General features: G+C 72.9%; 39 protein-coding genes and 1 tRNA gene. 23 read left to right on the top strand and 17 right to left on the bottom strand.

The window, feature by feature from the left end; translation table 11 throughout:
* Positions 1 to 165 precede the first annotated feature (165 nt).
* On the bottom strand, positions 166 to 834 hold the full coding sequence (locus ACFV4F_RS06255) for a LysE family translocator (protein WP_380500619.1): 669 nt from the start codon (positions 832 to 834) through the stop codon (positions 166 to 168).
* Positions 835 to 855: 21 nt separating this feature from the next.
* Here ACFV4F_RS06255 and ACFV4F_RS06250 point away from each other — a divergent pair, with 21 nt between their 5' ends.
* The 3 genes from ACFV4F_RS06250 to ACFV4F_RS06240 all read left to right on the top strand — a co-directional run bounded on the left by ACFV4F_RS06250 (position 856) and on the right by ACFV4F_RS06240 (position 6,146).
* Complete coding sequence (locus ACFV4F_RS06250) at positions 856 to 1,386, top strand: hypothetical protein (protein ID WP_380500618.1); 531 nt, start codon at positions 856 to 858, stop codon at positions 1,384 to 1,386.
* 55 nt (positions 1,387 to 1,441) lie between these two features.
* Entirely contained in the window at positions 1,442 to 4,798 is a 3,357-nt protein-coding gene (locus tag ACFV4F_RS06245; protein ID WP_380500617.1) for a right-handed parallel beta-helix repeat-containing protein, read from the top strand.
* A 172-nt stretch (positions 4,799 to 4,970) separates the two neighbouring features.
* Entirely contained in the window at positions 4,971 to 6,146 is a 1,176-nt protein-coding gene (locus ACFV4F_RS06240; protein WP_380500616.1) for a S8 family serine peptidase, read from the top strand.
* Between the two features lie 34 nt (positions 6,147 to 6,180).
* Here the strand turns inward: ACFV4F_RS06240 and ACFV4F_RS06235 are convergent, their stop codons facing one another.
* Entirely contained in the window at positions 6,181 to 6,741 is a 561-nt protein-coding gene (locus ACFV4F_RS06235) for a LysM peptidoglycan-binding domain-containing protein (protein ID WP_380492476.1), read from the bottom strand.
* Between the two features lie 263 nt (positions 6,742 to 7,004).
* On the opposite strand from ACFV4F_RS06235, the gene ACFV4F_RS06230 reads away from it, so the two are divergent.
* Positions 7,005 to 7,430 (top strand): hypothetical protein, encoded by a 426-nt coding sequence (locus ACFV4F_RS06230; RefSeq protein ID WP_380500615.1) that lies wholly within the window; start codon positions 7,005 to 7,007, stop codon positions 7,428 to 7,430.
* A gap of 187 nt (positions 7,431 to 7,617) precedes the next feature.
* Entirely contained in the window at positions 7,618 to 8,205 is a 588-nt protein-coding gene (locus tag ACFV4F_RS06225; RefSeq protein ID WP_380500614.1) for a sigma-70 family RNA polymerase sigma factor, read from the top strand.
* A 51-nt stretch (positions 8,206 to 8,256) separates the two neighbouring features.
* Here ACFV4F_RS06225 and ACFV4F_RS06220 read toward each other — a convergent pair whose 3' ends face one another.
* Positions 8,257 to 9,303, bottom strand: a complete 1,047-nt coding sequence (locus ACFV4F_RS06220) for a nuclear transport factor 2 family protein (RefSeq protein ID WP_380500613.1) — start codon at positions 9,301 to 9,303, stop codon at positions 8,257 to 8,259.
* 399 nt (positions 9,304 to 9,702) lie between these two features.
* Between ACFV4F_RS06220 and ACFV4F_RS06215 the strand changes: the two genes are divergently transcribed.
* The 3 genes from ACFV4F_RS06215 (at position 9,703) to ACFV4F_RS06205 (ending at position 12,927) form a co-directional block, all read left to right on the top strand.
* Positions 9,703 to 10,674 (top strand): GlxA family transcriptional regulator, encoded by a 972-nt coding sequence (locus ACFV4F_RS06215; protein WP_380500612.1) that lies wholly within the window; start codon positions 9,703 to 9,705, stop codon positions 10,672 to 10,674.
* Between the two features lie 121 nt (positions 10,675 to 10,795).
* Positions 10,796 to 11,401: a TetR family transcriptional regulator gene (locus tag ACFV4F_RS06210; protein WP_380500611.1), complete on the top strand. Its 606-nt coding sequence runs from the start codon at positions 10,796 to 10,798 to the stop codon at positions 11,399 to 11,401.
* Between the two features lie 71 nt (positions 11,402 to 11,472).
* Positions 11,473 to 12,927 (top strand): FAD-dependent monooxygenase, encoded by a 1,455-nt coding sequence (locus tag ACFV4F_RS06205; protein WP_380500610.1) that lies wholly within the window; start codon positions 11,473 to 11,475, stop codon positions 12,925 to 12,927.
* A 37-nt stretch (positions 12,928 to 12,964) separates the two neighbouring features.
* Here ACFV4F_RS06205 and ACFV4F_RS06200 read toward each other — a convergent pair whose 3' ends face one another.
* Positions 12,965 to 15,763, bottom strand: coding sequence for a BTAD domain-containing putative transcriptional regulator (locus tag ACFV4F_RS06200; RefSeq protein WP_380500609.1), 2,799 nt, complete (start codon positions 15,761 to 15,763; stop codon positions 12,965 to 12,967).
* A gap of 321 nt (positions 15,764 to 16,084) precedes the next feature.
* On the opposite strand from ACFV4F_RS06200, the gene ACFV4F_RS06195 reads away from it, so the two are divergent.
* Both ACFV4F_RS06195 and ACFV4F_RS06190 read left to right on the top strand, forming a co-directional pair.
* Positions 16,085 to 18,292 carry a BTAD domain-containing putative transcriptional regulator gene (locus ACFV4F_RS06195; protein WP_380500608.1) on the top strand — a complete coding sequence of 736 codons (2,208 nt, stop codon included), beginning with the start codon at positions 16,085 to 16,087 and terminating at the stop codon, positions 18,290 to 18,292.
* 113 nt (positions 18,293 to 18,405) lie between these two features.
* Positions 18,406 to 18,482, top strand: a tRNA-Met gene (locus ACFV4F_RS06190).
* Positions 18,483 to 18,663: 181 nt separating this feature from the next.
* Here ACFV4F_RS06190 and ACFV4F_RS06185 read toward each other — a convergent pair.
* Positions 18,664 to 19,563 (bottom strand): phosphotransferase, encoded by a 900-nt coding sequence (locus tag ACFV4F_RS06185; RefSeq protein WP_380500607.1) that lies wholly within the window; start codon positions 19,561 to 19,563, stop codon positions 18,664 to 18,666.
* A 211-nt stretch (positions 19,564 to 19,774) separates the two neighbouring features.
* Entirely contained in the window at positions 19,775 to 20,677 is a 903-nt protein-coding gene (locus ACFV4F_RS06180; protein ID WP_380500606.1) for a LysR family transcriptional regulator, read from the bottom strand.
* 159 nt (positions 20,678 to 20,836) lie between these two features.
* Between ACFV4F_RS06180 and ACFV4F_RS06175 the strand changes: the two genes are divergently transcribed.
* Complete coding sequence (locus ACFV4F_RS06175) at positions 20,837 to 21,127, top strand: DUF1330 domain-containing protein (RefSeq protein ID WP_380500605.1); 291 nt, start codon at positions 20,837 to 20,839, stop codon at positions 21,125 to 21,127.
* 357 nt (positions 21,128 to 21,484) lie between these two features.
* Here ACFV4F_RS06175 and ACFV4F_RS06170 read toward each other — a convergent pair whose 3' ends face one another.
* Positions 21,485 to 23,791: a trypsin-like serine protease gene (locus tag ACFV4F_RS06170; protein WP_380500604.1), complete on the bottom strand. Its 2,307-nt coding sequence runs from the start codon at positions 23,789 to 23,791 to the stop codon at positions 21,485 to 21,487.
* Between the two features lie 361 nt (positions 23,792 to 24,152).
* Here ACFV4F_RS06170 and ACFV4F_RS06165 point away from each other — a divergent pair, with 361 nt between their 5' ends.
* The 5 genes from ACFV4F_RS06165 (at position 24,153) to ACFV4F_RS06145 (ending at position 33,312) form a co-directional block, all read left to right on the top strand.
* The gene (locus ACFV4F_RS06165; protein WP_380500603.1) at positions 24,153 to 28,310 is read left to right on the top strand and encodes a polymorphic toxin-type HINT domain-containing protein; all 4,158 of its coding nucleotides are present in this window, start codon (positions 24,153 to 24,155) and stop codon (positions 28,308 to 28,310) included.
* Between the two features lie 11 nt (positions 28,311 to 28,321).
* Positions 28,322 to 28,891 carry an Imm1 family immunity protein gene (locus ACFV4F_RS06160; RefSeq protein WP_380438827.1) on the top strand — a complete coding sequence of 190 codons (570 nt, stop codon included), beginning with the start codon at positions 28,322 to 28,324 and terminating at the stop codon, positions 28,889 to 28,891.
* Positions 28,892 to 29,146: 255 nt separating this feature from the next.
* Positions 29,147 to 29,374 (top strand): hypothetical protein, encoded by a 228-nt coding sequence (locus ACFV4F_RS06155; RefSeq protein WP_380500602.1) that lies wholly within the window; start codon positions 29,147 to 29,149, stop codon positions 29,372 to 29,374.
* A 574-nt stretch (positions 29,375 to 29,948) separates the two neighbouring features.
* Positions 29,949 to 30,785, top strand: coding sequence for a HEAT repeat domain-containing protein (locus tag ACFV4F_RS06150; protein WP_380500601.1), 837 nt, complete (start codon positions 29,949 to 29,951; stop codon positions 30,783 to 30,785).
* 784 nt (positions 30,786 to 31,569) lie between these two features.
* The gene (locus ACFV4F_RS06145) at positions 31,570 to 33,312 is read left to right on the top strand and encodes a hypothetical protein (RefSeq protein ID WP_380500600.1); all 1,743 of its coding nucleotides are present in this window, start codon (positions 31,570 to 31,572) and stop codon (positions 33,310 to 33,312) included.
* 85 nt (positions 33,313 to 33,397) lie between these two features.
* On the opposite strand, the gene ACFV4F_RS06140 is transcribed toward ACFV4F_RS06145, so the two are convergent.
* Positions 33,398 to 33,838 carry a nuclear transport factor 2 family protein gene (locus ACFV4F_RS06140; protein ID WP_380500599.1) on the bottom strand — a complete coding sequence of 147 codons (441 nt, stop codon included), beginning with the start codon at positions 33,836 to 33,838 and terminating at the stop codon, positions 33,398 to 33,400.
* 2 nt (positions 33,839 to 33,840) lie between these two features.
* A complete protein-coding gene (locus tag ACFV4F_RS06135) occupies positions 33,841 to 34,695 on the bottom strand; it encodes an NmrA family NAD(P)-binding protein (protein WP_380500598.1) in 855 nt (284 codons plus the stop codon).
* Positions 34,696 to 34,807: 112 nt separating this feature from the next.
* Between ACFV4F_RS06135 and ACFV4F_RS06130 the strand changes: the two genes are divergently transcribed.
* Positions 34,808 to 35,752: a cupin domain-containing protein gene (locus ACFV4F_RS06130; RefSeq protein WP_380500597.1), complete on the top strand. Its 945-nt coding sequence runs from the start codon at positions 34,808 to 34,810 to the stop codon at positions 35,750 to 35,752.
* 113 nt (positions 35,753 to 35,865) lie between these two features.
* Here ACFV4F_RS06130 and ACFV4F_RS06125 read toward each other — a convergent pair whose 3' ends face one another.
* Positions 35,866 to 36,213, bottom strand: a complete 348-nt coding sequence (locus ACFV4F_RS06125; protein ID WP_380438843.1) for a hypothetical protein — start codon at positions 36,211 to 36,213, stop codon at positions 35,866 to 35,868.
* A 315-nt stretch (positions 36,214 to 36,528) separates the two neighbouring features.
* Here ACFV4F_RS06125 and ACFV4F_RS06120 point away from each other — a divergent pair, with 315 nt between their 5' ends.
* Positions 36,529 to 37,326 (top strand): hypothetical protein, encoded by a 798-nt coding sequence (locus ACFV4F_RS06120; protein WP_380500596.1) that lies wholly within the window; start codon positions 36,529 to 36,531, stop codon positions 37,324 to 37,326.
* A gap of 126 nt (positions 37,327 to 37,452) precedes the next feature.
* Here ACFV4F_RS06120 and ACFV4F_RS06115 read toward each other — a convergent pair whose 3' ends face one another.
* Together ACFV4F_RS06115 and ACFV4F_RS06110 are read right to left on the bottom strand one after the other, a co-directional pair.
* Positions 37,453 to 38,559 (bottom strand): hypothetical protein, encoded by a 1,107-nt coding sequence (locus ACFV4F_RS06115; protein WP_380500595.1) that lies wholly within the window; start codon positions 38,557 to 38,559, stop codon positions 37,453 to 37,455.
* Between the two features lie 371 nt (positions 38,560 to 38,930).
* Positions 38,931 to 39,311 carry a winged helix-turn-helix transcriptional regulator gene (locus tag ACFV4F_RS06110; RefSeq protein WP_380500594.1) on the bottom strand — a complete coding sequence of 127 codons (381 nt, stop codon included), beginning with the start codon at positions 39,309 to 39,311 and terminating at the stop codon, positions 38,931 to 38,933.
* 75 nt (positions 39,312 to 39,386) lie between these two features.
* On the opposite strand from ACFV4F_RS06110, the gene ACFV4F_RS06105 reads away from it, so the two are divergent.
* Positions 39,387 to 40,316: an NADP-dependent oxidoreductase gene (locus ACFV4F_RS06105; protein ID WP_380500593.1), complete on the top strand. Its 930-nt coding sequence runs from the start codon at positions 39,387 to 39,389 to the stop codon at positions 40,314 to 40,316.
* Positions 40,317 to 40,471: 155 nt separating this feature from the next.
* Here ACFV4F_RS06105 and ACFV4F_RS06100 read toward each other — a convergent pair whose 3' ends face one another.
* The 4 genes from ACFV4F_RS06100 to ACFV4F_RS06085 all read right to left on the bottom strand — a co-directional run bounded on the left by ACFV4F_RS06100 (position 40,472) and on the right by ACFV4F_RS06085 (position 44,707).
* The gene (locus ACFV4F_RS06100) at positions 40,472 to 43,228 is read right to left on the bottom strand and encodes a BTAD domain-containing putative transcriptional regulator (protein WP_380500592.1); all 2,757 of its coding nucleotides are present in this window, start codon (positions 43,226 to 43,228) and stop codon (positions 40,472 to 40,474) included.
* Complete coding sequence (locus ACFV4F_RS06095; protein ID WP_380500591.1) at positions 43,138 to 43,602, bottom strand: three-helix bundle dimerization domain-containing protein; 465 nt, start codon at positions 43,600 to 43,602, stop codon at positions 43,138 to 43,140. Before ACFV4F_RS06095 ends, ACFV4F_RS06100 begins: the two co-directional genes overlap by 91 nt.
* On the bottom strand, positions 43,520 to 43,936 hold the full coding sequence (locus ACFV4F_RS06090) for a hypothetical protein (protein ID WP_380500590.1): 417 nt from the start codon (positions 43,934 to 43,936) through the stop codon (positions 43,520 to 43,522). Before ACFV4F_RS06090 ends, ACFV4F_RS06095 begins: the two co-directional genes overlap by 83 nt.
* 186 nt (positions 43,937 to 44,122) lie before the next feature.
* Entirely contained in the window at positions 44,123 to 44,707 is a 585-nt protein-coding gene (locus tag ACFV4F_RS06085; protein WP_380438857.1) for a TetR/AcrR family transcriptional regulator, read from the bottom strand.
* 89 nt (positions 44,708 to 44,796) lie between these two features.
* Here ACFV4F_RS06085 and ACFV4F_RS06080 point away from each other — a divergent pair, with 89 nt between their 5' ends.
* From ACFV4F_RS06080 to ACFV4F_RS06070, 3 genes are all read left to right on the top strand, one after another.
* On the top strand, positions 44,797 to 45,597 hold the full coding sequence (locus tag ACFV4F_RS06080; protein ID WP_380500589.1) for an SDR family NAD(P)-dependent oxidoreductase: 801 nt from the start codon (positions 44,797 to 44,799) through the stop codon (positions 45,595 to 45,597).
* Positions 45,598 to 45,888: 291 nt separating this feature from the next.
* Positions 45,889 to 46,893, top strand: a complete 1,005-nt coding sequence (locus ACFV4F_RS06075) for an alpha/beta fold hydrolase (RefSeq protein ID WP_380500588.1) — start codon at positions 45,889 to 45,891, stop codon at positions 46,891 to 46,893.
* A gap of 318 nt (positions 46,894 to 47,211) precedes the next feature.
* Positions 47,212 to 47,994, top strand: coding sequence for an oxidoreductase (locus ACFV4F_RS06070; RefSeq protein WP_380500587.1), 783 nt, complete (start codon positions 47,212 to 47,214; stop codon positions 47,992 to 47,994).
* 119 nt (positions 47,995 to 48,113) lie between these two features.
* Here the strand turns inward: ACFV4F_RS06070 and ACFV4F_RS06065 are convergent, their stop codons facing one another.
* A complete protein-coding gene (locus ACFV4F_RS06065; RefSeq protein WP_380500586.1) occupies positions 48,114 to 48,971 on the bottom strand; it encodes an SDR family NAD(P)-dependent oxidoreductase in 858 nt (285 codons plus the stop codon).
* A gap of 230 nt (positions 48,972 to 49,201) precedes the next feature.
* Between ACFV4F_RS06065 and ACFV4F_RS06060 the strand changes: the two genes are divergently transcribed.
* Positions 49,202 to 50,056, top strand: coding sequence for a helix-turn-helix transcriptional regulator (locus ACFV4F_RS06060; RefSeq protein WP_380438867.1), 855 nt, complete (start codon positions 49,202 to 49,204; stop codon positions 50,054 to 50,056).
* Positions 50,057 to 50,366: the final 310 nt, after the last annotated feature.

Here is a 50,366-nt window from a genome sequence, read left to right as displayed (position 1 = left end):
CGGGGTCGTGGTAACGTCCGGCTCCACGGTACCCCCGTTCACCCCCCCAATCGTTGTCGCACCCCCCCATGTGGGCGGACGGCGGGGGCCGGGCGGACCCCGCCCCCGGCCGTGGTCGGAGAACCCTGTGCGGGGGTGTCCGGTCGGGACACCCCCACAGCGGTGTCACTGCATCAGTGCCAGCCGCACGCCGAAGCCGATCAGCAGCACGCCCGTGACCTGCTCGATGCGGCTGCGGACCTTCGGGCGGCGCAGGAAGGCGCCGAAGCGGTCGACGGTGACGGTGTAGAGGCCGAACCACAGCAGGTACAGCACCACGAACTCGGCCGAGAGCACCAGCGCCCGGCCCAGCGTGTGCCCGGTCGTGGGGAGGAACTGCGGCAGGAAGGTGACGAAGAACAGTGCCACCTTCGGGTTGAGCGCGTTCGACAGGAAGCCCTGCCGCACGTACATCAGCCAGGTCTTCCCGGCCGCCTCCGACGCCTCCGCGTCGGCCGTCGTCCGCGCCGACTTCCGGGCGGCGCGCAGCGTGCCGATGCCCATCCACACCAGGTACAGCGTCCCGACGGCCTTCAGCACGGTGAACGCCACGGCGGACGCGACCAGGAGCGACGACACCCCCAGTGACGCGGCCGACACGTGCACGCTGAGCCCCAGCATGCCGCCGAGCGTGGTGTACAGGCCGGCGGCCCGGCCCCCGCCGTCCGCGCCGGGAACGGCGCCGCCGACCGCCCCGCCGCCGGTGCCCAGCCCGGCACCGCGCCGCAGGCTCCGGCGCAGCCCGCCCCCGTCCAGCCCCCCGCTCAGCCGTCCGCCCCACAGCCGCCGCAGCAACCCCAGCAGCCGCCCGCGGCCGTGCCCCCGCCGGCTCCGCCCGCCCCGCCGTCCTACACCGGCTACGCCGGACCGGGCTGCGCCTCGTCGAGCACCGGCTACAGCGAGAACGGCCACTCGGCCGGCTCCCGCGACTGGGTCACCAACCACGACGGCGGCACCGACTGCGGCGGCGACTACACGTCCGTCCCCATGTCCGGCGACCGCAGCAAGGACGACGGCAACTCGGTGGTCTGGACGTTCTTCGCGAGCCCCGTCACCAGCGGCAGCTGCCGCATCTCCGTCTACATCCCGAACAACGGCGACATCAAGGCGGTCGGCGGCGCCCCCGCCTACTACACCGTGCAGAACGGCACCAGCCCCGGCAGCGGCACGATCGGCTCGTTCTCGATCAACCAGCCGCAGCACCAAGGCCAGTGGGTCAGCGCCGGCACCTACCAGCTGACCGGCGGCCGGATCGCCGTCATGCTGCACACCCGCGGCATCGACTGGGGCGGCACCGCCGGCGCCCACCTCGCCGCCTCCACCGTGAAGGCCGACTGCACCGGATGACCCGCACGACCCGCCCGCAGGGCACGAAGCAAGCAGACGAAAGGGAAGGCGAGCCATGTCGCGCCATGTGCTGACGGTGTGCCAGGAACAGGGGACCGGCGGCACCTACCGCACGATCGGCGAGGCCCTGGAGGCCGCCCGCGCCGGAGCCGTCATCTCCGTCCGCCCCGGGCGGTACGAGGAGAACCTGGTGATCACCAAGATGGTCACCATCGCCGCCGAGGACGTCCGCGGCACCGTCCGGGTGACACCGCGGCGCGGCTGCGTCGTCCAGGTCGTCGCCGAGGCCGTCCAGCTCACCGGCCTCGTCCTGCACGGCCAGGACGACGAACTGCCCGCCGTCGACGTCCCCCGCGGCCAGGCCGCCCTCCAGGACTGCGAGGTCGTCGGCAACTCCTGGACCGCCGTCCTCACCCGCCGGCAGGGCGCCCTCGCCATGCGCGGCTGCCGCATCGTCAACTCGGCCGGCGCCGGCATCGTCGAGACGTCCACCGGCGCCAGCGTCATCGAGGACACCGTCATCGAACACCTCGGCACCTCCGCCCTCGTGATCGGCGAGGGCGCCAACCCCGTCGTCCGCAACTGCGTCATGCGCGACGCCCGCGGCAACGGCATCTGCGCCAACGGCGAGGCCCGCGGCAGCATCGAGGACTGCGAGATCTCCACCACCGACAAGCCCGCGATCGCCCTGGAGGAGCACAGCACCACCCGCGTGCTGCGCACCACCGTCCGCGACGCCGCCCTCGGCGTCTACGTCGGCTCCGCCGCCCGCGTGCTCCTGGAGGACTGCACCGTCACCGCCACCACCGGCCACGGCATCGTGCTCGGCAACGGCACCGACCCGCTGCTGCGCCGCTGCCGCGCGGTGCGCACCCGCGGCCACGGCATCCACGTCACCGGCCGCTCCCGCGGCACCTTCGAGGACTGCGAGGTGACCGGCGCCGAGGGCGTCGGCGTCCGCGTCGACGACTGCGCGGGACCGGCCTTCACCGGGCTCGCCGTGCGCGACTGCGGCGACACCGGAGTCGACCTCGGCGGCGAGAGCGCCGCCGAACTCGTCCGCCTGGAGGTCAGCGACGCCGGCGGCAGCGGCGTGCGGATCGCCGAGGGCGCCAACCCCCTGCTGCGCCGCATCACCGTCACCTCCGCGCGCGGCAACGGCGTCGAGGCGGTCCGGGACGCCCGCGGCCGCCTGGAGGACTCCACCGTGCTCGCCGCCGGCCGCACCGGGGTCCTGATCGCCGACGGCGCCAACACCTTCGTCGGCGGCACCACCGTCCGCGGTACCGAAGGCGTCGGAGTGCACGTCGGCACGGGCGGCGTCGCCACCCTGCGCGACTGCGACGTGGCCGAGTCCACCGAGGACGGCCTCGCCGTCGACGACGGCGGCGACCTCACCTGCACCCGCGTCCGGGCCCGCGCCAACGGCCGCCACGGCATCCGGGTCGGGGCCGGCGCCCGCGCGGCCCTGACCCGGCTGGAGGCGGTCGACAACTCGGCCGACGGCATCCGCGTCGACTCCACCGACGCCGTCCGCGCGACCGGCTGCACCGCCACCGGCAACCGCGGCTCCGGCCTGCGGCAGACCACCCCCAGCGCCCGCCTGTCCGTGGAGAACCTGCAGAGCCGCGAGAACGGCCACCCCGACGCGCACGGCTCGGCGAGCGCCGACGCCGGTGTGTCGCGGGCGGCCGGGGTGGCCGCCGCTCCGGGCGAGCCCGTCCGGGCCGAGGAGGGTGCGCCGGCGCCCGCGTCCGCCGCACAGGGGCCGCTGGAGGTCCTGGAGAACCTCGTCGGCCTCGCGGCGGTGAAGGAGCAGGTCGCCACGCTGGTGAACCTCAACCGGCTGGCCCGCCGCCGCGAACTCGCCGGCATGCCCGCCCTCCCGATGAGCCGCCACCTGATCTTCGCCGGGCCCCCGGGCACCGGCAAGACCACCGTCGCCCGCCTGTACGGCAGCATCCTGGCCGAACTCGGCGTCCTGCGCAGCGGCCACCTGACCGAGGTCGCGCGCGCCGACCTCGTCGCGGCCATCGTCGGCGGCACGGCGCTCAAGACCACGGAGGTGTTCAACGAGGCGCTCGGCGGCGTCCTGTTCATCGACGAGGCCTACACGCTCTCCGCCGGGGCCGGCGGCAACGGCCCCGACTTCGGGCGGGAGGCCATCGACACCCTCGTGAAGCTGATGGAGGACCACCGCGACGACATCGTGGTGATCGTCGCCGGCTACTCCGCCGAGATGACCGACTTCCTCGCCTCCAACCCCGGCCTCGCCTCCCGCTTCAGCCGCACCGTGGAGTTCGCCAACTACGCGGTCGACGAGCTCGTCACCATCGTTCAGAAGGCGGCCACCGGCCACGGCTACCAACTCGCCGACGGCACCGGGGAAGCGCTCACCACGCTCTTCGAACGGATGCCCAAGGGACCGGACTTCGGCAACGGCCGGTCGGCCCGCAAGGTCTTCGAGGAGATGGTCGACCGGCAGGCTACCCGCCTCGCCCGGCAGCCCGAGATCGCCGACGAAGACCTGGCGCTGCTCGTCGCGGCCGACACCGGCGTCGAGGCGGCCGGTGCGGCCGAGGCCGCCGACAGCACCGTGATCCTCGACGAACTGCGGGCCATGGTCGGCCTGCCCGCCGCCAAGGAGCAGGTCGAGGACCTCGTCAACCTCATCACCCAGGTCCGCCGCCGCGAGGAGGCCGGCCTGCCCACCGCCGCGATCAGCCACCACCTCGTCTTCGCCGGCCCGCCCGGCACCGGCAAGACCACCGTCGCCCGCCTCTACGGCCGCCTGCTCGCCGAACTCGGCGTCCTGCCGGGCGGACAGCTCGTCGAGACCGCCCGCGCCGACCTCGTCGGCCGCTACGTCGGCCACACCGCCCAGCTCACCCGAGAGGCCTTCGAACGCGCCCGCGGCGGCGTCCTGTTCGTCGACGAGGCCTACACGCTGACCCCGCGCGGCGGCGCCGGCAACGACTTCGGGCAGGAGGCAGTCGACACGCTGATGAAGCTGATGGAGGACCACCGCGACGAGGTGGTGGTCATCGTCGCCGGCTACGAGGACGAGATGCGCGGCTTCCTCGCCTCCAACCCCGGCCTCGCCTCCCGCTTCTCCCGCCAGATCGAGTTCGAGCACTACACGGACGACGAACTCGTCACCATCGTCGGCCTCCACGCCGAGAAAGCCGGCTACGTGCTCGCCCCGGAGACGGTGGACGCCCTCACCGGGACGTTCGCCGCGATGCCGCGCGACCGCACCTTCGGCAACGGCCGCACGGCCCGTCAGACCCTGGAAGGCATGATCACCCGCCAGGCCGGCCGCCTCAGCCGCCTCGACGTCGCCGATCTCGCCGACCTCAGCCTGCTCCTGCCGCAGGACGTCGCGACGGCCCGGACGGGAAGTGCGGTGTGACGCGGCGGCGGACGGGAGGCGTGCTGCCCGGGGCGCCGGCCGGGCGCGCAGGTGCGGTCGGCGGTTGGTTGGCTGCGGGGTCGTCGTCGTCGGCCCGCTCGGCCGGCCTCGGCGCGGGTCGCCGTCGCTGGGCGTGGATCGTGGGCGCGCGGGACTCCTCGGGTGGCGCGGCGTGAGCGGGCGGCGGTGGGCCGGGGCCGCGTTCGCCGGCGCGCTGCTGGCTGCCGCCCCTGCGGCGGTGGCGGCGCCCACGCCCGGGGCGGACCCGCCCCCGCTGACGCAGACCCGGCAGGACGTCCAGCGCAACGGGTGCCTCAAGCCCTCCGACCGGCCCGCCGACGCACCGAGTTGGTCGCAGAGGGCGCTGCGGCCGGAGGAGGCCTGGTCGCTGAGCCGCGGTGCCGGGGTGACGGTCGCCGTCGTCGGATCGGGGGTCGACGCCGGATCGCCCGCCCTGGCCGGGCGGTTGCAGCTCGGGCCACGGCTCTACGGCACCGGCGACGCGGGCCGCGACTGCGTCGGCCACGGCACCTTCGCGGCCGGGCTGGTGGCCGGGCGCAGCACCGTCGACGGCGGTGCCTCCGGGCTCGCGCCGGACGCCCGCGTGCTGGCGGTGGCGGTCACCGACGACGCCGGGTCGACCACCCCGGACCTGCTGGCGTCCGGGATCCGCGCGGCGGTCGACAAGGGCGCCAGGGTCGTCGCGGTCGTGGTGCCCGTCCCCGGGGCGAGCGACGCCCTGAGCGAGGCGGTCACGTACGCGGCGGCGCACGGTTCGCTGGTCATCGCGCCCGTCGCCCCGGACGCGCGGGGCGGCAGCAGTGCCGCGGTGTTCCCGGCCTCCTACCCGGGCGTGCTCGCGGTGGCGTCGACCGGTCCCGGCGGGCCGGCCGGCGGCACGCTGGACGGACGCGTGGACCTGGCCGCACCCGGCGAGGGCGTCACCGGCACCGGGCCCGGCGGCGGCCTGTTCACGGCCTCCGGACCGGGCTGCGCCACCGCCTACGTGGCCGGTACGGCGGCGCTGGTGCTGGGGCTGCGGCCGGACCTGACCCCGGAGCAACTCGTGCGCCGCCTGGAGACGACCGCCTACCGCCCGGGCACCCGCCTCCCGGACGCCGCGGTGGGCTACGGCACCGTCGACCCGGTGGCGGCCGTGACCGCGTCCTGGCCCGCGGCAGCCCACCAGACCGCCGCGGCCGCCGACCCGGTGGTGGTCACCCCGGGCCCGGACCGCTCGGGCACCTGGCGGGCGTTGGCGGTCGCGGCCGGCAGTGCGGGCGTGATGGTGCTGGTGGGCTTCGGGGGCCTGACCGTCCGCCTGGGCCGCCGCCGCGGCGGGGTGTGAGACCCGCCGCCGACCGGCCGGCGTTCCGGCCCGCCTACGGGATCGTCAGCACCTGGCCGACGTCGATGAGGTCCGGGTCGTCGATGCCGCTGGCGGTGGCGATGTCGCGGTAGCGGTCACCGTCGCCGTAGAAGCGCTCGGCGACGGCCCACAGGGTGTCGCCGGGCTCGACCGTGTAGGTGCGCGCCGCGGGGATGGCCGGGGGCGGGGTCACGGCTTCGGCGACCGGTGCCGCGGCCGCCGGCTCCGGAGCGGCGACGGGGTTGTCGGTCCCGGTGTCCGACGCCCACAGCGCGCCGCCGTCCTTGCCGTACAGCACCACGTTGCGGTCGGCCTGTACCACCAGCCGGTCGGCGTCCCGGCCGTTGGTGTCGGTGGCCCACACCGCGCCGTCGCCGTCGTAGAGCACGAAGTTGCCGTCGTCCTGGAGCACGGCCCGCTGGACGCCCTTGTCGTCGGTGTCGGAGGCCCAGACGACGGCACCCGGCTCGGAGAGGACCAGATTGCCGTCGTGCTGCAGCGTCAGGGTGTAGGCACCGCCCTGGAGGGAGTGGCCGAGACCGAGTTCGTCGCCCACGCGCAGCGTGTCACCCATGGATGTTCCTTTCGGGGAGGGGATTGCGCCGTCAGAGTGGCACGGCGGTGTGACGGCCGGGGTCAGCAGAAACGGTCCTGCACGCGGGATTTCACCCGAACGAGATCCCCGGACCCGACCGCCGCCCGGAGACGTTTGCGTACTGTCCAACGGTTCCCACCTGCGGGGCGACGCCGAGCTGAACAATCGCGAGCACGTTATCCGTTCAACTACACGGACGTAGAGCAACGAGGCGCGAGCGAGCACGGGTGAGGTGGACTCCGATGGCGACGACGGTGGACCGCGGCGACGGCAGGCCGGCCGTCACGGGGAGCGGACGGCGGGAGGACGAGGAGACGGCGCGGCGGTTGATCGCCTCCTGGCTGGCCGAGGCCGTCGGGGACGTCGAGGACGTTCCCGGGCGGGCGGCGGCCCCGTACGGGTGGCAGGTGCCCGCGGCGGCGGCGCGGGACGTCGTGGCGGTGGCCCGGCGGCTGGCCGTCCAGGGGCTGGCCGGACGGCCCTGGCCGGTGCCGACGGCCGCGCACCTGCTGCTGGCCCGGGCCCTGGTGACGGACGAACACCCGTCGGCGGCCGCCTGGACCGAGCGTGAGCGGACCGAGCTCGCCGGCTGGGTCGCGGTCCTCGTGCAGCGCTTCGGGGAGGACGGCGTCCAGCGCCTCACGGCGGCCCTCGCCGCCCGCCGCTGACGGAAGAGGACGCGCGGCCAACGCCCGCCAACGGCCGTCCGCCGGGACCCGTTGGCGGATCGTTGGCCGGACGTTGGCGGCGGCTGGGACGGTTTTCCCGTCAGGGCGAGGCCCCGGGGACCGCACCAGAGCGAGGATCCCGCCGCTCCTCGCCGATGCCGTAGCACCGGAGCGAAGGACAGACGCCGTGGCCGTGGAAGCCGCCGCTTCCCCCGAAGGCGCCCCGCAGGGCACCGACCAGCCCTCCCGGGGGCGTGCGACCCTCGACCAGGACACCCTGGCGGAGCTGTACCGCCTGCACGGTCCGTACCTGATGCGGGCCCTGCTGAGAGTCACCAGCGGTGACCGCGGCAAGGCCGAGGACATCCTGCAGGAGACCCTGCTGCGCGCCTGGCAGAACCCGGCCGCGATCCAGCGGGGCCTGGAGCAGAGCCGGCCGTGGCTGTTCACGGTGGCCCGCCGGATCGCGATCGACCACTTCCGGATGGCCACCGCGCGCGTCCAGGAGGTGGCCGACGAGTCGCCCGATGAGCACGCCGGCACCCACGACCCGTACGACGAGCTGCTCGCCGCCCGGGACATGGCCTCGGCCCTGGCGGAGCTCCAGCCGCACCACCGGGACGTGCTGGTGGAACTGCACCTGAAGGGCCGCTCGATGGTGGAGGCCGCGCAGGTGCTCGGCGTCGCGGTGGGGACGGTGAAGTCCCGCAGCTTCTACGCGGTGCGTGCGCTGCGGCCGATACTGGAGGCGAGGGGCATGGGCATCGCGGTGTGAGCCTCTGGCGCGATTGGTTCTGCTGTCACCTGATGGCGCGGGCGTGGACGGTCAGTTGAAGAAGGGGTCGTCCACGACGTGGGCCCAGCCGCCGTCCGGCCGGCGCCGGAGGATCTCCGTCGTCGTGGAGATCACCGGCTCGGGGCCGGCGCCCGTCAGGGTGGCGGTGTTCGACACCAGGGCGATGTCGTCCACCTGCCGGATCTCGCGCAGTTCGAGCTTGAGGCGGGCGCCGCTGTCGACCAGCTGTTGCAGGGCCGTCCGGATGCCTTCGGTGCCCACCAGGTGGGTTCCGGGGGCGGGGACGAAGTGCGCGCGCGGCTCGTACAGCGACACCAGGCCCTCGATGTCACCCGCCTCCAGGTACTCCGTGAACAGGGCGCCTACCTGCTCGGGCGTCTCCGCACGGCGCCGGGCGACGGCACCGACGGGCTTGTCCCCCCAGCCCGCGCCGGCGAGCAGGTCGTACCACGTGGGCTGGGCGCCATGGGGCAGGTGGTGGCGCAGCAGTGCTCCCGGGAACGTCAACGGAGATGCCTTCTGCGGCCTGGACTTGGCCTGGTCGACGATCGCGTCGCTCAGCGCGTAGCCCAGGTCCATGCGGGGGAGGAGGGCGTGCACGTCGTCGGCGAGGCCGGCCGGAAGGCTCTCGCGCCGGACTCCGAGGATGTCGGTGCCGATGCCCTCCTGGGCCAGCCGCACCTCTGCGCCCTTGCGCGCGGCGATGCCATCGGAGGTGTGCAGCGCGATGGCGTCCCAGGCGATGGCGATGCGCCGTTCCTCGACGCCGCGTTCGCGGAGGAACGCCGCCGCGGTGTCGGCACCGTCGACCTCGAAACGCTGGTCGCCGTTGCCCTCCTCGCTCAGCCCGATGTCGTGCAGGACGCAGCTGAGGAACAGCAGTTCGTCGTCGTAATCGGCGCCCGCGCGCAGATTCTGGTGCCGGGCATGGGCGCGGGCGAAGACGTAGCTGCGGACGCTGTGGAAGAAGACGAAGTCGGGCGTGGCCCTCTCCACGTAGGCGTAGGCGTCCCGGGACAGGTCCGTGTCCGGGAGGCCGAGCCGTTCGAAGACGGGCAGGGGTGCGTCGGTGGTCACGGCAGCTCTCTTTCGTGTGCGGTGGCGCGCGGCTCCGGGCGGAGCCGCTTGGGTGGCGGCGCGACGCCTGGCCGGCGTCGGATCACACCGTGCGGGTCCAGGCGGTCTCCTGGACCTGCTTGATGAGTTCCTCCGTCGCCGGCGGCCAGACGTTGCGGTACTTGCCGTGCTCGGCGCCGATGATCTCGACCATTGGTGTACTCGGTCGCGGGAGCCGGGCCGCCGGGACGGCCCTGAGGCGGCCGACCGCACCGAGGCGTCCTCGCCGGACCCGTGCACAACCAGCACGCCCGGCAGTGACGGCAGGAGAGCGCGTCTCGTGGGTCATGAAATGACCGTAGGCGCGCGCAGGGCGAGGCCGTCAGTGGCACGAGTGCCATGCAGCGATAGAATCGTGCCATGGGAGCCCGTACCTCCGGCGGCAAGCACCACGTGGTCGTGGTCGCGCTCGACAACGTCCTCGCCCTCGACATCGGGATTCCGTTGCAGGTCTTCGGAAGCTGGCCGGACGGGCCGTACTCGATGACGGTGTGCACGGAACGGCCCGGCCTGGTGCCGATGCACGGCGGCCCGGTGCTGTCCGTCGCCGACGGGCTGGACGCCCTCGGGACCGCGGACACCGTGATCGTCCCCGGGTACCTGGAACCCGACCCGCCCTCGGCCGCGGTCACCGCCGCGCTCGCACGGGCGGCCGCCCGCGGCAGCCGGATGGTGTCCATCTGCTCGGGGGCGTTCGCCCTCGCCGCGGCCGGCCTGCTCGACGGCCGCCGGGCCACCACGCACTGGCGCTACGCCGCAGAGCTGGCCAGGCGGCACCCGCAGGTGACGGTGCAGCCGCACGAGCTGTACATCGATGAAGGCCAGGTGCTGACCTCGGGCGGAGTCGCCGCGGGCCTCGACCTGTCCTTGCACCTCGTCCGCCGAGATTACGGCGCCCGCCTGGCGAACCAGCGGGCCCGCCTGCTGGTCACCGCCCCCCACCGCACCGGCGGTCAGGCCCAGTTCGCCGACCTGCCGGTGGCCCCGGCAGCCTCCGCCGCGACGATGCCGGTGTACGAGTGGGCCCTGCGCCACCTGCACCAGCCGCTCACCGTCGACCAGTTGGCGCACCGGGCCGGCATGTCCCGCCGCACGCTCATCCGTCGCTTCCACTCCGACACCGGCCGGCCGCCGATGAGTTGGCTGCTCGACGCCAGGCTCGGCCTCGCACGGGAACTCCTGGAATCGAGCGACCTGACGGTCGAAGCCGTCGCACGGCGCTGCGGCCTGGGCACGCCGGCCAACTTCCGGACTCTGTTCAAGGCGCACGTCGGGGTGCCGCCGCGCACCTACCGCGAGACGTTCAACTCCGCTGCTGTAGCTGGTCGTTGACCCGTTCTTCCGGGCAGGCCGCCGGTCGCGGCCACGAAGCGGACAGCAGGTCGGCGCCAGCGGGCAAATATTGCGTGCCACGCATATGTGCGTGACGCGCAATCTTTGTTACCGTCGTTCCATGGGGCTGCGAGAACGGAAGAAGGCCGAGACGCGCGCCGCGCTCAGCTGGGCGGCACTACGGCTGGTCGTCGAGCGGGGGCTCGACAACGTCAAGGTGGAGGACATCGCCGAGGCCGCCGGTGTCTCGCCGCGCACGTTCAACAACTACTTCTCCAGCAAGGGCGAGGCGATCGTCGCGCGCCACCTCGACCGTTGCCTGCGCATCGCGGAAGCGCTGCGCGAGCGCCCGGCAGAGCCGCTGTGGGACGCGATCACTCGCGCTGTGCTGCCGCAGTTCGAACCGGACGGCGCAGCGGCCGCTCACCCTGTTCCGGACGCGCGGAAGTGGACGGCAGGCGTGCGCATGATGGTCGCCGAACCGGCCCTGCAAGGCGAGATGCTGCGGGCCGGGGCCATCGCCGAGGTCGAGATCGCCGCAGCCATCGCACACCGCACCGGCACCGACCTGGAACAGGACCTGTACCCGCACCTTGTCGCGTCCGCAGTCATGGCCGCGACCAACACCGCCATGGCACACCACCTCCGCACGGATCCGCCGGTACCGGTGGAGCACCTGCTCACGGATGCCCTTGCCCGAATCGCGGCGGGTTTGCCGACTCCCTAGCAATCCGTTGCGGCCGGAAAGCCCGGCGGCCGGTCGGGCCGATGTCCCCTGCCCGGAAAAGGACTCTGCCCATGATCGACGTCATCATCGCGGGCGCCGGACCCAACGGCCTGATGCTGGCCTGCGAACTCGCCCTGGCCGGCGCGCGTCCGCTCGTCCTGGAACGCCTCACCGAACCGTCCGGCGAGCAGCGCGCGAACGGTCTGGTCGGCCAGGTCGTCCGCATGCTCGACCGGCGTGGACTGTACGAGCGGCTGACCGCACCCGGTGCCACCCCCGAGCCGGCGCCCGGGTTCGTATTCGGGGCGTTCCCGCTCGACCTGAAGGACCTGCCGGACAACCCGCTCTACACGTTGATGGTGCCGCAGCGCAGGGTGGAGCAGATGCTCGCCGAGCGCGCGGCCGAACTGGGCGTCGAGGTCCGCCGCGGTCACGAGGTCACCGGCCTGACGCAGGGCGAGGACTCGGTGACGGTCGAGCTGCGCGGGCGGGAGTCGATGGAGGCGGCGTTCCTGGTCGGAGCCGATGGCGGACACAGTACCGTCCGCAGGCTCACCGGCATCGGGTTCCCCGGCGTGACCGCGGATGACTCGGTGTCTCGTACCGGACACGTGGGCGTGCCCTCCGAGATGGTCGGTGCCGATGGCGGCCTGGTCGTACCCGAATTCGGTGTCATACCGCCGTTTCGACACCTGCGCACCGAGCGCGGCCTGATCACCTGGGCACCGTTCCCGGGCGGCGCTCCGCTGATCAGCACGACGGAGTGGGACCAGCCAGCCGAGGGCGAGGGTTCACTCGACGAACTCCGGGCCAGCGCCCGCCGGGTGCTCGGCGCGGACCTGCCGCTCCACCCGCCGACCGGACCGGGACCGCACATGATGCGGCGGCTTTTCGGCGGCAACACCCGGATCGCGTCGCAGTACCGTGCGGGCCGGGTGTTCCTGCTCGGTGACGCCGCACACGTGCACTCGGCGATCGGTGGCCCGGGGCTGAATCTGGGCCTTCAGGATGCGGTCAACCTCGGTTGGAAGCTGGCCGCGGAAGTGCGCGGCCACGCGCCGGAGGGGCTGCTGGACACCTACGAGCTGGAGCGGCCCCCGGTGGCGCGGAGGGTCGCCATGCACACGCAGGCGCAGTCGCAACTGATCCGCCCGGGCGCCGATGTGACGGCGTTGCGTGAACTGTTCGGCGAGCTGCTCGCCCAGCCCGCGACCCGGCAGCACGTCGCGAACCTGCTGTCCGGCGCGGACATCACCTACGACATGGGGCCGGCAACCGGACCGCTGGTGGGCCGATGGGCGCCGGACCTGCCCGGCCTGCGCGAACTCACCCCCACCGGCCGCCCGCTCCTCCTGGACCCCACCGGCACCCTCGACGCGGGCGTTTGGGCGTCGCACGTCGACACCGTGACGGTCCCGGACCTCGACACCGCACTGCTTCTCCGGCCCGACTGCTACGTCGCCTGGCAGGGCACCACGAACGACGGCCTGCACGAAGCGCTGGGGGCCTGGTTCAGGGCGGCCTGAACAGCCCGCCCAGCGGGGCCGGTTGCGTACCGTGCCTTCAGGTTTCGATCGCGGCGATCCGCGCCGCGAGTTCCGCGGCGCCCCGGGTGTCGCCGGACTCCGCGCAGAACTCCCGTGCCCGGCCGAGGTGTTCGGCCGCCTCCCGGGCGCGTCCGACGCTCAGGAGGAAGTCCGCGTACCGCTGCTCGACCGCGGCCGCCAGGTGCAGTGCCCCGCTGGCCCGGCAGCGTTCGGCGGCCTCCTGCCAGGCCCGTTCCGACTCGTCGTCGCGGCCGAGGAGCCGCAGGGCGTCGGCCTCGTCGGCGAGCGCGAAGAGGTGGAAGGTGGCGTGCGGGTGCGCGGCCAGCAGCCGTTGGGCCTCGTGGGCGTGGCGCAGCGCCGCCGGTCCGTCGCCGGCGAGTGCGGCGAGCGTGGCCGCGTTGGCGAGGACGGCGGCGCCGGCCTCGTGGAGGCCCAGGTCGTCCAGCCGGCGTACGGCGGCGTCGGAGAGTTCGCGGGCCTCGGCGAGGTCGCCGTGGTCGGCGAGGGCGGCGGCCAGCACGGCCATCGTGTAGATCTGGGCCGGGCCGTCGTGGTGCCGGGCGCGGTCGGCGGCGCGGCGGGCGAGGGCGAGGGCCTCGACGGGCCGCCGCTTTCCGCTGAGCGCCCGTGCGGTGGCGGCCTCGACGAGGGCGGTGGCGACCGGGTCGCCGGTGCGGGTGGCGGCGGTGAGGCCGTGCCGCAGGCAGTCGAGCCGGTCGGTGAGCCGTCCGGCGCCGAAGTAGAGGCAGTTGGCGAGGAAGGCGAGCCGCCACGAGCGGTCGCCCTCGCCGGCCCGGGCGCCGGCGGCGACGAGGGCGCGGACGGTGGGCTCCTCGGTGCGGAACCAGTCGAGGGCGGTGCGGACGTCCGGCAGGTGGGGCAGGTCGGGTGGCGGGAACGCGACCGGCTGTTCGAACTCGGTGAGGTGCGGCTGGAGCCGGCTCGCACCGGCCATCGCGGCGGTGAGGTAGTAGTCGAGCAGCCGGACGAGGGCGGCGTGGCGCCGGGCGGGCGGGTCGCCGTCGAGCAGCTCGCGGCCGTAGAGCCGGACGAGGTCGTGGCGGCCGTAGCGGCCGGGGGCGGTCTCGGTGAGCAGGTGGTGGGCGGCGAGTTCGCCGAGGGCGCCGCGGACCTCGGCCGGGCGGGCCTCCAGCAGTGCGGCGGCGGCGGGCACGTCGATCTCCGGCCCGGGGTGGACGGCCAGCAGGGCGACGAGCCGGGCGGCGGTCGGGGGCAGGCGGCGCAGCGTCAGGTTGAGGGCGGAGCGCACGCTGACGCCGCCCTGGGCGTCGAGTGCGGGCAGCCGGGTGCGCTCGTCCTCGGCCTCGGCGACGAGGTCGGCGACGCTCCAGGCGGGCTGGGCGGCGAGGCGGGCGGCGGCGATCCGCAGGGCGAGCGGCAGGTGGTCGCAGAGCCCGGCCAGCCGTCGGGCGGCGACGGGTTCGGCGGCGAGGCGCTCCTCGCCGAGCACCTGGGAGAGCAGTGCGAGGGCGTCGGTCTGGGGCAGGGGTTCGAGGCGCAGCAGGGCGGCGCCCTCGGTGACGACCAGGTCCTCCAGGGTGTGCCGGCTGGTGACGACGGTGGCGCTGCGAGGCCCTGCGGGCAGGAGTTCGGTGACGTCCTCGGCGCTGCGGACGTTGTCGAGGAGCACCAGCAGTTCGCGTTCGGCGGTGAGCGCGCGGTAGAGGGCGCCGCGCCGGGCGTGGTCCTCGGGGATCTCGGCCTCGGCGAGTCCGAGGGCGCGCAGGAACCGGCCGAGCACCTCGGCGGGTTCGCTGGGGCGGGCGGGGTCGAAGCCGCGCAGGTCGCAGTGGAGGTGGCCGTCGCGGAAGCCGCCGGCGGCGGTGTGGGCCCAGCGGACGGCGGTCGCGGTCTTGCCGGCGCCGGCCGCGCCGACGACGACGGCGAGCGCGTGGTCGGGGCGGTCGGGGCCGCAGGCCTGGTCGAGCCAGCGCAGTTCGGCGTCGCGGCCGACGAAGCCGGCGGTCCGGCGGGGGAGCGAACCTGTGGTGGGCCGGGGCAGGGAGGCGGTGGGCCGTGCCGGGGCGGCCGGCGGATTCTCGGAGGTGCCGGTGTCCGCAGTGGCGCGCTCGTCGGCCAGGACGACGGCGAGGGCCGCCTGGAGGGCGGTGCCCGGGCGCATGCCCAGCTCGGCCGCGAGGCCGGCGCGGGCGCGGTGGTAGAGGCGCAGGGCCTCGGCCGGGCGCCCGGCCTGGTGCAGGCAGCGCACGAGCAGGGCGACGGTGGGCTCCTGGAGCCAGTCGGTGTGCAGGTGCCGTTCGAGCGACGGGAGGGCGGCGGCACCCCGGCCGGTGCGCAGGAGGCGTTCCGTCCAGTCGTGCAGGGCCTGCTCGCGGGCGCGGTCCAACTGGTTGGCGAGGCCGTGCCGTTGCTCGGTGGCGGGGAGGTCGGCGAGGGCTGGCCCGTCCCAGAGGGCGAGGGCCTGCCCGAGCAGGGCGGCCGCGGCTTCGTCGTCGGGTTCGTCGGCGGCGCGGGTGCTGAGCGTGGTGAAGCGGTGGACGTCGACGCACTCGCGGTCGCCGTCGAGGAGGTAGCCGGGCGCCTGGGTGTGCAGGGTCAGGGGCGTGCCGTGCAGGAGCTTGCGCAGCGCGGCGATGTGCCCCTGGAGCGCGGCCTTCGCCTGGACCGGGGGCTCGTCGTCCCACAGCAGGCCGTAGAACCGCTCGATCCGGACGCACCGGCCCAGCTCCAGCGCCAGCAGGGCCAGCACCGCGCGGCGCTTGGCCCCGGCGACCGGCACCGTGCGGCCGTCCGCGGCCCTCAGCTCGGTGGGCCCGAGCAGCCGAATGCGCATGCGCTCCCCATGTCCGCCGCGTCCCGGCGGAGGAGCCGGGGCGGTCATTCAATCATCTTGTCCAGCATGTGAGTCTACGCGCGTCGATATGGGGCGATGGCCACCCTGCGGAGCGGCGGAGATGCCGTGGGCACGATGAGCCCAAGGTGAACTCCGGGCGAACCTTGAGTGTTGACCATTGGCTGTCGGAGTGCTCCAAATCCCTTTCTGTGCACGGTAGTTGTGTTACTTAACCAATGGATTCGGGCACTTGGACGAAGATCGAACCACTTCGTATCCTCAGGCCGTTCCGTCCGTCCTCGGGTACTCAGGGAGTTGGGTGTGCGCGTCCGGCTGCTGGGCCGCGTCGAAGTCCACTGTCCGCAGGGGCGCCCCGTCGGCCTGACGGGCGCCCGTCGGCGCGCCGTGCTCTCGCTGCTTGCCAGCGAGCTCAACGGCCACGTCACTGTGGACCGGCTGCTCGACACCGTCTGGGAGGGCGCGCCGCCGCCCACCGCGCGCGCTGCCCTCCAGGGGCACGTGTCCGCCGTCCGCCGCAGCCTCTGCGAGGGCCTGACCCTCCTGACCAGGGCTCAGGGATACGTCCTCGTCGGCGAGCCCGACCTCGTCGACGCCAAGCGCTTCGAACGGCTCAGCGCCGCCGCCGAGGACGCTGCCGACACCGAGCGGTCCATCGCGCTGCTGCGCGAGGCCCTCGACCTCTGGGACGGGCCCGCCCTCAGCGACTGCGGGTCGCGCGTCCTGACCGAGACCGCCGGCCGGCGGCTCGACACCGCCCGCGCGCTCGCCGTCGAGCGGCTCGCCGAGCGGCTGCTGACCGTCGGCCGCGGTGCCGACGCCCTCGACGACCTCCAGGCCGCCGTCGCGGCCGACCCGCTGCGCGAACCCGCCGCGGCCCTGCTCATCCGCTGCCTCCACCAGGCCGGACGGCCCGCCGACGCGCACCTCGCGCTGGCGCGGTTCCACGAGCGGCTCGCGAGCCGGGGGCTGGCACCGGGCCACCTCCTGCGGCAGGCCGCCGACGCCGTGGCCGTTCCGGCGGTCCGTGCGTCCGCTGCCGCGACCCCGCCCGCCCCGGCGCCCGGTGCCGCGCTGCCGCGCACCGGCACCGGCCTCGTCGGCCGCGCCGTGGAACTGCGGCACCTCGACGAAGCGGCCCGCCGCGCCGACGGCCGCCCGGTGCTCGTCACCGGCGTCGCCGGCGCCGGCAAGACCAGCCTCGTCCTGCACTGGGCGCACGCCCGCGCCGACCGCTTCCCCGACGGCCGCGTCCACGTCGACCTGCGCGGCTTCGGCGAGGACGAACCCCTCACCACCGCCGAGGCCCTCGACGTCGTCCTCGCCCGGCTCGGTGTCCCGGCCGCCGAACGCCCCGCCGACCTCGCGCAGGCGGGCGCGCTGATGCGCCGGCTGACCGAGGGTCGCCGGCTCCTGCTCGTCCTCGACGGCGCCCGCTCCGCGGAACAGGTCGAGCCGCTCCTGCCGTGCGCGCCCGAGCCCGTGGTCGTCATCACCAGCCGATCCCGGCTGACCGACCTCGTGGTCAGCGAGGCCGCCATCCCGTTGCCCGTCGGCGGCCTGCCGGAGGACGAGGCCGTCGAACTCCTCGGCCGCGTCGTCGGCGCGGACCGCGTCGCCGCCGACCCCACCGCCGCCCGCCGCCTGGCCGCCCTGTGCGACCGGCTGCCGCTCGCCCTGCGGGTCGCCGGCGCCCGGCTCGCCTCCCGCCCGGGCTGGGCCCTCGGCGACGTCGTGCACGAGATGTCCGACGAGCGCACCGGCCTCGCCGCCCTCGCCACCGGCGGCACCCTCGGCATCGCCGCCGCACTCGGCCGGACCGTCCGCGCCCTGCCCGCCGAAGCCCGCCGCCTGTTCGCCCTCTCCGGCCTCCACCCCGGCGGCGCCCTCGACAGCGCGGCCGCGGCCGCCCTCGCCGACGTCACCCGCGCGCGGGCCCGGGAACTCCTCGCCGAGCTCGACGCGGCCCACCTCGTCCAGGAAGCCTCCCCCGGCCGCTTCCGCAGCGACCGCCTCGCCCGCCTCTACGCCGCCGAACTCGCGGCCGAGCTCCCCGCCGCCGACCGCGCCGCTGCCGTCCGCCGCCTGCTCGACCACACCGTCGACGCCGCCACGGCCGCGCTGGCGCCGCTCGCCGATGCCATCCCGCCGCAGAGCATCTCGGCGAGGGCGTTCGAAACCGCCGAGCAGGAGCTGGAGTTGGCCCGGAGACTGGTCGGTGAACTGACCCGCCAGGTCTCGGAACGCGCCACGGCCGAACGCGAGACGTGCACCGGGCCGGGGGTCCTCGTGGACAGGCTGAGCCGAACCCTGGCGGGGATCCGCTCGGCGCCGACCCCCGAGCCGTGGCCCGACCACGCGGAGCCCGATCCGTTGGACCGTCTGCTGGCCGACCTGCTGCGCGGCGCCTCCGAGGTACCGCACGCGAAGCCCACCGAGGACCGTGTGGCCGTCGCGGCGGATGCCCGGACACCGGGGGCGAGGCCCGCTGGGCCGCCCCGGGCCGGCTGATCCGCGCTCCCGCCGGCACGCAGCGCGCCCGCGGTTGATCGGGGTCTCGGAGCCCGCGGCGAGGAAAGCGATTCGACCGCACACCCGATGTGCCGTACAGTCGGGTTCACCGACGCGGGGTGGAGCAGCTCGGTAGCTCGCTGGGCTCATAACCCAGAGGTCGCAGGTTCAAATCCTGTCCCCGCTACCACTCAAGGCCCAGGCCCGGTGCGCCACTGCGCACCGGGCCTGAGTCGATTTCACAGCCCCGTCGGTAGTCCGGCCCCTCGGCCCTGATAGCGCGAACTGCGGCGCCCGGCTTCCCCGGACAAGCTCAACGCGACTGGAGACGAGTGCCGGCTCGGGCCGGTGCCGGTTGATCCACGCCGACGTCAAAGGCCCTTCAGGACACGATCAAGTGCCGACCGGCCTGCCGGCCCCCACTGCGGCTTGCCGCCGGGCAGGCCGCGGTCCCCGTTCCGGCCCATCAGCATCAGGAACAGGCTCTTCATCGCGGCCAGCCCGCGCGCCCGTCGTACCGCCGCGTCGTCTGCCCGCGCGTAGCCGTCGAAGAACCGTGAGGCACCGCCCGCGGGGAGCAGCAGCCAGGCGGCCGCAAGGTCCCACGCCGGGTCGCCGGCGAAGACCGCGCCGAAGTCGACGACGCCCGCCAACGTCCCGTCCGCAACGACGACGTTCGCGGGATGCAGGTCGCCGTGCACCCACACGCGCGGGCCCTTCCACTCGGGAGCCGCCACCGCGTCGTCCCACACGGCCCGGATGTCGTCCCCGGCGAAGCCGCCGAGCTCCACGGCCCGCAGGAAGCCCTCGAAGCCGTCCGTGCACTCCCTGGGGTGAGCGCCGAAGTCCGAGGCGGCCGGCGCGTCGGCGGGCGCCTCCGCGTGCAGCGCCTTGAGGAAGGCCGCCAGCGTGTCGGCGGCGTGGTCGCCGCGGGTGATCGAGCCGTGGTCCAGCGGCGTGCCTTCCACCCAGGTCATGACGGTCCAGACCTTGGGGAAGCGCTCGGACGGTGCCCCGTTCCGCACCGGGATCGGGATCGGAAGCGGCAGGCGCGGGGCCAGCACCGGCAGCCAGCGGCGTTCCTTGAGCTGCAGATCGGGGAGCTTGTCCATGCGCTGCATCCGGACGGCCAATTTGTCCCCGAGGCGCCACATCTGGTTGCCCCAGCCGCCCGCCACCTCGCGGATGGGTAGGTCGGCCAGGTCCGCATGCTGTTCCCGCAACAGGTCGCGGACCAGATCCTCGCTGATCTCAATCTCGGATTCGATCATGCGAAGTTACGGTACTTGAGGGAGGCGGAGCCGGCCTTACCCTCGGGAAGATCCAGGGTCCGATCTCCCACGTTCTCGTTGGACCCATCGAACCGACCCGGCCGAGGACGCTCCCGCCGGACTGCACCTGCCGACCCATCAAGATCATCCCGCGGCGGCTTCTGAGGCTCACCTTCGCTGGACCCGATTGACCCGCTTGACCTCTTGTGCGTCAGTCCGGAAGCCAGTGCAACTCGTGCGCCAGGGTTTTGGCGACGGCGCGGATGCGGCGGTGTAGTGGCGACTGCTCGCGGGGGAGGACCAGGTGGAACGTCAGGCTGGGCGCGCCCCGCAGCGGTCGCCAGGTGAGACCGGCCGGTTGTGCCGTGGCCGCGGCTTCTCCGGCCGGGGCGAGGGTGACCCCGTCGCGCAGGTCGTGCTGAGACATGTCGAAAGAGACTGCGGGCGTGTGGAATCGGGGGTGTGGTCGGGTGTCCCGGAACACTGCGGACAGCTGATCGTGGACCACGGGGTTGGCCGCACGGTCCGGGAGTCGCAGCGGAAACGCGGCCGCGTCGGCGATATCGATCTCCGGACGCTCGGCCAGCGGATGGTGCTGCGCCAGCTGGACGCCGATGCGCGCACGCCGCAGCAGGAACCGGCGCACGCCACGGCCCGGTTGTTCACCGCGGGTGATCCCGGCATCGATGCGGCCGTCGGCGACCGCGGGGGAGATCTCCGGCGTCGCCATCGGGACCGCGCCGACCTCGAGTCCGCTGTTGCCGCGCATCAGCCTGTCCACCAGGGCCGGTGCCGTCTCGGCCCCGGCGCTGAGGCTGTATCCGATGCGCAGCGTGCCCAGTTCGCCGGCCGCGGCGCTCCGGGCGGTGTCCCAGGCCCGGTCCAGCGCCGCCAGCGCGGGCGGCGCGGACTCCGCCAAAGCCGCACCGGCGGTGGTCAATACGACGCTGCGCGTGTTGCGGACCAGCAGGGCCGTACCGAGTTCCGCCTCCAACCGGCGCATCCGGGCGCTGAGTGCGGGCTGTGCGATGCCGATCCGTGCGGCGGCGCGGGTGAAGTTCAACTCCTGTGCCAGCACCAGGAAGTAGCGCAGGCTCACGGTATCCGGCGCCACGTGCCCTCCCTGCCGATTGATAACGATCCGTTCTGACTCTATCCCGTACCGGTCTTTCCCTCGGCCGCTCATCAAGTCCTAACCTGCGCATGCCGGGATCGATCGATCCGAGTGTCAAATTCGAAGTCGGAAGTGTCCGTCCGAACACAGGAGGTTTCCATGGCCAAGGGCTACTGGGTCAGCGTCTACCCCGCCATCTCCGACCCTGAGAGGCTGACTGCCTACAACGGGCTGGCCGGTCCCGCTGTCCGGGCCGGCGGCGGACGCGTCCTGTCCCGCGGCGGTCGAGTCGTCGCCCACGAGGCCGGAATCACGCAACGCGTCGTTCTGGTCGAGTTCGACAGCTTTGAACAGGCTGTCGCGGCATACGAGAGCGAGGCGTACCAGAAGGCGCTGGTGGCCCTCCCCGACGGCTTCGAGCGCGACTTCCGCATAGTCGAAGGCGACTGACCGACGGGTCCGGCCGTTGTGGACCCGGTGGACCACCACGCACGCGGCGACGGTCAGCACACTGACATGAGGAGGAGATAGATCACGACGGAGCATCAGCGCTGGCCAACGGCACACGGACAACGCTGCTTCCGCTGCCGTCGCCGGTCCTGTAGAAGTCGGTGCTGTCGGGTGGACCGAGATGCTGTTCGGCAGAGCCGGCATGCCCCGCCGTCGAGGCCGCGCATCCGGCCGTAACGGCATTCGGCACCAAGGGTGCTGTGGGAAGGGGCGGTTCGCACCGGAGTAGCCGGTGCGAACCGCCCCTTTCGGCGACGGACGGTGTGGCAGGCCGCTACCGCTCTCGCCGGGGTGGTGTCAGCTGGTGGGCAGGGCGATGCCGGGCAGCGTGATGCCGGACAGGGTGTCCAGGGGGGCCCAGCTGGGCATGCCGGGCTTGTAGGAGGTGTGGTTCACGGTACCGTCGGGGGCGGTGGCGCCGAAGAGGTCCACGGTGCTGGAGGAGGCGCTGAACAGCGGGGCGGGGATCCGGCCGGCGGCGAGCTTCGTGGTTCCGCTCAGGGACTCCCAGGCGTTCCACGGCTTGCCGTTGTTGAACCAGTAGGTGTGCGCCAGGGACTTGTCGCTGCGGACCGCGAACAGCTCGAGCGCGTCGGTGGCGGGGTTGTAGAGCACGCTGGGGGAACTGGTGAAGGGCTGGTCACCGTTGATGGTCGTCCAACTGCTCCAGCCGGCCGTGCCCGCGGTGTAGTAGGCGTGGGCCACGACGCCGTCGGTGTTGGTCGCGAAGACCTCGGCGGTCTTCGTCGACGGGTTGTAGACCAGGCTCGGGCTGCCGGTGAAGGTGTTCTGGTTCAGCTGCAGCCACGGGCTCCACGGCTTGCCGTCGTTGAACCAGTAGGTGTGGTACATCGTGTTGTCACGGCCGATCGCGAACAGCTCGAGCGCGTCGGTGGCCGGGTTGTAGAGCGCCCTGGGGGAGCCGGTGAACCGGTAGTCGGCGTTGATGTTCGACCAGGTGCTCCAGCCGGTCATGCCCGGGGTGTAGTACATGTGGGCCACAGGACCGTCGGCGGTGGTGGCGAAGACCTCGGCGGTCTTCGTCGACGGGTTGTAGACCGCGGTGGCGCTGCCGGTGAACGAGGTCGATCCCGTACCGGCCCACGGGCGCCAGCCCTGCGCGTCGGCCATGTAGTAGGTCTGCCAGATGAGGCCGTCGGTGTCCATGGCGAACAGCTCGATGGCGTTGGTGGCCGGGTTGTAGAGGGCGGTGGGCGAGCCGACGAACGGCTTCACGCCGGCCGGACGGTCGCTGATAGACGTCCAGGAGCTCCAGCCCTGGCCGTTGATGTTGTACGCGCCCATGACGCGGCCCTTGTCGTCGACGGTGAACTCCGTGGACGTCTGCTTGACCGGGTCGTACACCCCACTGGTGGTCGGTGCGCTGGTGGACAGCGCGGCCTCGCGGACCTGCTTCACCCACGCGCCGAGGTCGTCGGTGCGCACGCTGGTGGCGCCGGTGCGCAGCTCGGTGCCCAGAGCGCCGAGGCAGCCGCCCTGCCAGGAGCGGGAGGCGATCGCGGCGAGCTCGGTGGTGCCGTTCTTGTCACGCAGCAGCGGGGCTCCGGCGTCGCCCTGGCAGATTGGGGTTTGGCCGTCCGCGGGGGCAGTGTCGACGGTGGTGGCGGCGACGGCGCCGACGGTGTGGGTGGTGGTGTGGACCTTGGTGGGGACCCAGTCGGTGACGGTGCGGCCGTAGCCGGCTGCGCGCAGGTTCTCGGCGGCCACCGGCGCGGTCGCGCCGAGGGTGACGGGGGTGATGCCGGTGACCGGGAAGGCCAGGCGGGCCATGACCAGGTCGCGGTCGGCGCGCGGCGCCAGCTCGACGACGTCGACGACCGCGCCGGTGCCGGTGTTGGTCAGGTCGGTGCGCCCGATGGTGGCGGTGGTCTTGTCCTTGGGGGCGCCAGCGGTGACGGTGGTCAGGTCGTCGGGGGTGTCGGTGAAGCAGCTGGCGGCGGTGAGCAGCCAGTTGCGGTCGACGAGGGTGGCGCTGCAGGCGCGCTTGCCGTTACCGATGTTGATCTTGGCGGTGTAGGCGAGTGACGGGTCGGTGGGCTGAGGCGCGGGCGGTGTGGCGCTGGAGCCGGTGACGCGCAGTTCGAGCAGGACGGCCCGGGTCTTGGGGTCGATGGACTCGCCGATGCCCTTGGTGGTGTCGGCGGCGACGCTGACCGTCTCGGCCGGCTTCTGGTCGGTGGACAGGCTCGCCTGGACGGAGCGGCCGTAGGTGGTGATGCGGTAGGCCTCGGGGATGGTCAGGGCCAGGTAGCCGGAGGCGCCGGGGGCGGCGAAGCAGATCATGTCGTCGTTGTTCGCCGGCTTGGTGACGGCGTTGACCTTGATCTGGAAGCTGCCGGCCTTGCCACAGTCGGTGACGGTGATGCCGCCGTCGCCGCGGGTCACGGTGATGCCGCGCAGCGCGAGGATCTGGTCGGCGTTCGGGTAGGCGAACGTCTCGGCCGAGGTCTTGGGGAGGTCGGCGGGGGCCGGGGGCGCGGTGTCGCCGGTGGCGGCACCTGCGGTGGTCCAGCCGGCGACGGTGGCCAGGACGAGAGCGGTCGACGCGGCCGCGAGGCCGCGTATGCGTGCGTGGTTTTTCATGACGCCTTTTCAGGTAAGCGGTGCGAAGGGCAAGCACCCCCCGGAAGGCCGCCCAAACTTGGACATTTGCCGTTCTTTTACGGGGGCTTGATTCACTGTCGGTTGCGGATTCTAATGTAGGCTCACCAACTAAGTCGATATGAATGTTTGAGTGCACTTCAGGGGGGCTTCGAGAGAAGAACCGGCTGGTCAGCCGCACTCGCGCCAGCCCCACGGGCCTTGTTGTGATCCCTTTCGCAAGGCCTGATTCGTGCTGCCCGAAATCAATGTCAATCAATATGAAGTGAGGTATTCCATGGGCTCGTTGAGGAACTCCGGCTTCCGGGGAAGGAGGACCGGACTCAGGCTGTTGTGCCGCACCGTGCTGCCGATAACGCTGCTGGCATCCCTGCTCTCCGCCTCCCCGGTGTCGGCGGACGAGACACCACCCGCGCCGCCGACCCCTCAGCTCACCGACCGCGGCCGGGTCCTGCAGGCCTGGAAGGACGGCGGAGCGAGCGTCAAGGCCGCCGCCGAGATCGCCCTGACCGGGACCGGCGACCAGGTCCGCCTCTTCCTCGGCACCCCGCAGAACCCCCAGGACGGCGAACTCGCCAAGGCGGAGGCCAAGGACAACCGCGCCGCCGCCCTGCAGATGGTCACCGTCGGCGGCCCCCGGCTGCGGGCGGCCGCCGAGGCCGCGCTCGCCGGTACCGACCAGCAGGTCGCCGCGTTCGTCACCACCGGCTGGAAGACGCCGCTGGAGCAGGACCAGCGCGTCATGGTGTCCCAGATCGCCGAGAGCGGTGGCCCCCACACGCGGGCCGAGGCCCTGGCAGTCCTGGACAAGCCCATCGCCGACGTCCAGACCTTCCTCGACCAGACCCGCTACTCGCTGGGCGACAGCGACGACCGCATCAAGGTCTCCCAGCTCGCCGAGAGCGGCGGGGACGCGACCAAGCAGGCCGCCCGGATCGCCCTGGAAGGCAGCGCGGAGGAGATTCGCGCCTTCCTGGAGACCGGCCAGAACATCGCCGCCGCCCGCGACCAGGAACACGCGAGCATCGACCAGCTCGTCCAGCAGGCCCAGACGGCCGGCGACGAGGCCGCGCGCAGGAAGGACGCCGCCAAGGAGGCCTCCGACCGGGCCGTCGAGGCGGCCCGGCTCGCCAAGCAGGCCACCGCCGACGCCACCGCCGAAACCCTCGCGGCGAAGAACGACGCCCAGCGCGCCACCGCGGCGGCCAACCGTGCCGCCGAGGCCACCCTGCGCGCCTCGGACGCCGCCCGTGCCTCGATCGCGGCCGCTCAGGCCGCGGTGCGGGCCGCCGCCGTCGCCTCCACCGCCGCTGCCCGTGCCGCCGCCGCGGCAGCCGGAGCGGCCCAGGCCACCACCCGCGCGCTCGCCGCCGCGGCGCAGGGCAAGGTCGACGAGGATGCCGCCGCCTCCGCCGCGCAGGCCGCCGTGCTGACCGGCTACATGGTCAAGGCCGCGGACAAGGCCTCCAGTGCGGCCTTCGACACCGCGATCGCCGTGGACCGGGCCAACGCCGCCACCCTCGATGTCGACGCGACCGCCGACAATGCCGACCTGGCCGGCGGCTACGCCGACCAGGCCGGAGCGTCCTCCGCGAAGGCCCGTCAGGCCGCCGCCCAGGCACGCCGCAACTCCGGCGAGGCCTCCCGCTCGGCCAAGGCCGCCGCCGCGCTCGCCAGGGCCGCCGGGCAGTACGCCGCGGAGGCCCGGGACGCCGCCGCCTCGGCTGCCGACCGCGCCACCAAGGCCGCCGCCTCCGCCCGCAACGCCTCCGCCAACGCGGGCAACGCCACCAACGCCGCCCAGCAGTCCGCCGCCCACGCCGAAAGCGCCCGCCAGGCCGCCGCCGACGCCGGCGCCGCCGTGGACAAGGCCCGCCAGGTCCACCAGCAGGCCCAGGCCGCCGAGGCCGAGGAACGCAACTCCCGCAAGGCCAACGGCATCGTCCAGGCCCAGAACATGAAGGCCGCCTACGACGCCAGCCAGCGCGAGGCCGACGACGCCAAGACCCAGGCCCTGCGCCTGGACCAGGAGTCCGTCCAGCTCGCCGCCCAGGCGGCGCAGCCCGGCACCGACCCCGCCACCCTCGCGGCCGCCGGCCGCAAGATGGCGCTCGCCGCCCTCAAGGTCCGCGGCCCCTGGGCCAAGGCCGCAGCCGAGTACGCGCTGACGGGCAGTGACGAGGCCGTCGGCGACTACGTCCGCACCGGCTGGAAGGCCTCCAGCGAGCAGGACGAACGCGCCACTGTCCTCAGCGTGGCCAACAGCAGCCAGTACGACGCGGTCCGCACCGCCGCCACCGCCGCCCTTGCCGGCGACGGCACCCAGGTCCACGCCTTCCTGCAGACCGGCCGCTACACCGCCGCCCTCAGCGACTACCGGATCAGGGTCTCCCAGCTCATCGAGACCGGCGGCCCCCGCGTCCAGGCGGCCGCGAAGGCCGCCCTGGAGACCAACACCCCCGACTCCCTCCTGACCTTCCTCAACCGTGACCAGTACACGGCCAAGGCCAGCGACGACCGCGTCACCGCCTCACAGCTGATCGAGACCGGCGGTGACGAGGTCAAGATCGGCGCCCAGGTCGCCCTCGAAGGCCCCTACCCCGTCCTCGCCGACTTCCTGACCACCGGCCAGTACCAGGCCCAGCAGCAGGACCAGCTCACCGCCGCCCACACCGCCTCCATCGACAACGCCATCAACGGCGCCCAGCAGGTCGCCGCCCTCGCCCAGCAGAACGCCGCCCAGGCAGCCCAGGCCGCCGCCATCGCCGCAGGCGCCGCCAACGACGCCAACAACGCCGCCGCCCAGGCCAACGCCGCCGCCTCCCAGGCCGCCGGCTACGCCCAGCAGGGCAAGGCCGCAGCCGACCGCGCGAACGGGTTCGCGGGCAAGGCCGCCGAGTACGCGAGCACCGCCCGCGCCGCCCAGGCCCGGGCCGGCCAGGCAGCGGCATCCGCCCAGAGCTCGGCCGCCTACGCCCAGGGCAGCGCCGCGGCCGCACGCGCCTCCGCCGACACCGCCTACGCCGCGGTCACCGCCGCCCGCCAGTCCGCCGAGAACGCGGGCTGGAGCGCCGACAAGTCCCGCGTTATCGCCAGCAAGGCCCAGGACGACGCGATCGCGCAGCAGCTGACGCAGCAGGCCATCGACCTGATACTGGCGCAGGCGGAAGAGGAATGGCTGAAGTCGACCATCCGGGCCGCCACCAAGCCGAGCGAGTCGAGCTGGTACGACACGTTCTCCTCGATCGGCCACGGCGTCCTCGACCTGGCGAGCTTCTTCCCGGTCGTCGGCACGCCCGCCGCCGCGATCAACTGCGCCTGGTACGGCGGCGAGTACTTCGCCGACTACGCCAGCGGCGAGGACGTCGGGCTCTCCTGCCTGAGCATCATCCCCTTCGCCCGCCTGTTCCGCGCCGGGGCCAAGTACGTCAAGGGCGGGGATGACCTCATCAAGTGGGGCACCAAGCTCCAGGAGTCCAGCGGCGCCATCAGCAAGTGGGTCAGCAACCAGGTCGACAAGCTGCCCGCAGTCCGACGGCTTCTTGACGACGCTCCGTCCTGCCCCACCCGTCCCACCGGCCTCCCCAACAGCTTTCCTGCCGGCACCCGCGTCCTCATGGGCGACAAGACCACCCAGCCCATCGAACAGATACACAGCGGGGACACCGTCACCGCCACCGACCCCGTAACCGGAACCACCGGGCCGCGGACCGTCGACGACACGATCTACACCCCCGACGACACCAACTTCACCGAACTCACCGTCGCCACCACCGACGGCACGAAGTCCACCGTCACCTCCACCGACCACCACCCCTACTGGGTCCAGAACACGGGCCAGTGGACCGACGCCGCCGAGGTCCGCCCCGGGGACAGCCTGCGCACCGACACCGGCGCCACAGCCCAGGTCGCCTCCATCCGGCACTGGACCGGTCTCGAACCCGCCTACAACCTCACCGTCCACGACCTGCACACGTACTACGTACTTGCAGGCGACACCCCACTCCTCGTCCACAACTGGACCCCCTGCTTCACCCCTCAGGACATCTTCGATCGACTCCCCACGTGGGTCAAGGATGCGAAAATCGACCAGAAGACGTGGGGGCAGGCCTTCAGGATGGGCAGCGACGGGATTTTCATCCGAGAGCTCTTCGGGCCCAAGATGGTCAGCGGCAACCTTCCGGAAATGACGAAAGAAATCGAAAAATTTCTCCTTGGGAAATTCGGCATACCCAGCATGGTGCATACGCACGTTGAGACGATACTCGCATGGATGATCCGGAAATCCATTCAAGAGGCGGGGGGGAATCCCGGAAACCTTGGGATCCATGTCGTGATCAACAATCTCAAGGGGATGTGCGGCAACGGCGCGCCGGCGTGGACCGTAAACTGCTTCAGGGCCGTTCAGGAGATTCTCCCGGTTGGTCAGACTCTCACTGTATGGGTCAATGAAGGTGGTAAAATGCTTGGCATTCCCATCGAGGGCTTGGCGATACTGTAGAAGGCGGCGGAGTGATCCTGACCATCCACGTTGACGGCGAGAGCCACCACCCGAAGACTCGACAGGAAGAGGATCGCCTTATCGGCAGGGTGTTGGCGGATCTGAAGTATGGGGACAATGCCTGGTTCGCACTGGATTTTAATCGCACCGACGAGGAATCATTCCCTGATAGTGCACTCGTCGTGTCGGTGAACACATCGACTGGATTCGGTGGGGTCATCTGGCTCGCGAGTCGGAATTATCCCAGGAAAGGTGGAGTCTATGACTCTATCTGGGTATCCGATAATCCCGTGCCACCGGCAGTCGATCCGAATGTACTCTCAGATCCGCACACTCCTATTGTCATGGATCCAGCCAGCACCTTTCCCGTTGCTGAACTGCGAAAAGTCATTGAGGGATTCTGTCGGGATAAAACGGGGGAAAGGCCGGGCTGTATCAGCTGGGTCGTAGGGAATATCGGTGGCGAGCGCACGGAAAAGGAGCATGGCGCAGGCCTCGACGGCCAGGCCGCTGCCAGCGCGCAAGCCGTGCTGGACGCCCTGACGGCGTACGTCGAGTCCGGAGACCACTCCGCCAGCTAGAACCGCCCGTACCGCCGTGGCGAGGCTTCAGTCTGCTGATGCCTCGCCACGTGTACTTCATGGCCTTGGAATTCCTTGGCCCGGTTTCACCATGGCTCGCGGCCGCACCTCCCGCTGCCGTTGGCCAACGATCCGCTCGGACAACAGATCGGGCCGGTTATCGAACGGGCGAGCCAACCAACCTAAGTAGCGACAGGCCAGATGTTGTGGCACGTGCGCTCACCCGCGGCGGCGCGGCGTTGGGCTGCGACCCCGATGGCGTCTACTGGACAGTCCGTCCGGCTACGCGTCGACGCCCCCCAAGCGGAGGTCGTGTCCCGGACGCGCGAGCACGTCGAGGACTTCGTTCGATACACGGCGGACCCGGATCCACGGTTACGGCAGGCCGTCATCCCGGCTCTGGGGATATTCCTCGATGACGGCTACCGGGTGATCGCGCTGTCGCCCGTGCTGCTGGCGGTCGCGAGCGGCTGCTCGCCGTGATCGGCATGGCTCACCTCCCTGGCCACGGACCAAGCGCTCGATGCCGACGTCCGGCTCGCCGCCCTGGACCACCGGGCCGCTTGCGCGCCGGAGTCGATCGACGCCGGCCTCGTCCCGACGGCGACCGCCCTACTCCAGCGGCCCGCCCCCGTATCGGAGCCCAAGCCCGGGCCCGAAGGGCGACGCCCGGCCGGCGGACCGTGGGCACCCCGCCGCCGCGGCCGAAACCCTCGGCAAGCTCTCCGCCGCCATCGCCGCACCCGCACGCGCAGCCCCTCGTCGCGCTCGTCGCGCTCGTCGAAGCGCACCGCACTACCACGGCCCTGACGTCTGGGCTGCACCGCACCTGCTGCTGCGCCGGGCCCGCCAGCAGGCGGTCACGACGCTGGCCGGCCTCGGCGACGAGCGGGCCTTACCCGGGCCTGCTGACGGCGCTCGACACTGGCACCGACGACTGGCTCGCCGTGCGGGCCGCCAGCTACCTGCCGCAGGCCGCCGGGGAGTTGGTGCCGAGGCTGACCCGGCGCCTGCCGACGCCGAATTCTCCTGGCCCTGGGGATCCGCCACCGCGCTGATGGCCTCCCTCAACCGGCTCGCCGACCCGGCAGGCGTACCCACGCTCACCACGGCCCTGACCACCGCCGTCGAGCAGCAGCAGTGGCGCACCGCCGCCGTGGCCCTCCACACACTGGCCTCCATCGGCAGCGTCGCCGCACCTGCGCTGGAGACGGTCCGGCCGCTCGCCGGCGCAGAGGACCCGGACCTGCGCCTCGCAGCTGCGAAGGCCCTGTGGGACATCGAGGGCGATCCCGCCGATGCCGTGCCGCGGCTGACCACCCTGCTCGGCACCGATAGGCCAGCCCGCAGGCCTGGACCGATCTGGAAGCGGAGATCGGCACCGGCCTCCCCGAGGACTACAAGGAGGTCCTCGACGCCTACCTGCCGATGCAGATCAAGGGGCACCGGTACCTCTCGTACCCGGCCACCGAGCGCTGGAACCCCAGGAAGGAGATCCGCGAGACCTCCCGAGTCTGGGCCGACCCTTGACTGGGACCGGGAGCACTGGCTGGAACCGGAAAAGAACATCCGCGCCGCCCTCTGCCTGCAGGAGGTCAGGCTCGGGACGAAGGATGGCCTGATCCCCGTCACCGGCACCGACCGCGGCGAATACGTCATCCTGGCGCCACTGCCCGATGGCACAGGGCAGCGGATCTGTGCGGTGGAGCACGACGGATCCTGGTACGAGTACCGGATGGGCTTCGCCGAATGGCTCTACCGCTACCTGGCCGGCGAAGATATGGTCGGCCCGAACAGCTCCGCCTTCTGCCCCGGCTCGGTGTTGCTCGAACTGCTCCCGATCTCACCCGATAGCCGCCCCACGCCGATGTACGGTCCGAAGCGCGGCATGTGACCAACGCCGTGGCCATAAAGGGTGCCCCTCGCTCGCCCTGGTTCAGCGCAACGACGCTTGCGACGACCGCCGGCGAACACCCCGGCACGGTCATGGCAGCATCTGTTCCGGGAGCCCGAATTTCGTCCTGGCATGTGGTCACCCCGGCAGATCGACCCGTGTCCGGACCCGCACGACCCGGTCATCGATCGTCAGCACGTCGCCGCGGAGCCGAAACCGGGCGGCCGCAGATCCACCCTGGCTGCCGCGAGGAGACAACGCTGGAGCGGCCGGCGCGGGGTCTTGATCGTCGGACCGTCAGCGGCAGATCCAGAAGCCGTCCCGGACCGCATGGGCCGAGCATCCTGGAGGGGCAGCGACCCCGCGACGGGTTGTTGCTGGTGGCGTCACGTACGCGGATCTTGACCTGTCCCACTTACAACCGGACGGGCGTCGGCGGCGTGACGGGCGGGGTTCACGACCGGTAGGCCGGCCGGGCCTGACCAGTTCGTCCTGGGGGCGCTCTGCCGCATCGCTCCAGGGGACGCCACCGCCGCGGATGTGGGGAGCGCGGCCGGTAGTGGGGGGAACTGCGTGATGTCGTGGCGGTTCCCACCGTTCGGCGTGACGGCGGGAGCCGGCGGTGAACCGGCCGGGGGTGGTGCGCCGTATCCCTCGGCGAGGACCTCCCCGTGGGCGGTAGCGGACCCGGGGCGGGTGCCGGTTGCCGTCCGTGGTGTGCGCCTCGCGTCGGATTCCTCGCGGCCGTCCCCCGGTTCCGTCCCAGTTCAGGAGAGCCCCCGTCATGCCCAAGCACCGGCTCAGCCGTCGTCGTCGGATCGCCGCAGCCGCCACCGCGATCGCGGCCGGTGGCGTCCTGATCGTCGCGCAGAACGGCGCCCCGGCCGCCACCGTCGATCCGATCGGCCTCAACGCCGCCTACGCGTACCTGGGTTGGGGTGACGCCCAGGACCCGGTCGACGTGATGAAGGCGACCGGGCTCAAGCAGTTCACCCTCGCCTTCCTGCTCGCCGGCGAGGGCTGCGATCCGAAGTGGGACGGGCAGCGCCCGCTGAACGGCGGCCAGGACGAGGCGAAGATCAGGGCGATCCGCGCGGCGGGCGGCGACGTCGTGGCCTCCTTCGGCGGCTGGGACGGCACCAAGCTCGGCGAGAAGTGCGCGGACTCCGCCCAACTCGCCGCCGCCTACCAGAAGGTGATCGACGCCTACCAGCTCAAGGCGATCGACATCGACATCGAGGACACCGAGCTGAGCCACGCCGACGCCCGCCAGCGGGTGGTGGACGCGCTCGGCGCGGTCAAGGCGAAGAACCCCGGCCTGCGGGTCTTCGTCACCTTCAGTGCCGAGCTGAACGGCCCCGACGCCTCCGGCGCCGACCTGATCGCGCGGGCCGCCAAGGCCGGTGTGCAGGTGGACGGTTGGGTGGTGATGCCGTTCGACTTCGACAACCACCCGGGCACGATGGTCGACGCGACCGTCTCCGCTGTCACCGGGCTCCAGCAGACCCTCGTCCGCGCGTACGGCTACGACCAGGACACCGCGTGGCGGCACTCCGGCCTGTCGTCCATCAACGGGCACTCCGACAGCCCGGACGAGGTCGTCAGCCCGGCGGACTTCCGTGCCATGCGGGACTTCGCCGCCTCCCACCACCTCGCCCGCTTCACCTACTGGGCCGTCAACCGGGACCGGCCCTGCGCCGGCGCGTTCACCAAGGACGCCGCCTCGGTCTGCGGCGGGATCCAGCAGGAGCCGTACGAGTTCACGAAGATCGTGGCCGGCTACCACGCCGATTCGGCGCCGTCCGAGCCGACCGGCGGCGGCTCGCACTGCCCCGGCTCGAAGCCCTCGACCGGGCTCACCGCCTCCGCCGAGCTGGCGGACGATGGTGAGTCGCCGGTGCCCGGTGTGAGCCCGATGCCGGGGACCCGCCTGACGGCTCGCCGCGCAGAGACGGCCAAACCGACGGAGGGCGGCGGCGAGGCGGGAACGAAGGAGGCCCGGCGCGCCGCGGCGACCGCCTCCACCGAGCCGACGGACGACGGCGACCCGTCCGGCAGCCCGACGGCGGACCGGCCGAAGCACGGGACGTCCAGGCCCACCAGCCCGGCCGCGTCCCCCTCGAAGCAGCACGTTTCGCCGACGGCAGCGCCCACCGCGGACTGCACCCCGGAGGCGGGCCCGGTGACCGGTCCGACGGCCGGCCCGACTGCTCAGCCGACGATGACGGCCACGCCGAGCGCCCCGTCAACCGCCCCCGCAACGGGCTCCACCCTGCCGTCCGAAGATCCGACGCGCGGTCAGTCGACGCCCACCGGTACCACCACCGCCGCCACCACCACGCCCGTCGTCGCCGCCCCGGCGGCCACAGCCGAGGGAGACACCCGCAACGGCCAGCCCCTGGCGTCCACCGGCGGAGGTGACGCGACGAGCATGCTCGTCGAGGGCGCGGGAGCCCTGCTGGTGCTCGGCGGAGGCTTCGGCATGGTCGGTACGCGCCGCCGCAGGGAGGCCGAGCAGGCCCGGTAGAAGCCCGCGGCCCCGAGCGGTCGGCCGCACCGGCACACCCGGACGGCCGGCAGCATCCGTGCACGCCCGCGGCTCACCCACCCCGTCAGCAGGGATCGGCCGGCCAGCCGAGGGCGCGGAAGACGGCGACGGGGTCGAGGTAGTCGCGCCAGTGCGTCACCTGGCGGTCCTTGACGGTGATCACCGAGACGAAGTGGTTGTCGTACGGGCGCCCGGAGCGCACGGCGCGCCCGTGCACGGCGTACTCCAGGACGACCACGGAGCCGTCCGGGTCCCGGTGGACGGCCAGTTCGTCCGCGCCGGTCAGGACCATCGCGTCGCCGTAGCCGCGGTACAGGTCGGCGACCGCCCGGCGGCCCTGGACGCGGCGCGGGTAGCCCGGGACGGAGACCACGTACTCGACGACGACGTCCTCGGCCAGGAGGTCGAAGAAGTGATCGCCGTCGACCAGGCCCGCGAGGCCTTCCCGGACGATCCGGAAGAACGGGTCCAGTGCCGCGAAGTCCTCAAGGTCGTCGATGGACATGGTCACGCACCCGCCCGTGCGGCCCAGGCGTGGGCGTTGCGCCGCGCGAACTCCCGGAAGGAGGTCGGCTTCCGGCCGGTGACCTGCTCGATGTCCTCGTTGGGCGTGGACCCGTTGCCGGCGATGATGCTGCCGGTCAGCCAGCGGAGCATCACGGCGTAGTCGGCGGGGACGACTCCGGCGGCGACGGCGCCGCCGATCCAGGCCTCGGGGTCGAGGTCGTGGTGTGTGACGGGCTGTCCGGTCACGGCGGTGATGATGTCGGCGACTTCGCCGATCGTGAGGGCCTGCGGTCCGGTGGGCGCGTACCGGGCGCCGGCATGGACGTCGGGGGCGAGCAGCGTCTCGGCCGCGACATCGGCGATGTCGGCCGCGTCGACGAAGGCCTCGGCGCCGCTGCCGGTGGGGACCGTGATCGCCCCGTCGGCGACGGGTAGATGGGTGTCGGTGAAGTTCTGCATCACCCAGGCGGGGCGCAGGATGGCGTGGGTGATGCCGGTGCGGGCGGCGAGGTCGGTTTCGACGGCCTTGATGTCGATCTGCGGTGGGGCGTCGTCGGCGCCGTAGGTGCTCAGGTAGGTGACGTGGCGCACGCCGGCGGCTTCGGCGAGGTTGAGGAAGGCCGCGACCTGGTAGGCGTACGTCGCCCGCATGACGGGCGTGACGAGGTAGAGGCTGTCGACGCCGCGTAGGGCGTCGGCGTGGGTGGCCGGGCGGTCCCAGTCGAACGGCACGTCGGCGTCGTGGCGGGCGGCGGTGCGGGCGTCCCGCCCCCGCTCGGCGAGCCGCTTCGCGAGGAGCGAGCCGGTGCGGCCGGTTCCGCCGAGAACGAGCGTGGTCTGCGGTGATCCAGTCATGGATCCATCGTGAGAGCGAGCCGGTGAGCGGATCAATGTGTGAATCGCTCGTTCTTTTACGTCAAACGCTCCGATCGTTGCCCTCGGCGATCGCTCTGCCGATACTGATCGGGTGGACCTACTGCGTGATCACCTGGCGCGGGCACGCGCCGGCGGGGCGGTCTTCGCCCGGACGGTCGCCGAGCCCCCGTGGGGGCTGCGGCTGGCCGGCACGATCCAGCTGTCCGTGCACACCGTCGTCCGCGGTCGGGGATGGCTGTGGTTCGACGCCCACGACCCGGGGCGCGCGGTGGAACTCGTGCCCGGCGAGGTGACGCTCGTACGCGGCGGCACGGACCACTACATCGGCCACGAGCCCGGCACCGACTGCCTCGAACCGGACGAGTTCCGGGCCCGGCACGCCCACGACGGGGAGGCGGACACGCCCGGGTCGACCGTGTTCCTCTGCGGCGCCTACCGGTTCTCCGGCGACATCGGCAACGGGCTGCTGGAGGCACTTCCCCAGGTCCTGACGCTGCAAGCGGCCGTCGGCGATCCGCTGCGGGACGTGATCGCCCTGCTCTCCCACGAACTGGCCGGCTCCGAACCGGGGCAGGCCACCGTGCTCGACCGGCTCCTCGACGTCCTCCTGGTGCTCGCCATCCGCAGCGACTTCCGCCGTAGCCCGACCGCGCCCCGCTGGTACCGGGCCTCCGCCGACCCCCGCCTGGGCGCCGCCCTCCAGGCCATGCACGAGGACGCCGCCCACCCCTGGTCCGTCCCCGAACTCGCCGCGATCAGCGGCCTGTCCCGGGCCGCCTTCGCCCGCACCTTCCACGACGCGCTGGGCCAGACCCCCATGCAGTACCTGACCGACTGGCGCATGGCCCTGGCACGCGACCACCTGCGCACGGGCGAACTCGGCCTGGCGAGCATCGCCCGCAGCGTCGGCTACGGCTCGCCCTACGCCTTCGCAGCCGCCTTCCGCCGCCACCACGGCGAACCACCCGGCGCCTGGCGACAACGGGAGACGACGCGCGACAGGGAACTCCAGCCGAGCGGCGCCCACATCCACTGAGCCGGTCGTTCGACGTGCTCGGCGCCCCCTGCTCCGGGGGCTCGATTACCCAGGTTGGAGCCTGCGAAGGTCGAACTGCATGCAGGCCACCCGCTGGGCCCCGCGACTCGGGCTCAACCATCGAGGAGTCGGCTCCGCCACGAGCCCTCCACGCCCCAGGGGCTGTCGGACATCAAGAGCTCGGGGCGCAGCACGGTCCGGCGATCGAATTCGGCGTCAAGACGTGCGACCAGTCGACCGAGATCGACTCTGGCGCCCACGGGAAGCCACACCAGCACCGCTTGCAGGAGGTCGCGCGCGAGTATCGGGTTGCACTCGTCGCAGCCCGTCTCGGGCTCTGGCAGGACACGTCCGGACTGGCTCAGATACCGCCGGCATTCAGCGAGAGCACCGGCCACGGCGCCGGTCCACAGCCGCTCGTGCTCCAACCGTCGGATGGCGGCACGGGTCAGCCCGGACACGCCGCGGATACGGCGAACCGGCGCATCTCGTTCTGGCTGCCACTGCGAAGCGCGCAGCCCCTTCGGCCGCCTACGCGGCATTGCTCCTTCGGATCAGCACGGCGACATCCTTGCATGCGCGGTCCGCGACGCCCAGGGCAGGGCCTGAGGTGCTCTCGCTTCTCCGACAGCAGATCACCGGCGTCCAGCAGCTCCAGCTTTCACCTGTCACCCACAACCGAGCCTCCGCCGCGTCACCAACTGGCGGTCCGCCACACACCCCCGGGTGGAGAATCCCGGTTGCCGGCGCCGGTCACGCAGTGGTCTGATGCCGCGGTGGCAGGTACGAGCATCACCCTGTGTCTCCCGGCGGAGGCGGCCGAGCGGGTCGAGGAGGCAGTCGCCGAGGCGATGGAGCCCTTCTACCTCGATGCCCCGGGCCGGGAGGAGAACCGCATCTGGGACTCCTGGCGGATCGTCGGCCGCGCGTTCAACGTGCTGCCCGGCCATGAGACGGATCCTCGGCTGGTAGCTCCTCACCCCAGCCGCTGGGGAGGTTACGTCGAGTCGCCGGTCAACGATGCGGGCTGGTGCGCCGGCGGGCCGCGCGAGTTGCTGGACTTCGGGGCCTCCACCGAGGAGGCCCGGCAACTGGCGGACGCGGTCTGGCTGCACTGGCACCGGTCGGCGGCCGAGTTGCCCGCCGCCCAGCCCTATGACGTCTACTACGGCCGCCATGTGACCGAGGGCTGCGCCTACTCCCGCGAACGGGCCGCGGCGGACTACTGGTCCCAGCCCCTGCTGCGAGCCTTCGAAGAACACCGGGCCGGGCTCTCCACCGCGCGGTACTCCTCGAACTTCCTCTTCCTCCCCGACCCGGTCGTCCAGGTCGGACAGAAACCCCGGGAGCGGTTCGTCGAAGGGCGGGCGGCCGGGGCCCTGCCCCGACGCAACGTGCTCTCGCTGGGCGGCTGGTGGTACGAGGACGGCGGACCGGTCGCGCACGGTGCCTGCCGCCACCGGGATGACTGTCCGCACCGGCCCGAGCTGCCGGACGGTCAGCAGCACATCGACCGCTACCTCGTCGACCTCCCGGGCGACACCCTCCTGGTCGGCCTGCACTGCCACGTGTGAGTCATCGCGTGGGATCGCCGCGAGTGCACGGGCCCTGCTGCGGCAAGGATGCTGTCGACATCGCCGCGTCCCGCCCCGGCTTGCGGGCGGTCTCGGCCGGCAGGAAGGTGCCCTACTGCGAAACCATCACCCCTGGCAGGTCACCCGGAGCGCGGCCCCTGCGAGGTGGGCGTGGGTGGGCTGGCCGGAGCCGGTCCAGTCCTGGCCGCGGTTGTGGAGGCGGATGACCAGCGGGCCGCCCTGGGGACGGAAGGTGCCCGCGTCCACCCAACTGCCGTGCCGGCTGACCTGGTCGACGGTGAACGAGCCGAGGTCGGCACCGGACGCGCCGGCCACCGTGTAGTACGCGGGGGCACCGCCGACCTGCTGGACCGACGTCGAGTCCGGCACGTACACGGAGACGGCGCAGCCGGCCGCGCTCGCGCCGACGTCGAAGGTCCACAGCGCGTACGTGCTGTTGTCGTCCTTCGCGCGGTCGCCGGACATCGGCACCGCGTCGTACTGGCCGTTGCAGGAATCACCGGTGTAGCCGCCACTGTTGACGGTCACCCAGCCGTCCGTGCCCTGGTGGAACGCACCGACCTCCTGGTAGCGCGCGCCCGGGCCGGAGCAGCCGGGCCCGGCGACGGCCCGGAAGCCGGCGGGCTGCGGCGCGGGTGGCACAGGCGACGCGGGTGGTGCGGGCGGTGCCGCCGAGGTGGGCGCCGCCGGGGCGGGCGTGGCTGCGGCGGCCGACGGCGTGGCGGCGGCGCTGGACCGGGCGGGCACGGCCGTCGGCGACGGCAGGTGCGTGTCGGTGGCGGACGGCGTGGCCGACGGGCTCTCCACCGTTGTGGCGGACGGGCTGGGTGACGGCGCCGGGTCCGGCGAGGCGGCCGGATCCGTGGGGGAGGACGTCGGCGGGTGCGCCCGGCCGTGTGTGCCGAAGGGCGAACTGCCGGTCGGCGCGGCGGCCGCGGCCGGGTCCCCGGCGGTGGCGCCGGGCTTGAGGAAGGGGGCGGCGATCAGGAGGACGACGCCGGTGGCCATCGATGCCGCCATCGCCACCCGGCGCGGATCCCAGCGCGAACGGTCGCCGAGGCGGCGCAGGTTCAGCGGCAGGCACGCGGCGACGACGTCGACGGCGGTGCGAAGCCGCTCGGCGGCCGTGGGCCGGGGCGGGACCGGTTCCTCGGCGATCCAGGGGAGTTGCACGCCGGGGGGCTTCGGGCGGCCGGTCCCGTTCCCGCTCACCGGAGGCCCCCGTCGACGTCCGCAGCGGCCTCCAGGACCTGCCGGACCCCGGTGCGGGCCGGCCCCGATGGAACCCGGGCCGGGTCGTCGGCCGCGGCGGGTCCTGCCACCCCGACCGGCGTCGGCGGCGAGGGCACGGGCGGGGGCGGCGGGACGCACACCGCGAGGAGTCCCGTCACGACGAGCCCGAGAGCCGCCGCGCAGCAGACCAGGGCCGGTTGCCTCGGTGTCGCCGTAGTGGTCACGTTTCTCTCCCCGGATGACGGTGTCCGCCAGGTTGCACGGCCCGCCGGGCCCGATCGGTTCACCGCCGTCGACCCCGGGTGATACCTGGAAGCGGCCGGGAGGATGTTCGGTGCCCTGGCAGGGCCTCACTCGCCAGGGGTGACCGGCTCGGGGTCGGCGTCGAGCGCGTCGAGCACTGCGTCGCCGTTCGCCCTCGCCCACTCGGTCAGCACGTGGATCGGGTCGATCAGCGTCGCCCCGAGCGGGGTGAGCTCGTATTCGACGCGGGGTGGCACCTCGGCGTAGGCGTGGCGGCGGACGAGTCCGTGCGCCTCGAGCCGGCGGAGCGTCTGGGTGAGCACCTTGCGGGAGATGCCGCCGATCAGCTTGATGAGCTGGCCGTGGCGGACCGGGCCCTTGCTGAGGCCGTAGAGCACGACCACGGTCCACTTGTCGGCGATGAGCTCGACCGCCAGACGCGCCGGACAGTCGGAGAGAAAGGGATCGCCGGGACCGAAACCGCTCATGGCGCCAAAGGTACCTGCCGGTTCCTATCGGAAACCTAGCCTGGATTCCCTCCCCCCTACAAAGCCAGGAGAGTCATGCGAGCAATCACCCAGCAGACGCTCGGCGGTCCTGAGGTGCTCACCATCGTGGACGTGCCCGAGCCCCGCCCCCTCCCGACCGAGGTTCTCGTCCGCGTCAAGGCGATCGGGCTGAACCCGCTGGAGGCGCGCCTGCGCGCCGGCGAGTTCCCGCTGCTCGGCCGGCCGCCGTTCGTCCTCGGCTGGGACATCAGCGGCGTGGTCGAGGAGGCGCCGCAGACGTGGCGGTTCAGGCCCGGCGACGAGGTGTTCGGGATGCCGTTGTTCCCACGGGCGGCGAGCGCGTACGCCGAGGTGGTGTCGGCGCCGGCGTTGCACCTGGCACGCAAGCCGGCGTCGCTCTCGCACGTCGAGGCGGCGGCGCTGCCGGTCGTCGGGCTGACGGCGTGGCAGGGCCTCGTCGACCTGGGCGGCGTGACGGAGGGGGACCGCGTCCTGGTGCACGGCGGCGGTGGCGGGGTCGGCCACGTCGCGGTCCAGATCGCGAAAGCGCTCGGCGCGCACGTGATCGCGACCGCCGGCGGGAGCAAGCGGAAGTTCGTCGAGGGGTTGGGCGCCGACGAGGTGATCGACTACACGGCGGTCGACTTCACTCGGGCGGTCCGCGACATCGACGTCGTGTTCGACACGATCGGCGGCGACACCGTCGAGCGGTCGCTCGCAGTGCTCCGCCCGGGCGGTCACCTGGTGACGGCGGTCGCCGAGGCCGATGCGGAGCTCGCCGCCAGGTACGAGGCGGCCGGCCTGCGCTTCAGCGGCATCGCGGTCGACCCCGATCCGGTCGGCCTGCGAGGTCTCGTCGAACTCGTCGAACAGGGCAGGCTCCGGGTGCACGTGCAGGAGACGTTCCCGTTCGAGCGCGTCGTCGACGCGCACCGGCTGCTGGACGCAGGTCACCTCCAGGGCAAGCTCGTGCTCACCGTCTGATCCCGTCGTGGGGCCTCGCGTGAGCGAGGCTCCCCTGATGAGTGGCTGGCGACCCCCGCGTGTCCCAGGTGAGCTTGGACAGATTGGCGCCAGGGCCCAGCCGGAAGGCCCACAGCCCCGCCCGGCCACCTCCCCGGGAGCCCGAGGGGCAGACCCTACGACGGCCCGCACTGCGCCAGCTGCGCCCGCACCCGCTCCACCTGCTTGGTCATCCGCCCCTGCTCGGTGGCGAGTTCGAGCGCCCGCTCCCAGTGCAGGCGGGCCTCGGCCGTGCGTCCGCGGTCGTACAGCACCTGGCCCATGACATCGGCGAAGTCGAACTCCGCGTGGGCGTGGTTGCCCTGGGCCCGGCCGAGTTCCAGCGCCCGGTGGATCTGTGCCACCGCCTCGTCGGGGCGGCCGAGTTCGCGAAGCACCTGGGCGTGGGTCTTGGTCGAGATCACCAGGTACGGGTCCGCCTCCCGGCCCGCGAGCAGGGCCAGCGACTCCTCGATCGGGGCGAGGGCGTCGGCCGCCCGCCCGGCCAGCCGGAGGGCGTCGGCGAGGTTGTTGAGGGCCTGGGACAGCGACCGGTCGTCACCCGCGGCCCGGGCCTCGGCGACCGTCTCCGCGAATCCGTCCAGGACGTCCCCGGGCCCGCCGTGGTCGCTCATGAAGCTGGTCCGCATGCTGAGGTAGCGGTGCCGGAGCACCGGGCGGCTCTCCGGGTCCGCGACGGCCACCGCCCGCGCGGACTGCTCCAGGGCCTCCCGGCGCCGGCCCAGCCAGCCCAGCGACATGCTGTGGTTGGAGTACAGGTGCGGCCAGGCCCCGGCGGTGCCGGCGGCCTCGGCGGCGGTGAGCGCGAGCCGGGCGGCCTCCTCCCAGGCGCGGAACAGGCCCGCGTCGAGGTAGAGGTAGCCGGCGTTCTCGACCATCCGGCAGGCGTGTTCGTGCCGGCCCCACTGGCACGCGAGCGCGATCAGGCCCCGGACGGCCGGCTCCTCGGCCCGGAACCACGCCAGCGCGTCCGCGGAAGTGGCGAACTCCGGTGTTCCGCCCGATGGTTGCTCGTCCGGTCGGTGGTGCCGGGCGTCCGGCCGGGCCAGGACCAGGCCGGCCGCCGTCGCGGCGAGGTAGTGGTCGAACAGCCGCGCCAGCGCAGCGTCGCGGGTCGCGGGCGGCAACTCCTCGGCCGCCTGCCGTGCGTACAGCCGCACGAGGTCGTGACGCTCGAACCGGCCCGGCACCACCTCCACCACCAGGTGCGCCAGGTGCAGCAGCTCCAGCGCTCCGGCCGCCGCCCGCGGGCCGGTGCCGGCCAGCGCGGCCGCCGCCGTGGTGTCGACCTGCTGCCCCGGGTGCACCCCGAGCAGCCGGAACAGCTCCGCCGCCGGCGCGGGCAGCGTCCGGACCGTCAGCTCCAGCGCCGCCGCGACGCTCAACGCGCCCTGGGTGGCGAGCGCGGCCAGCCGGGAGCGCTCGTCCGCGAGCTCCCCGGCCAGCGTCCCGACCCGCCAGTGCGGCCGGGTCGCCAGCCGCGAACCCGCGATCCGCAGCGCCAACGGCAGGCCCTCGCACAGCTCGACCACCCGCTGCGCCGCCTCGCGCTCCGCCGCCAGCCGGGGCAGGCCCGCGACCCCGGCGAGGACGCCGAACCCGTCGTCGGCGTCCAGCGACGCGAGCGGAAGGGCGTGGGCGCCCTCGCCCACGACGAGTTCGGTGAGCCGGTGCCGGCTCGTCACCACGACGGCGCAGCCGGGCTCGCCCGGGAGCAGCGGGCGCACCTGTTCGGCGTCCCGGGCGTTCTCCAGGAGGATCAGCACCCGGCGGCCGGCCAGCAGACGTCGGTACGCGGCGCCGGCCTCCTCCTCGGTGGCGGGGATCGCGCCCTCGTCGGCGCCGAGAGCGCGCAGCAGTTCCGCCAGGGCCTCCTCGGGGCGCAGTGGCTCGGTCTCGTCGAAGCCGCGCAGGTTGACGGCGACACGCCCGTCGGGGAAGGCGGCGGTGTGCCGGTGGGCCCAGCGCAGGACGAGTGCCGTCTTGCCGACCCCGGCTGGGCCGGTGACGAGCATCGGCGGGTGGGGTCCGCCGTCGCCCCCGAAGTGCTCGCTCAGCCGGGCGAGTTCGGCCTCGCGGCCGACGAACCGGCCGGGCTCGCGCGGCAAGCGGACAATGGTGGGGGCGCACACCTCGGAAGGGAGGGACCGCACCTGCGCCAGTGCCTCGCGCAGCGCCGGGCCGGGGTCGATGCCAGCCTCCTCGGCGAGTCGGCGCCGGGCCTCCCCGTACACGGCGACGGCCTCGGCGGACCGTCCCTCCTGGTGGAGGCAGAGCACGGCGAGGCGGATGAGCGACTCGCGCAGCGGGTGCCCGGTCAGGGCGGCGGTCAGCTCGGCCGTCACCGACCGTCCCCGGCCGGCCCGCAGCGACCGCTCGGCGAGCTCCTCCAGTGCCTCGACCCGCAGTGTCTCCAACCGTCCGACGGCGAGCCCACGGACCGCCTCCGAGCCGCAGCCGGCCAGCGCGGGCCCGCGCCAGAGCGCGAGCGCCTCGCGCAGCAGCGGCACGGCCACCGCGTCCCCGGCGGCGTCAGGGGCGTGCGCGCGGGCCTCGTCGAGGAGTCGGGCGAGCCGGTGGGCGTCGATCAGGTCCGGGTCGGTGTGCAGGACGTAGCCGGGAGCGCGGGTGTCGAGCCGGAGGCCGTCGGGGAGGAGCGTGCGCAGCCGGGCGACGTGCCCCTGGAGGGCGGCTCGCGCGGTGGACGGCGGGTCGTGGTCCCACGCGAGGTCGAGCAGCCGCTCGACCGGAACGACCCGGTTCGCCTCCAGGGCGAGCGCCGTCAGTACGGCCCGCCGCCGGCCCCCGCCGACATGGACGGGCTCGCCCTCGGCGGTCCGCAGTTCCACGGGCCCCAGCAGGAGAATCCGCACGCCACACCTGTGCTCTCAGTCCGTTCACGGCCCTCGGCCTGCACCTTACTCATCGCTCCGGAACGGAACGAAGCAGGGAGCCGTGGCAGCCGTTCCCAGGGAATGCGGACGCCACGAGTGGCGCGGCGCTCCGTCAGGACCGGGACGAACGCCCGGGCTGTGGCGTCGCGCAGTTCGGCGTAGGCACTTGCGAGAGGGCGTCCACGGTGGCCGGGGCGGCCCAGGGGGGAGAGATCTTGAGCCTGGCCGCCACCCGTCGCACCGCCTCCTTGTCCTCGGGCGAGGACCAGGTCACGGCCGCCCCGTCCGCTCGGGCGGGCCGAGTGCGTCGTCGGAGGGCCAGGGTCGGCCGTGGGGTTCGGGGGCCGTGTCACCGGCGTCGTGGCGTGGGCGCTTCGGTGCGCGCAGCGGTGTCGGGGAGGTGAGGGTCACGACGGCGAACTCGCCCGTGGCCCCTGACGCTTCGTGGCAGTCCAGTTCGAGCAGGCCCGCGTCGGCCAGGTCCTGGAGGGCCGTGCGCAGGAGGCCGGGTTCGACGCGCAGGGCCACGGCCGCGGCCGTCACCGGGAACGTCGCCGTCCGGGCGAGGTGCTGCCGCGGATCGGCGATGAGGTCGACCAGCAGCCCGGCCACGATTCGCCCGTTCGGGAGCTCCCTGGCCCGCCGTGCCCAGTCGGCCGCCCAGTCCTCAACCGCCACCGTCTGCACCGGCTCACGTCCCTTCGGATCCGTCCGACACCCGGCCCCCGGTATCCGGCATTCTCCGGCCGCCCGGAGCGGATCGCCCGCCGGTACCGGGCCGCGTGCGCGTCTCGCCCGATTTTTGACCGAGAAGAAGGACTTGAGTGGCCCGTACATGACGCTAACGGCTGTGCCGCTTGCCGGGCGGGTGCCTCAGCCGTCGCCCCTGACCGCGGTGAGGCACTGGTCGTAGAGGTCGGTCAGGTCGAGCCGGCCTTCGTGTTCGGCCCAGAGCTCGCTCGCCGTGTCGACGCAGGCGAAGACCGTCGCGACGATCGCCTTGGCGCGCGGGTCGGGCCCCTGGCCGGGGGCGGTGCCCAGGCGCGCCTGGACGATCGGGACGAGCTGGGCCTGCCAGTTCAGCCGCTTCTCGATGTAACGGGCGCGCAGGGACGGGGTGTTGAAGATCAGACGGGACAGTTCGAGCACTCGCTCGGGGGTGTGGTTGGCGGTGAGGACGGTCTCGAACCCGGCTCGCAGGGCGTCCCAGGCGGACACGGTGGCGGGCTGTTGCTCGACGGTCCGCTTCAGGAGCTCGCCGAGCGCGTCCTGGTCGCCGCAGACCAGGTCCTCCTTGGTGCCGAAGTAGCGGAACAGGGAGCGCTGCGAGACGCCCGCCTCGCGGGCGATCTGCGCGATCGTCGTCTGCTCGTAGCCCTGTTCGGCGAACAGCCGGACCGCCGTGTCGAGGATCTCCTGGACGGCGGCCTGCCGCGATCGGTCCCACAAGGTCGTCATGGGAACCCAGACTACCCCGCCTCTGGACAGTAGCTGCCTTTCTGGCATTAACTGCCAGCCAGGCAGTTACTGCACGCAAGGGAGTTGTCATGACAGCCGTCGACTACCACGGCCAGACCACGCTGATCACCGGCGCCAGCGCCGGTCTCGGTGCCGAATTCGCCCGCCAGCTCGCCGCCCGCGGCTCCGACCTGGTGCTGGTCGCCCGCCGCAGGGACCGCCTGGAGGCCCTGGCCGGCGAACTGCGCGACCGCCACCGCGTCCGGGTCCACGTCCTGGCGGTGGACCTGGCCGAGGCAGACCCCGGGCAGAGGCTGGTACGGCAGGTGGACCGGCTCGGCCTGCACGTCACCAGCGTGATCAACAACGCCGGATTCGGCACCTTCGGCCTCTTCCACGAGGCCGACCCGGCCCGAATGCGGCAGGAAATCGCCGTCGACGTGACCGCGGTGGCCGACATCAGCCGCGCCTTCATCGAACGGTTGCGGACGGCGGGCCGAGGGGTCCTGGTCAATGTGGCGAGCATGGCCGCCTACCAGCCCAACCCGCGGATGGCGCTCTACGGCGCGACCAAGGCGTTCGTGCTGAGCCTCACGGAGGCGCTCTGGGAGGAGTCGCGCGGCACCGGGCTGCGGGTGCTGGCGCTGTCCCCGGGCGCGACCCGCACCGAGTTCTTCGAGGTCGTCGGCACGGACCGGGCCGCCGGCGGCACGAGGCTCGCCGCACCCGCCGACGTGGTCCGCGCCGCCCTCGCCGCCCTGGACCGGCGGAACCCGCCGCCGAGCGTCATCGCCGGGCGCATGAACCGCGTCATGGCCTCCCTCGCCCGGCTGGCTCCCCGCCGGCAGGTCATCAGGGCCGTCGGCCGCATGACGGCCGCAGGGGCGTAGCGCGGAGGCGCGGCGAGGCGCGGGGAGTCCGTCGTCGAGGGGCGACCTGACAGCGGACCGGGTCGCGGGCCCATCGTCGGGCCCGTCCCCATGGGTGGGACCCCGGAGGACATCCGGCTGAAGCCGCGCGACCGTCGGACCGGCCAGGGGCTCCGGCCTGGTCCGCGGTCGGGGTCGGCGGGATTTGCTGAACCGGCAACAACGCTGGCTGCGGTCGCGGCACGGACGACAGGATCGGTTCGGACTGCGGCGCCGGTTCGGTGCCCGCGGATCGACGACCTCGGAGGATTCATGCCGCGACAGGCACCGGAACTCACACACCGTCTGGTCTCCGCTCCGGCGGGCCGGATCCACCTGGTGGAACAGGGTGACGGGCCGCTGGTGCTGCTCGTGCACGGCTTCCCGGAGTCCTGGTACTCCTGGCGTCACCAACTGCCGGCCTTGGCCGCAGCCGGATACCGGGCGGTCGCGATCGACGTCCGAGGGTACGGTCGCTCGTCCAGGCCCGAGGCTTCGACCGCGTACCGGATGCTCGACCTGGTCGAGGACAACGCGGCGGTGGTGGAAGCCCTGGGCGAGCGGTCCGCGGTGATCGTCGGGCACGACTGGGGCGCCACCATCGCGGCGAACTCGGCCCTGGTGCGGCCGGACCTCTTCCGGGCGGTGGGGCTGCTCAGCGTGCCCTACGTCCCGCGCGGCGGCCCTCGGCCGAGTGAGGTCTTCGGGCGGCTGGGCGGGGACGAGGAGTTCTACGTCTCCTACTTCCAGCAGCCGGGCCGGGCCGAGGCCGAGATCGAGCCCGACGTGCGCGGCTGGCTCGCCGGGTTCTACGCGGCACTGTCCGCCGACACCATGCCCGCACCCCACGCGCCGGACCCGCACTTCGTCGCGAAAGGCGGGACGCTGCGCGACCGATTCCCGACGGGCCCGCTGCCTGCGTGGCTCGACGAGGCCGATCTCGACGTCTACGCAGGGGAGTTCGAGCGGACCGGCCTGACCGGCGCACTGAACCGCTACCGGAACATGGACCGGGACTGGGAGGACCTGGCCGCCTTCGACGGCGCCCCGATCACCCAGCCGTCCCTGTTCGTCGGCGGCGGCCTGGACGCCTCCACCACGTGGCTGGCCGATGCGATCGAGGCGTTCCCCGCCACCCTGCCCGGCCTGGTCGCCTCACACGTGCTCGACGGCTGCGGCCATTGGATCCAGCAGGAACGACCCGCCGAGATCAACCGAATCCTGACCGCCTGGCTCGCCGCCCTGCCTGACAGCGTCGCCCAGGGGATGATCCACTAGCGAGTGCCGAGAGGGGCCCGGCCCTGGTCGATATTCAATCTCGAAGACCGCGGCCGGGAGGCGGCAGCCGGGACTCTCTGGAATCCTGGCCGAGAAGCGTGGGCCGGGCACACAGCGAGGAGCCGCAATGTCCGGAGAGTTCGAGGCCGCCGTCGAGCGGTCCTGACCCTGCTGCCGTCCGGGACCGGTTTCCGGACCTGCCGATGCCCCAGCCGTTCGGCCTGACGACGAGGCGTCGGCCCACCGGCGCCTCGCCGCCGTGAACGGCGCGATCGCACCACAGGCCGCACTGCCGTTCCACCACCTGAGGAGTCCGTGATGGACCTGCGTCTCTCGGGCAAGGTCGCCGTCGTCACCGGTGCCAGCAAGGGAATCGGCCTCGCCGTGACGCAGGCACTCGCCGCCGAGGGCGTGAACGTGGTCGCGGTGGCGCGCGGCATCACCGGTCCGCTGACGGACCTCGCCCCGCGGGTGCATCCGGTGTCCGCCGATCTCACCACCGCGGACGGCCCCGCGTCCGTGGTCGAAGAAGCGGTCTCCCGGTTCGGTGGACTGGACATCCTCGTCAACAACGTCGGCGCCGTACACCCCCGCCTGGCCGGGTTCGCGTCCGTCACCGACGACGACTGGATCCAGGCGCTGACGGTCAACTTCCTCGCCGCCGTCCGCACCACCCGAGCCGCCCTGCCCCACCTGATCGACCGCGGCAACGCCTCGATCGTGACGGTGAGTTCGATCAATGCGTTCCTGCCCGATCCGATGGTCATCGACTACTGCGCGGCCAAGGCGGCGCTCACCAACTTCTGCAAGGCCCTCTCCAAGGAGGTCGGTCCGCGCGGGGTGCGCGTCAACACGGTCAGCCCCGGGCCGGTGTCCACGTCGCTGTGGCTCGGCGACGACGGCGTCGCGGCGACGGTCGCGAAAGCGTCCGGTGGAAGCCCGGAGGACATCGCCCGGAGTGCCGCCGCGCAATCCGCGACCGGCCGCTTCAGCCTCCCGCGGGAGGTCGCAGAGCTCGTCCTGCTGCTGGCCGGCGACCGGGCGGGCAACGTCACTGGGAGCGACTTCGTCATCGACGGCGGCCTCGTCCAGACGCTCTGAAACCCGGCCGGCCCGCGAGACCCGGCAGAGCCGCGGCGCCCCGGCCCGGAACGGACGCTCCGGCCCGGTACGGACGCTCCGGCCCGGAGACGGACCGCGTTGACTTGGGTCCAGGCAGTTCAGTGCTCGATTCCCGTCAGTGCGGCGGTCGCCCGCCACAGGGCCCTGGCCGTGGTTCCGTCCAGGCCGGCCCTGCCGGGCTTGCGCACGGTGGGGTGGCCCTTGATGCTGCCGAGGCCGTCCGGGCCGACGTAGGCGTTGCCGGGCACGTCCTGGGTCGCGGCGTACAGGGTGGGGAGGGCGCCGTGTTCGGGATCGTTGAGCAGGAACCCGAGGCGGTTGACGACGTTGGCCGAGGAGTGGGCGGCCAGGGTCGTCGTGGCGATGCCGGGGTGGGCGAGCACCGACTTCACCCGGCTGCCGGACGCGGTCAGTCGCCGCTGCAGTTCCAGCGAGAACAGCACGAGGGCGAGCTTGGAGTCCCGGTAGGCGTTCATCGGGTGGTACCGGCGCGAGCGCCAGTCGAAGTCGTCCACGTTGAGCCTGGACTGCCGGTGCAGTTGGCTGGTCACGCTGACGACGCGGTCGGTCAGGTGCGGCAGGAGCAGGTTGGTCAGGACGAACGGGCCGGTGTAGTTCGTCGCGGTCTGCACGTCGAGACCGTCGGCGGTCCGCGCCGCCGGGACGTCCATGACACCGGCGTTGTTGACGAGGATGTCCAGGTCGCCGGTCCACGCCTGGGCGAAGCTCCGCACCGATCCCAGGTCGGCGACGTCCAGGTGCCGGACCTCGAACTCGCCGGGCATCCCGGCAACCGCCCGGCGGCCCTTGTCCGGGCTGCGCACCCCCAGCACGACGTGCGCGCCGACGCGCCCGAACTCGCGGGCCGCGATCAACCCGATGCCGCTGCCTGCCCCGGTGACGAGCACGGTCCTTCCGGTCAGGTCCGGCAGGTCGGCAGCCGTCCACTTGCTCATGAGCCCTCTCCCGTCTCGGTCGTCGCGGTGCCGGTCACCGTGGGTCCGCTCGTGGCGGAACGCCGTCGGATCGTTCACCTCCTCCAGTGGACGGCAGCCGGCAGCACGGATGAAGGACCGGCTCAGCCACTGATCGGCAGTCAGTGGCTGAGCGGGCGCGCGGCTGCCAGGATGGGCGTACGGCAGCTCTCGACCGACGCCGGGGGAGCGCTCGACCCTGGGAGTGCCTGGTGGAGCAGACGGTGGACCGCACCTCGTTGGGTGCCTTCCTGCGGGTCCGGCGGGAGGCCTTGCAACCCGAGGACGTGGGACTGCGCCGCGGACCGCGCCGGCGCACCCGCGGGCTGCGCCGGGAAGAAGTGGCCGAACTGTGCGACATGTCCTGCGACTACTACGCCCGCCTGGAACGCGGCAGCGGGCCGCAGCCGTCCCAGCAGATGGCGGCGGCCATCGCCCGCGGCCTGCGTCTCACCCCCGAGGAACGCGATCACCTGTTCCTGCTGTGCGGACACGGCGCCCCGCAGCGGCAGCTGCGCGGCGAGCACGTCGGCCCAGGACTGATGCGCGTCCTGGACCGGCTGCAGGACACCCCGGCCCAGATCATGGGCCCCCTCGGCGAGACCCTGCTGCAGACGCCCCCCGCCGTGGCCCTGCTCGGGGAGCAGACCCACTACACCGGAGCCGCCCGAAGCGCCCCCTACCGCTGGTTCACCGATCCGACCGCCCGCGAGCGCTACCTCCCCGACGACCACGAGCTCAACAGCCGAGTGAACGTCGCACTCCTGCGGGCCGCGGCCACCCGGGAGGGACCCCGGTCGCCCGCCGCCCGCCTCGTGGCGAGCCTGGTGCGCGAGAGCGGGGAGTTCGCGGCGCTGTGGGACCGCCAGGAGGTCGGCCTGAGGTGGAGCGACGCCAAACGCTTCGTCCACCCGAGTGTCGGGCGCCTCGACCTGTACTGCCAGACCCTTCAGGACCCGGACCAGTCCCAGTCCCTGCTCGTCTTCACCGCGACACCCGGCAGCGACAGCCACGAGAAACTGGCGCTGCTCAACGTCCTCGGCACCGACAGCTTCCCGGCCGGCTGAACAAGGCCACCTTCACGCGCGGGCCCTCGGCAGCTTGCTCGACCGCTCGCCGGCTACGTGCTGGTCTACTACGCGGTCCGCGAGGTGAAGGAGATCTTCTCCAGCGAGCACTGAGCGGCACCGTGGCCATCGTTTGCCCAAGCACTGTGCGTCAAGATTAGGTAAAGGTGGTCGGCGCGCAGCTCCACAGGGTCTACGCTTTACGAGGTTTGAACAGGCACCTCGTTCGGTGAGGCGTCTTCACGGACACAGGCCACTGACCCGACGACGTCGAGAGACGCCCAGGTTCAGGACAGATCTTCCCGACCTA

This window comes from Kitasatospora sp. NPDC059722 (assembly GCF_042733235.1).
Classification (GTDB): domain Bacteria; phylum Actinomycetota; class Actinomycetes; order Streptomycetales; family Streptomycetaceae; genus Kitasatospora.
Note: the sequence above shows the minus strand (reverse complement) of the source record. Positions and strands in the feature narration are given on the sequence as shown.

Excerpts from the sequence above, each read along its gene's own strand:
- ACFV4F_RS06150 (WP_380500601.1), top strand. The coding sequence starts at position 29,949 with ATGGCCTCCCTCAACCGGCTCGCCGACCCGGCAGGCGTACCCACGCTC.
- ACFV4F_RS06075 (WP_380500588.1), top strand. The coding sequence starts at position 45,889 with ATGCCGCGACAGGCACCGGAACTCACACACCGTCTGGTCTCCGCTCCG.
- ACFV4F_RS06185 (WP_380500607.1), bottom strand. The coding sequence starts at position 19,563 with ATGATCGAATCCGAGATTGAGATCAGCGAGGATCTGGTCCGCGACCTG.
- ACFV4F_RS06080 (WP_380500589.1), top strand. The coding sequence starts at position 44,797 with ATGACAGCCGTCGACTACCACGGCCAGACCACGCTGATCACCGGCGCC.
- ACFV4F_RS06140 (WP_380500599.1), bottom strand. The coding sequence starts at position 33,838 with ATGTCCATCGACGACCTTGAGGACTTCGCGGCACTGGACCCGTTCTTC.
- ACFV4F_RS06170 (WP_380500604.1), bottom strand. The coding sequence starts at position 23,791 with ATGAAAAACCACGCACGCATACGCGGCCTCGCGGCCGCGTCGACCGCT.
- ACFV4F_RS06235 (WP_380492476.1), bottom strand. The coding sequence starts at position 6,741 with ATGGGTGACACGCTGCGCGTGGGCGACGAACTCGGTCTCGGCCACTCC.
- ACFV4F_RS06210 (WP_380500611.1), top strand. The coding sequence starts at position 10,796 with ATGGGGCTGCGAGAACGGAAGAAGGCCGAGACGCGCGCCGCGCTCAGC.
- ACFV4F_RS06200 (WP_380500609.1), bottom strand. The coding sequence starts at position 15,763 with ATGCGCATTCGGCTGCTCGGGCCCACCGAGCTGAGGGCCGCGGACGGC.
- ACFV4F_RS06110 (WP_380500594.1), bottom strand. The coding sequence starts at position 39,311 with ATGAGCGGTTTCGGTCCCGGCGATCCCTTTCTCTCCGACTGTCCGGCG.
- ACFV4F_RS06070 (WP_380500587.1), top strand. The coding sequence starts at position 47,212 with ATGGACCTGCGTCTCTCGGGCAAGGTCGCCGTCGTCACCGGTGCCAGC.
- ACFV4F_RS06175 (WP_380500605.1), top strand. The coding sequence starts at position 20,837 with ATGGCCAAGGGCTACTGGGTCAGCGTCTACCCCGCCATCTCCGACCCT.
- ACFV4F_RS06205 (WP_380500610.1), top strand. The coding sequence starts at position 11,473 with ATGATCGACGTCATCATCGCGGGCGCCGGACCCAACGGCCTGATGCTG.
- ACFV4F_RS06065 (WP_380500586.1), bottom strand. The coding sequence starts at position 48,971 with ATGAGCAAGTGGACGGCTGCCGACCTGCCGGACCTGACCGGAAGGACC.
- ACFV4F_RS06215 (WP_380500612.1), top strand. The coding sequence starts at position 9,703 with ATGGGAGCCCGTACCTCCGGCGGCAAGCACCACGTGGTCGTGGTCGCG.
- ACFV4F_RS06085 (WP_380438857.1), bottom strand. The coding sequence starts at position 44,707 with ATGACGACCTTGTGGGACCGATCGCGGCAGGCCGCCGTCCAGGAGATC.
- ACFV4F_RS06105 (WP_380500593.1), top strand. The coding sequence starts at position 39,387 with ATGCGAGCAATCACCCAGCAGACGCTCGGCGGTCCTGAGGTGCTCACC.
- ACFV4F_RS06145 (WP_380500600.1), top strand. The coding sequence starts at position 31,570 with ATGCCCAAGCACCGGCTCAGCCGTCGTCGTCGGATCGCCGCAGCCGCC.
- ACFV4F_RS06245 (WP_380500617.1), top strand. The coding sequence starts at position 1,442 with ATGTCGCGCCATGTGCTGACGGTGTGCCAGGAACAGGGGACCGGCGGC.
- ACFV4F_RS06230 (WP_380500615.1), top strand. The coding sequence starts at position 7,005 with ATGGCGACGACGGTGGACCGCGGCGACGGCAGGCCGGCCGTCACGGGG.
- ACFV4F_RS06135 (WP_380500598.1), bottom strand. The coding sequence starts at position 34,695 with ATGACTGGATCACCGCAGACCACGCTCGTTCTCGGCGGAACCGGCCGC.
- ACFV4F_RS06155 (WP_380500602.1), top strand. The coding sequence starts at position 29,147 with ATGGCGTCTACTGGACAGTCCGTCCGGCTACGCGTCGACGCCCCCCAA.